Here is a 57,671-nt window from a genome sequence, read left to right on the forward strand (position 1 = left end):
ATTAGTCAAACGAAAAAGATCCATTATTCTGGCAACATTCACTGCATTTGCACTGGTTCTCAGCGCATGTTCGGGGAGCGGAAGTACAGCACCTGCGGATGAGCCTAAGACGGGTGAAAAAGCGGAAGTGAAAACGGAAAAGTCCTATGAAGTATCTTTGTTTTATCCAGGGACACCTCAGAAAGATGTAGAGAAAGTACAGGCCGAGATTAATAAATATATAGAACCTAAAATCGGAGCCACACTAAAAATTAACGCGATTGACTGGGGACAATGGGATAACAAATTGAATCTCATGATCTCGTCTGGTGAGAAATCAGATATTATTTTTACGGCAGCATGGCAGAATTACACAGTGAACGTGGCTAAAGGCGCCTTCTTACCTTTAAACGATCTGCTGGATAAAGCCGGTCCGGACATCATTAAGAACCTTGACCCTGCATTCCTAGAAGGATCGAAGGTAGATGGGAAGAATTACGGTGTTCCTACCAATAAGGAGCTAGCGGCAACCCGAGGTGTACTCGTTAGAAAAGATTTGCTTGAGAAGTATAAACTCGATATCACGAATGTGAAGACTTGGGCCGATCTAGAACCGCTGCTCAAAACGATAAAGGAAAATGAACCTAGCGTAACTCCATTTTATATGTCCAATTCTACCGGCAACGGACTATTAGATAATTTGGATTGGGACTATCTTGGCGATGCATCGGTACCTGGTGTCATTCGTAAAATCGGTTCCGAGACGACAGTTATGAATGAAGTGGAGACCCCTGAATTTAAAGAAGCAGCTGCACTTGCTCGCAAGTGGTATGAAGCTGGATATATTAATAGTGACTCAGCAACATCTACGGTGTTCCCGAAAGATCAGGCGAAAGCCGGCAAGGTCTTCATGTGGACAGATGGAATGAAACCAGGAAAAGACAAGGAAGAAGAAAGTTATGTTGGCTTCCCGCTGACTCAGATCGAACTTACACAGCCTACCATTACCACAGGAGATGCATCGGGAGCGATGCTTGCCCTGTCTCGTACTTCGGAGAATCCAGAAAAGGCAATGGCAGTCATTAACCTGCTTCACTCTGATCCGTATGTGAATAATTTGCTCAACTTTGGTATTGAGGGCGAACATTATGTGAAAAAAGAAGGCGGCGAAAATATTATCAGTCTGCCTGAAGGCACGGATCCAAACAACCGGACGTATAATCCGGGAGCACAGTGGCAGCTCGGCAATCAGTTCCTGAACTATCTATGGGATAATGAAGATCCTGAAAAATGGGCAAAATTCAAAGATTTTAATGCGAGAGGTGTGAAATCACCAGCGCTTGGATTTACCTTTAACAGCCAGTCTGTCAAAAATGAGATTGCCGCGGTAAATAACGTCAACAAGCAGTTTAAACCAGCACTGACTTCCGGGGCAGTAAATCCAGATGAAATGATTGCGAAATATGCGGAGAAATTGAAAGCTGCCGGGATCGAAAAAATTATTACCGAGAAACAAAAACAGCTGGATGCCTTTTTGGCTGGCAACTAGTCTTATGCCGTGATTTTCATAAGGACTGTATCCGAGAACGTGGATACAGTTCATTTTTTGTTCTACAGCTGGCTGAAATATTTTCATAAATATGGTGTTATGGCTTCCATATTCACAGCCTGAGTTGTAAACTATTACATGTTTACCAATGACTCACAATAGGGAGTGGCATAAACAGATGGAATTATCAGGAATATGGAAGTTGATGCATTATGATATAGGGGAAAAGAAACCAGTGGAACTGGCTGCACCCACCTATGACGATAGATTCTGGGTAGGCGCAAGTGTTCCAGGAGATGTGCATACCGCATTAATCGAGCGTGGGATCATTGATCCGCCGTATTATGGTCATAACGATATTAAGAGTCGCTGGGTAGAACAAAAAGAATGGTGGTACCGAACCACTTTTACTCTGGATGAAATTAGCGGTGAAGGCGAACGAACAGAGATTCTTTTTGAAGGATTAGATACGTTTGCAAGAGTGTATGTGAACGGACATGAAATAGGGAAAACCGAAAATATGCTGAGATCCTATCGTTTTGATATTACGCGGGTTATACGTAAAGGCTGGAACTCCATCGCAATTAGATTCGATCCGCTGTCTATTCATTATCAAGACAAAGAGTTATTTGATTGGTCTTCGTATACGAAGGAGCGGGCATGGATTCGCAAAGCAGCAATGAACTATGGATGGGATTGGGGTCCACGTATGGTCACTACTGGTATATGGGGAAAGGTCCATATTAACCAGTACCGTAAGGCGCGGATTGAGAATGTATATGCAAGAACGATACAAGCGGATCAAAATCTCGCGATTGTCCATCTTACGGCAAATGTAAAGAACTATCACAAAGAGGCAAGTTGCTCCGTAATCATTGCACTAAAGGATCAAGATGGCAAGGTAGTGGATCAAGCAACAACACCGGTGGAAAGCGGCAATGCTCATATGGAACTACGAATTTCGTCCCCGCATTTGTGGTGGACACATGATCTAGGAACACCTTATCTATATCAGCTCGAGGTTCGTCTTTTTGCCGAAGAAGAGATTCTTGATTCTTATGAAGAAGCCATCGGTATTCGGACTGTAGAACTTGCACTGCAAGATGCCGAAGGCCGTGATGCTTTTGCTTTTATATTGAATGGTGTAAAAGTGTATGCCAAAGGTGCCAACTGGATTCCAGCTGACCATCTGATCGGCTCCATACCGGATCAGAAGTATAAAGATTTGATTGATCTTGCTGCCTCCGGGCAGATGAATATGCTGCGAGTGTGGGCCGGCGGCATATATGAGAAAGATATATTTTATGAGGAATGTGACCGAAGAGGAATACTCGTGTGGCAGGATTTTGCTTTTGCTAATGCACTCTTTCCGGACTTCAACCATGATTTTATGGAAAATGTACGCGGCGAAGTAGTCGATAATGTAATTCGTTTGAGAAATCACGCTTCCTTAGCGCTGTGGTGCGGCAACAATGAAATCGATTGGCTCTATGATATGAAGACTGCAAGCGGTGATATCACAAGTCCATTCTACGGAGAGAAGATCTATCACGAGCTAATTCCGGAAGTGCTTGAAGAACTGGATCCACTCCGTCCCTATTGGCCGTCCTCTCCATATGGAGCTAAAGGCGGTTATGATGCAAACGATCCAGGCAGCGGAGATCGTCATAACTGGCAAGTGTGGCATGGATCGGTGTATCCACGAATGTCAGGAGAAGTACCTCTGCTAGATTACAGTATTCAGGGCGTGAGTTTTAAAAATTATAAACAAGATGATGCACTGTTCAGCAGTGAGTTCGGAATGCATGCCTCGGCGAATCGGTACACGTTAGAGAAGAACATCCCAGAAGGCCAGTTTTACTGGGACAGTCCAGAAATGGCGTACAGAAATAAAGATACCAATCATCAAAAAGGAATCCTGCTGATGGAAGGGTACACGGGGATTCCTAAGGATATAGAGGAATATATGGATTTTTCCATGCTGACCCAAGCAGAAGGATTGAAATATGGAATTGAACATTTTCGGCGTAATCAAGCACGGAACAGTGGTGCGCTGGTGTGGCAGCTAAATGATAGCTGGCCTGGTACAAGCTGGTCGATGATCGACTATGAACTACTGCCGAAAGCTTCATTTTATTATGGTAAGCGTTTCTTTGCTCCTATACTGTTATCACTAGATTACGAACCAGGGGAAGAACTGAAGGTTTGGCTGATCAATGATACGCTGGAGGTGTGCCAGGGCACCCTTGAGCTAAAAGTATTTACTTTTGACGGGGAAGAAGTTTATTCAACTTCGGTCGAAGTAGCCGCAGAGGCACAGTCTGTGAATGGTTACCTCACGTTAGAAGAGGCGGAAGTGCTACAAGGAAGAAGAGCCGAGGAAGTCATAGTTGAGCTATCTTCTTTAGCCATACCTGTTCCAGTAAATCGTTATTATCTTCGGGATCCAAAAGAATTAGTACTGCCAGATACAAACTTGCTAGTAGAGGTGGATGAGGCTAACTCCGTGGTGGTAGTAACGGCACCTGATCGATTAGCTCGTTTTGTAAAACTTGAACTGCCGCTAGGGAATGTGATTTATAGTGATAATTACTTTGATCTGCTGCCCGGAGAACAAAAAGTAGTCGAGATCCGCCACCGACATGGGGCCGAAATACCTTGGTCTGCATTACGAGTCAGTGCGCTAAATGCCGGGGTTTTCCCAATTAACGAATAGACTGAAAATATAAGAGGAGGCAGTATGACAAGTATGTTTGCTATAAATAATTATGATTCCTTGGATCATGTGAGATCCGACTGTGATCAATGTTTTGGTTTATGCTGTACGGCTTTGCCTTTTGCCAAATCTACCGATTTTGCTTTTGATAAAGAGGGAGGCACACCTTGCACTAACTTACAATTAAACTATCGATGCGGCATTCATCAAGACCTTAGAGAGAAGGGGTTAAAAGGTTGTACCGTATATGATTGTTTTGGAGCAGGTCAGAAAGTCTCTCAAATCATATATAAAGGCAAGGACTGGAGGAGTCATCCGGCAACCGCCAAAGAAATGTTTACTGTATTCCCCATCGTGCAGCAAATACAAGAAATGATATGGTATTTACATGAAGCTCTTGCTCTCGAAGCGACTACCTCTTTTCATAACGAACTGCGAGTTCAAATAGAAGAATGTGAATGTCTTACTCGGGAGAGTCCTGAGAACATCCTTCGAATAAATGTACCCGAGCTAAGAGCAAACGTGAATAAGTTGCTTATATTAACAAGTGAACGTGTTCGATCTAAAATACAGAAGAAAAAGAGTCAGAAAAAGATGCGGAGAAGTGATTTTATTGGCGCCAAACTAAAAGGTGCGGATCTCGCAGGATCTGACCTTAGAGGCGCACTACTCATTGCGGCTGATTTAAGAGGGGCTGATATGAGAGTTACTGATCTGATCGGCGCAGACCTTAGAGATGCTGACTTACGTGGTGCGGATCTGACGGGTTGTATCTTTCTTACACAGGTGCAAGTGAATGCTGCTAAAGGCAATTCATCTACTAAACTGCCGTCTTATCTAATGATCCCAGCGCATTGGGTGGAGTAGGATGGAATAGTTGTTTTTGAAAAGAATATACAAAAGGAAGAACCCCGTAGTATAGAATTGGGGTTCTTCCTTTTGTGATGCATAAATAAATTGCGTATGTAGTGTGATGTAGGATAGTAAAGCAGAAGAAAATATATAATAAATATTTCAGTAAGAATGAAGATGAATATATGAAATGAATTGTAACGTAGCGTTACTCTGGCTTAGTGACCTTTAAGGTTTCAAGATCTTTACGGATATTTTCTTCAGCGGTACGAATCGCGGTATTAACATCTGTCCCTTTTAATGCAATATCAGCAAAGGCTTGAGTCACATGCGGAGAGACATCGTTTTCCCATCGGTGCTGAGCTAATACAGGTATTTCCGTTTTGAATATATTTTCAGTTTTGATTCCTTTTAGAACCTCGATATCTGCACCAAATTCTTCATCTAATTCGGGATTATCAAGTGCAGGAACTCGGCCATTTCGAGCAACCTTACGCTGAACCTCATCGGATAAAATATTAGCTAATACTTGAAAAGCTTCATCTGGATGCTTGCTGACGCTTGAGATAGATACAGAGTGCACATTGGCTACTTTACCTTGGCCTAGATTATCATCAAAGTTAGGGATAGGAGCGATATCCCAGTTCAATGGCTTACCTTCAGCGCGCAATTCTTCCAATGTACCAACTAAGTTAGCCAATAAGGTAGGTCGAATCGCTAGATTTTGATCAATAACGAATGAATCACGGTCATACTGATACTGATCCCCTTGGACATATCCAGGAATTTGTACACTCTTCTCGACGGTCTCGAAGATTTTTCTCCATTGATCCGATTGTAAGATGGGTTCACCTGATTCTGGATCTAATGAAGAAACACCATAACTACCTTGTAAAGTTGCAGGGCCGTTATTGAGATCAATTCCGATATACTGCACACCATCCTCATTACGAGTTAATTGTTGTGAAGTCTCTAATATTTCATCCCAAGTTACTTGCTCATCAGAAGGATAAGGAACCTGGAATTTATCAAAGATATCTTTGTTGTAGAACAAAGCGGCTACATTTGAAGAAAACGGTAATGTAAAAAGTTCTCCATCTTTAGAGAAATTATATACGGATTCAAGTAGGTAGGGCTTAATACGCTTCGAATCAAAACTATATTTTTCAGCTAATGGTGTTAAGTCCGCTAATGCCTCTAGTTCTTGGAACGCGTAGTATGAACCACTAGTTTGATAGATGATATCTGGTGGATCGTTAGAAAGTAAAACCTCAGCAGGTGTTACACCTTCAGCAGGAACCAATTTTTCTAATGTGATATGAGGAAATTTTTCTTTCGTTGGTTGAACAAAAAACAAATCAAATTCTGTGTCCGTTAATGTCCCGCCTCCAACATAGAAGGTCAAGGTAACAGGATCTAGTGACTCTTGGTTTTCAGAAGTAGCCGTTTCCGTGGTGGTATCTTTCTTACCCTCCGTATTCGTTGTTGTTTGATTATTCGGTACATTATTTGCGCATCCGAATAAAAGTAGGCTTAGCATTAGAATAGATGATAGTGTTGGAATACTTTTATTTCTCAATGTCTTTTTCTTCATCATTTTAATCCCCTCTCCATGTGTTAAATTAGTCTCCGTGTTACAAATGTGTATTTTTCACATCATTCAGTCTGTTTTATAAATGCATAAAAGCGAAGACGCTTTATGAAACAGGCATCTCCGCTTATACGGTTGATCTATGGAATTAATTGTGATAATACATATTAGTTTACTCGGATATAGCCATGATTATACTTACCGAATAATAGTAGGTCAATAGCGATTTTGAAAATAAATCAGATTAATTTTGGAATATCTTTTTTTGCCTATTATCCTATTGACACACCAAATTATGGATGTTAGGATGGGTGAAATATAACTAAAGCGGTTGGTATTATTGGTATTATCCTTCAGCATTGACCATATCGATGGAGATGTTCAACTTTTTCTAGTACACACAAAAGTGTCGTGCTATGTGAAAGTGGATATCTCCATTTTTTTATTTCAATCTGAGCTATGCTCCCGATGTGAACAATGGAAACAGGTTTTCGAACTGCTAAAGAAAACAGTATGAAATTCCAGGCCTTATTGGAGAAAATCAATAACTAGTATACGATCGCACAAAATTGAAAATGTATTTAAACTGACTGCTATTCCTAATAGTTCACCACATCCGATTGACGGTAAGCTCGGTGAAGTATTAGATACGATATCTCTAGATATAGCGCTACATGGAAAAGATGTTGTTACTGCATTACGAGAAGGACAAGAAGAAAGTGATCGTCTACTAAAAGCATGGGAGGCTACTAGATGAGTAACGCGAACTTCAAAACTTATACAACAGATGTATTAGTAATTGGAGGAGGACCGGCAGGAGCATGGGCAGCATGGAGTGCAGCACAAACAGGAGCAAAAGTTATTTTAGTTGATAAAGGATACCTAGGCTCAAGTGGTGCAACAGCTCCTGGAGGAACGAATCTATTATATTTACCTCCAGATCAAGCGCTAAGAGATACTGCTGTAGAAATGCGAATGAATTCCGGTGGGTTTTTATCAGAACCGGACTGGATATACCGTGTCCTGGACCAAGTTTTTATTAATTTAGACCGAGTTGAACAATGGGGATATCCTTTTGTAAGAGATGAAAATGGTGATCCTCAGCGTAATCATCTTCATGGACCAGAATATATGGCACTGATGCGTAAGCAAGTAAAGAAAGCAGGGGTAACCGTTTTAGATCATGCTCCTGCATTAGAATTATTAGTGGATGAACATGGGGTTGGCGGTGCAAGAGGTGTACTTCGTCAACAGAATAAGGAATGGGAAATTAAAGCGGGTGCCGTTGTTATTGCTACAGGTGGCTGTGCATTTTTAAGTAAAGGTTTAGGCTGTAATGTGCTTACCGGTGATGGATATTTGATGAGTGCCGAGGCTGGAGCAGAACTATCAGGGATGGAGTTTAGTCGTCAATATGCACCAAGTGCTGCCTTTAGTTCACCTACTCGTGGAAGATTACTTGGTTGGGCGACTTATTATGACGAGGATGGAAATGAGATAGACAGAGATCGCGAGGGAGATTTCTTAGCAAAAAGACTGCTAAATGGTGGATCAGTTTACGCCATGATGAACAAAGCAGATACACCAGAAAAACAAGCAATTTTACGTTCTGCACATTCAATTTTCTTTCTGCCTTATGATCGAGCGGGAATTAATGTATTCACAGATTTATTTCCTCTTACACTTCGCTATGAAGGTACTGTACGAGGAACGGGTGGACTTCGCATTGTAACGGATGATTGTGGAACGACAGTTCCTGGTTTATATGCTGCTGGAGATGCATCAACAAGGGAGCGAATTACAGGTGCTGCATCCGGTGGCGGTGCTTTTAATGCCTCTTGGGCTATTTGTTCTGGTACATGGTCAGGCGAAGGCGCAGCAAATTATGCCAAGAAAGAAGCTAGTACATTTGGAGAACGTGAGTTGCATAGAGCTGGTAAATATGGACTGAAAGCAGAAAGCACGACAGGATCCGTACAAAACGAAGAGACACCAACCGTTTCAAAAGGTTCACTACCAGCTTCAAATGTTGCAGAGTCAAATGTTTTAATTAAAGAGTTAGTTAAAGCCATTCAAAACGAGATATTACCACTTGAAAAGAATTATTTCCGTACTGAATCAGGTGTACAAGAGTCTCTTAATATACTACATGAGCTATGGCCGAAAGTTCAGCATCAGAAAATAGAATCCATTCATGATGTGGTTCATGCAAGAGAAGCTGCAGCAATGGCTGCCACAGCACGCTGGATTTATACAGCTGCACTGGCGCGAAAAGAGACGCGTGGAAGAGGTCTGCATTCATTCAAAGAATACCCTGAACAAGACCCGAATCAACACCATCGCATTATCGTGTCTGGATTAGAAGAAATTCAAGTTAGCTATGATACCTCATTTTTAGACAAAGTAGAAAAATATCAAGAGCTACACAAAAAGGAAGTGCAAACGAAATGATAGAGTTAGTTAGTGATAGCCGTTGCATTGGTTGTAATATGTGCGTTAAAGTGTGCCCAACTAACGTTTTTGATAAGACAGAGGATGTACCCGTGATTGCTCGTCAAGAAGATTGCCAAACCTGCTTTATATGTGAAGCTTATTGCCCTGTAGATGCATTGTATGTGTCTCCATATGCGGATGAAGCGATTGAGGTTAATGAATTACAGCTTGCCAACGATGGTGTACTTGGAAGCTGGAGAAAAACAATTGGATGGGGACCAGGTCGTGTGAAAATTGCTTCTATTGACCAAACCCCATTTATCAACAGAATTTTACCTGAGAAAGTGTTAAAGGCTAGAGGGATTTCCGATGTGGATTCTCCATTTGGTCGGTAAGATTTATAAAGGAGACGAACATCGCGAAGGTAACCATTGATCAAAAATAAAGATTTAAAATGGACTTTTAGGTGTTGAATGTAATCGTTAGTCGTGCTATATTGTGTTTATTGGACATATCCTATTAAACGAATATGAATAATGAGTATAATATGTACAACCGCACAACCATACAAACGGAGAGCGTTTCTGAAATAATCAGGAACGCTCTTTATCTATTATTAGCTAGTATCATTGAAGAGGCAGAGAAAGCATATTTGGTAGGATTTCGTCAGGTGCAGCGATTTATACTGCAATATAATTAGCTAAACAACTAACTGGGAACAGGAAGCGAGTAGTAGCAATAGTTCAGAGTAATGGTGAGCGATCTCTATCTACCGTTCTCTATGCAGATGAACAACAAGTATAGGGGACATTATTCTAATCGTCCATGATCGACTGGTAAACCAGAGTCATGGCTATCTTATTGTTAAGATGGCTATGTCTCTTTTTTATATAAAAATGGTAGGGAGATGAAGAATATGGCTTTTACATTACAGCTTGGAGACCAAGCTCCAGATTTTAATTTATTATCGGTTGATGGCTTGTACTACGGATTGAAAAGTTTTGAGGATGCTAAAGTACTAGTTGTGTTCTTTACAAGTAACAGCTGTCCTTTTGTTATCGGATCAGATGAAGTCACGCGTCAAACTGTTCTGAAATACGCGCCACAAGGGGTTTCATTTGTAGCAATTAATGCCAATAGTGCTATTACAAAGCTAGATGACTCCTATGAAAAAATGATTGAGCGCATTCAGGAGCATAAATTCCCTTGGACATACGTTCACGATGCAGAGCAAACAGCGGCATTAGCATACGGTGCACTGCGTACACCCCATTTCTTCGTGTTCGATCAAGATCGTAAACTTATTTACACAGGACGGGGAGTGGATAACCCACGCGAAGCAGACAAAATTACAAGCAATGATTTAGAAAGAGCACTAGATGATCACATCGCAGGTAGAGCAGTACAAACTCCATTAACTAATCCACTAGGCTGTAATGTGAAGTGGGAAGGACAAGAGAAAAATTGGATGCCTGCAGAGGCGTGTGATTTAATTCTAACGACTACCTAACAGATCAGGCGAAGGTTCCGTATCTGGAGTGTTATTAGCGACAGATACGGTTTTTTTTTGCTTCATTTTAAACCAAGTGATTTGATGTGAATACATTGTGTGTTTGGGGGATAGGTAGATGAGAAAAGCAAGATTATCCATATTTATAGTATTCATTATATTAGTAGTAAGCGTGTTAGCTGGTTGTGGTAGTAGCAATAAATCGGTAAATACAACTAAGGATACAACTCGAACAACAGCTACAAATAATAACGAAACAAAGGATGGAGCAGCTTCGGAAGAGCCTATAACTCTAAAGGTTTTAAGAGCAGGCATAACGGTAACAGAAGCAGAATTTGAGAAAACACTCGTAGCAACTACAAAAGCTAAATTCCCTCACGTAACACTGGAATGGGTAGAGGCTCCCGAAGATGTTGAACTTGAACCGCTTATTACTTCAGGTGAAGTGCCAGATCTAATTTTTGTAGCCACATCCAATCTAACAACGACGATTGCTGATCTAGAATTAGCAGAAGATTTAACTCCTTATGTAGAAAAATACAATGTTGATTTGTCTAAACTTAAGCCAGTTGTATTAGATACGATAAAGCAATATTCACCTGAAGGGGAGTTACATGGTTTTCCTTTCTCCGTGAATTTACCCGTATTGTTCTATAACAAAGATATTTTTGATAAATTCAGTGTGAACTATCCACCAGATGAACAGATGAGCTGGAACGAAGCTATTAATTTGGGTAAACAAGTGACTCGTTCAGATAATGGTGTTAATTATATCGGAATCGATTTGTTTGGTTCTAACAATATTTCGAGTGGTTTAGATTTAACGATCGTTGATCCAGAGACAGGAACTGCAAATGTTACCTCTCCCGAGTGGATAAAAGTGTTTGAACAATTACAAGAGAGCTATGAAGTACCTGGATTTATTGGTGCCGATGGTCGTTACTTATATGCGGATGATGATGATATTTTCTTCAATGAACAAAATGTCGCGATGGTTGCATACAATCTAGCACACCTCTTGGGTCCCCTTGAAGAATTAAGCCAGCAAGGCATTGAATTAAACTGGGATTTCGCACCATTTCCAAATTTTGAAGAAAACTTAGGAACAGGCAAAGGTGCTAATATTCACTCTATTATTATGACGAAATCAAGTAAACATAAAGATATTGCATTCCAAGTTTTAGCTAATCTATTGTCCGATGATTCACAATTAGCATTATCTAAAGCTGGTCGTGTACCGATCGTTGAAGGCGAGCAATTTGAAGAAGTGTATGGTCAAGATATTGCTGTATTAGAAGGTAAGAAGGTTGAAAATATCTTTAATGCACCGCCACGTAAAGTTGTACGTCCCCATAAATATGAAGGGAAAGTACGTAAATTCTTAGCCGAAGCCGAGCAAAGAGTTGCTGCCGAGGGTCAGGATATTAATACAGCATTACGTATCGCACAAGAAGCGATTGATAAGGAGCTAGAAACCTTGTCTAGAACGCAATAAAGGGAGCGGATAGCGATGGCCGGTATTGTTATCAACCATTTGTATAAACGATATGGCAAGGATAAACAGGTTGTAGTGAATGATTTCCATCTTGAAATTAAGGACCGAGAATTCCTTGTGTTTGTCGGTCCTTCAGGATGTGGGAAATCTACGACTTTACGAATGATTGCAGGATTAGAGGATATTACGGAAGGTGAAGTCTACATTGGTGATCAATTGGTAAATCATCTTCCCCCTAAAGACCGTGATATTGCCATGGTGTTTCAGAACTATGCGTTGTATCCAAACATGAGTGTGTTCGAAAACATTGCTTTTGGCTTAAGGCTTAGGAAGCAACCGAGACATGAGATTGATTTGGCTGTTAGAAAAGCAGCTAGAATACTAGAACTCGAGGCATATTTACATCGTAAGCCGAAAGAATTATCTGGTGGACAGCGTCAGCGTGTTGCTCTTGGAAGAGCCATTGTACGCGATCCCAAAGTGTTTCTAATGGATGAACCACTCTCGAATCTTGATGCCAAACTACGTGTTCAGATGAGAATGGAATTAATTAAGTTACACAAAAGCTTAAAAGCAACATTTATCTATGTCACACATGATCAGGTTGAAGCGATGACAATGGCTGATCGAATCGTCGTTATGAAGGATGGAATTGTACAACAAATTGATACACCAGAAGCAGTCTATGCTACGCCAACGAATACTTTTGTAGCAAGCTTTATCGGTTCCCCGCAAATTAATTTAATACAAGGAAAAGTGATAGCTGAGCCAACAGGGAAATTATCTTTTCAAACGAAAAGATGTAACTTGCCGATTGGGCAAGAGGCATCAGATATTTTACGAAAGCATAATAAGATTGATCGTAGAGTCACGCTTGGACTTCGTCCAGAGCATATAGCCTTAGAAAGGTTATATACGGAGCCAGTTATTACAGGTACTTTCCATGTTAGTGAGTTGATGGGAGCAGATCGTTTCCTTCATCTTGATATTGGCGAAGAGAAATTACTTGTAATGCGAGTAGATGCATATTACAAATCTGTTGATCATGAAAAACTACGTATTGTTCCTGATATGTCCAAAGCACTTTATTTTGAAGCAGACAGTGGGAAACGTCTAACACTCGATCATTAATAAAAACAACATGTTGTAACTCAATGTGGAAAGGAGTGGCATGTAATGGTACGAGGCAAATTACAAATGAAAAGCAGATATATTTGGTCCATTCTATTATTACTAGTTATCGCTACATTAACGACAGCACTTATTACGAGTCAAGCAAAGGGCACTCTTCGTTCAGGCCCGTATCAAGCCAATCTATCACTACAGGACTTTGCGATTTGGGAGGATCAGTCTGTAGCAGAGGCTGATCTAGATCCTTATTATGTGAATGTTCTTCAGGATTGGGAGCAGCAACAAATACCTTCAGCAACATCTCGTATTGAAATAGACGCTACCACTCCTTCTGCTCAATCGAGTCAAGCTGAAATCTATGAGGGCTCATACGGTGGCAAAGATAATGTACTCCTATGGGAATCGAAGGATACGCACTGGATAGAGTATGAGGTTGATGTTCCAAAGGATGGATTATACGAATTACATGCGCTCTATTTTCCTATTCAAGGGGAAAGTTATACCCGGCCGATCGTATGGGATATCAAGATTAACGGAGAACGTCCTTTCCGAGAAGCGTCATCAATCACATTATATCGATTGTGGCGTGACAAGAGTGAAATATTGAAGAATGATGATGGTGATGATATTCGTCCTGTTGCACAGGATATTTCAGACTGGAGTCAATGGCCGCTCGTAGATACCGGTGCCAATTATGCCCAGCCGCTGAAATGGTATTTTGCACAAGGTGAAAATACGATTCGTATTGAAGGTTATGAGCCAATCGCGCTAGATAAATTGTACTTAGAACCACCTACGGTGTTGCCTACTTACAAAGAAGTTACTCATGAGCAAGAGATAGAACCACTTAATCAAGAGATTATTACATTGCAGGCAGAACAAATGGAATGGAAGAATGACCCATCGATCGTAATGATGTGGGATCGCGACTGGAGTACAGTTCCTCGTGCAAAAGGTCGTATTACCTATAATACGATGGGGGGGGTTCGGTGGGATTGGCCCAACCAAGAGGCTACTTGGGAATTTGAAGTGACGGAGAGTGGATACTATCAAATAGGAATGAGAGCGCTACAGGAAAGATTCTCCCAAAAAGCTTCCTTTAGAAGAATTCAAATCGATGGTGAAGTACCGTTTGAAGAATTATTGACGTATCGATTTCCATATTCCTCTACCTGGAAGGGAGTAGTGCTTGAGGATGATGTGGGAGAGCCTTTCAACTTCTATTTGGAGAAGGGGACACACACCTTATCTATAGCTCTAACACATGCGACAATAAGTCCAATTGTACGTGGAATAGAGAATTTAAGTACACTTTTGCGTGAGAGTGAACAGGATATCAGATCTTTAACCGGTCGTCAGATAGATCGCAATCGAACTTGGAAGTTAGATCGAGATTTGCCTGGTTTAACTGACAAACTCGAGTTGGCAAAAGCCAATCTCATTATTTTGGCAGATGAAATGGCAAAAGTTAATGGAAGTAAGGACAGTATAAGTGAAGGTTTCCGAGCATCGGCGAGTGATATTGAAGAATTATTAAAGCATGCTGATAATATACCCTACTATGTAGATGAGATTACTTCTATTACAGAAAGAATCAATAATTTTGTAGTTAATCTGCATAAGCAACCTCTCCAATTAGATGAAATATATATCGTACCGTACGGTCAGTCTATTCCGGCGATGGAAACATCTGTGGGAGATAAGGTCGTTGGACAATTAGCAAACTTTGCTTATTCGTTTAATACACGTCAAAGCTTAGATGATATGGACGAGACGGAGTTAAATGTCTGGGTACTGCGTGGGCGAGATTATGTGACGCAACTACAAGATCTTGTGAAGGAACAATTTACGCCTGCTACGGGAATCAAAGTAAAAGTAAATCTACTTCCAACTACTCAATTGCTTGTTTTATCTAATGGAGCGGGATTGCAACCCGATATTGCACTTGGGCTAAATCAAGATTTGCCTGTTGATTATGCAATCAGAGGCAGTATATATGATCTTTCAAAATTCGATGATTTCGATGATCTATATGAACGCTATAGCCCGGGATCATGGCAAGCTTTGCATTATGACGGAGGTTATTATGCCATTCCTGAGACACAATCGTTCCAAGTTCTTTATTATCGCAAAGATATTATGAGAAATCTCGGATTAGAAATTCCTGAAACTTGGGGGGATGTGTATGATGCACTTCCAACCTTGCAACAAAATGATATGAATTTTTATATCGATCCAGGTGAATTTTTACCATTCATTTATCAAAATGGTGTTGATTTTTATTCTGCTGATGGGCTAACTACAGCATTAGATACGCCCGAAGGTTTCAAAGCATTCCAACAGTGGACTGATTTGTTCAATATGTATGCTCTTGAAAAACAAGTACCGAGCTTCTATCAGCATTTTCGTAATGGAACAATGCCTATCGGTATTTCTGATTATAATATGTACATTCAATTGTCGGCAGCAGCACCAGAACTTAACGGTCGCTGGGGAATGTCGCTTATTCCAGGAGTGGAGCAAGAGGATGGAACGATTACTAGATGGGCAGGCGGACAACAAACGACAGGTGTCATTTTTGAGAAGTCCCAGAAAAAAGATGATGCGTGGACCTTTATGAAATGGTGGGTATCCACGGAGGCTCAGCAACGTTATGGTTCAGATTTAGAAGCGATAAATGGTGTTTCATTCCGTTGGAACACGGCTAATATTGAAGCTTTTACTCAACTTCCATGGAAGAAAGAAGATTCAAATGTCATTTTAGAGCAATGGTCATGGTATAGAGAAAAAGAAAATCCTCCCGGTGGTTACTTCTTGGGACGTGAACTAAATAACGCCTGGGTAGCGTCAGTAATTAATGGAACGAACTACCGTACAGCACTTGAGACGACGGTCATGGATATTAACCGTGAATTGCTGCGAAAACAGCAAGAGTTTGGTTTTGTGAATGAAAACGGAGAGATTCAGAAAAGGTTTAGCTTCCCTCAAATCACGGATCCGTGGGAGGGAGTGAATAAATATGTCAAATAAAATAGCGAATCATTTACAAAATATTTGGAAGTACAGACTAAGTTACTTATTTATTACGCCATTTATGCTTTGCTTTCTCGTATTTATTGTTGTACCTGTCGTAGCTGCAGTTGTATTAAGTTTTACTTATTTTAATGCTATTGAAAGGCCCAGATTTATTGGGTGGCAGAACTTTCAATATTTAATATCACAAGATTTATTATTTCTAAAATATGCACTTCCTAATACTTTCAAATTTGCACTAATCGTTGGACCCGGTGGTTATATTGCAGCCTTTCTATTGGCATGGTTAATCTCACAATTACCAGGTAAATTGCAGAAGTGGTTTTCCCTTGCGATGTATACACCCTCACTAACGATCGGTATCGCTATGTCTATAGTATGGTTGCCAATGTTAACTGGTGATCGAATCGGTTACTTGAACAGTATTCTTCTTAGGCTTGGGGTTATAGATGTACCTCAATTATGGGTAACCGATCCTGACTACTTAATGAATGCCATGATAGTAGTCACATTATGGTCAAGTATGGGTGTAGGGTTTCTTGCTATGCTTGCAGGTATCCTAAATATTAATAAGGATTACTATGAAGCAGCACGAATCGATGGGATGAAAAGTAGGTTACAAGAAATATGGTACATTACTATCCCTTCTATGAAACCACAAATGTTATTCGGAGCAGTTATGGCTATAGTAGCTACATTTAAGACAGGTGCCATTGGAGTGGAACTATCAGGAACGAATCCAACACCTGCGTACTCCGGTCATCTTATTATTAATCACATTGAAGATTTTGGCTTTATTCGTTTTGAAATGGGCTATGCAGCGGCTATTTCTGTATTTTTACTTATTATTATGTATGTATCAAATCGCTTAAGCTGGGGACTTTTTGGAACCAAAGGAGACGAATAATATGTGGCATAAGTTCCAGTTATATAGACAAAACAGAGTACAAACGATGGATGGATTCCAGAAACTATTAACTGTCATTCTCATCATAATCTCCATTTTTATGTTATTACCAATCGTGTATATATTCAATCATGCCTTTAAGCCATATCATGAGTTATTCGTGTATCCACCAACCTTTATTGTGAAAGAGCCTTCCCTGCAAAATTTCAATGAGCTTCTTTCCGTGACAGCAAGATCAACGGTACCTATGATTCGTTACATTTTTAACAGCATATTTGTATCGGTAGCATCCGTTGTGCTAGTAACGATTGTTAGTGCACTATGCGCGTATCCTTTAGCTAAGCATAAGTTCCCAGGGGCAGCATTTGTGTTTAGCGCTATTCTTTTGACCTTAATGTTTGCACCAGAAGTGGTACAAATCCCTAGATATTTGGTCGTAAGTCAATTAGGTATTATGAACACTTATTTTGCTCATTTCCTTCCGATGATGGCTATGCCTGTTGGTGTGTTTTTACTTAAACAGTTTATGGATCAAATACCAGACCCATTGTTAGAGGCCGCTAGAATAGATGGTGCAAATGAGTTTACGGTGTTTTTACGTGTGGTAATCCCTGTATGTATGCCAGCTGTTGCCACGGTAGCTATATTAGCATTTCAAAATTCCTGGGCTAATATTGAAACCTCATCGTTATTCATGCTTGACGATGAGATGAAGAGCTTTGCTTTCTTCTTATCGACGTTAACTAATAATTTGGCCAACAATGTTGCGATGCAAGGTGCAGCCGCAGTCGCATCACTTATTATGTTTATTCCGAATTTAATCGTATTTGTAATTTTACAAAGTAAAGTGATTACGACTATGGCACATTCAGGAATTAAGTAGAGATAGGGGGAGGTCAGATGCATAAGCAACTGCGGCGATACTTACAACTGCCACTGTTACTATTACTATTATTGATGAACGTAATCTTGCCGCCTCAGATTGCTTCGGCAGATGTACCTTATAAAACGTATTATAAGGACAATTACGGTCAACATTATCAAATTCAAGCAGCGTATACACCAACAGCAATGATGGGTTCACAATTATTTATAGAAGTAAATGGAGAAGAGTTATACTCCCCGCTTGTCCAGCCACAAGATCTATTTATTGACCAAAAAGATCAAATGTACATCGCGGATACTAACAATAATCGAATTGTACATTTGAATGAACTTGGAGAATTAGTTCGGATTCTTGAATTTCCAGATAATAAACTCAATCGTCCTCAAGGTGTATTTGTTACAGATGAAGGTGACATCTATATTGCCGATACAGATAATCATCGGATATTGAAATTGAATAATGAAGGAACCATACTTGCGGAATTTGGTAAACCAGAGAGTCCCCTTATTCCCGAAGAATTCAAATATGATCCCATTAAGCTTGTTGTAGATAAAAGAGGGTTTCTTTATATTGCTACATTAGGTGGTTATCAGGGGCTGTTACAGCTTGATCCACAAGGAAATTTTCAAGGTTTTTTTGGCGCTAATAGAACGAGTTTTTCTGTTATAGATAGCATTAAAAGATTACTCTACAGTCGTGAAATGTATGAGCGTGAAATTAGTAAATTACCTGGCTCCATCACTAGTGTTGCTCTAAATTCCAATGGATTCATCTATACGGTAACGAAAGAGGTTGAGCGTGGGCAAATTAAAAAGTTGAATATTGCTGGACTAGATCAATTGGCTGGAAAAAGCGAATATTCTAACTCGGATGATGCTAGTTCCTATGGTGAAAAAATTCGCTCTAGTGGATATGGTAGAGGCCTAACATCACAACTCAATGATTTGACTGTTGATAAAGATGGGAATATTACGGTGATTGATTCTAAATTAAATGTAGTCAGTCAATACGACAGTAATGGTAATCTATTGTTTTTCTGGGGCGGTGCTAGCCAGGACACAACAAGTAAACTCGGTAATATTAAATTACCTTCTGCTGTCGCTAACGATTCCAAAAACAATTTATATATTTTAGATAGCGAAAATAATGTCATTCAAAAGTTTTCACTTTCGGAATTTGGAGAGTATGTACATAGCGCTAACTCACTTACACAAGATGGACGTTATGTGGATAGTGAACCGTTATGGAAAGAGGTTAATCAACTTAATGCATACTATGCACCTGCAGTACTTGGTTTAGCTAAAGCAGCTTACAAGAAAGGTGAATATGAGCAGGCAGAACAATTGTTTACTTCTATTGGAGTAGCTCAAGGGTATTCTGATTCCTTTTGGCAAAACCGCTTGTTATGGTTTCAAAATCAATTCGGATTTTTTATGAATGTAATGATAATCGCTTTTGCATCATTAACGCTGTTCCGATTTATTGCACGAAAAAGAGAATGGAAACTTCAATTCCAATTAGCAGATCGATCCGTGTTGCTACAGCAACTAAAGCATACCTTCTATATTATTCGTCAACCGATTGATGGATTTCATGCCATTCGCTATGAACAAAAAGGCAGTATATTGAGTGGTTCGATTGTACTCGTTCTTGCAATAAGTTCCTATGCGATTATGACATCGCAAATTCATTTCTTATTTAATCCTTCTGTCATTGTAAGAGCGGAAATATTTACGCCGATTGTACAGTTTTTAGTCATTTGGTTAGGATATGTGATCTCTAATTATCTAATAAGTTCTTTGAATCAAGGAGAGGGAAGATTACGTGATGTTTACATTGCAAGTGCATATGCCATGTTCCCGTTTATGATTGTTGGCTTACCGCTTACATTAATATCTAGAGCAATGACGTTGAATGAAGAAGCAATCTTTATGTTTTTACAGTACTTCCTATACGGGTGGGTTATTTTACTTATTTTCTGGAAGGTGCAAGGTATTCACAATTTTAGTGTTGGTGAAACGATGAAAACATTAATGTTAACGATGATAACGATGGCTATAATAGCAATACTCATTTTCCTGATTATTAGTCTATCAAGTGAACTGATTCATTTTCTATATTCAATCTATCAGGAGGTCGCTATTCGATGATTCGAAAGTATGGAACAACCATGGCAGGCGCAGTAGCCACGTTGCTGGTATTAGGAGCTTTAGTATGGTTTATACAATCTGATGTAGGGAGCGAAACATCCAAATCAACCAATGTAGTAGCTAGTGAAATAAGCGCAGATGCTTCAGCTAACATAGAAGCTCGACTACCCATTGAAACCGATTTTGTCCTTGCGGGAGAATCAGCTCATTTGAAACTGTGGGCAGATCAATCAACTGGTCATTTCAAAGTAGAACAAAAAGAATCAGGTTACATGTGGAGGTCATATCCTGATCCTGCTTATTGGGACACTGAAACTTCAACTGGGCTGTGGTATTCGAATTTATTATCGCCAATCATGATTGAATACATTGATGCTACCAACTCAAAATCTCAAGCAAAACTAACAAACTTGATGGAAGAAAAAGGCGTTATTGAACAATATGAATGGATCCCAAATGGATTTCGAGGTGTTTATCATTTCGTGAATAGTGGATTCAAAATTCCGTTTGAAGTGGTGTTAGGAGAGGATTTTGTAGAAACAAAAGTTATCGATAGTGGCATCGAGGAAGGGACATATAGTCTACTAAATCTAAAGCTATATTCTCAGTTTGGAGCAAAACCTTCTATTAATGAGGATGGTTATATATTAATTCCAGATGGTCCCGGAGCTCTTATAAAGTTTGATCAGAACAAGAATCAAGACAAATCCATTTACCGAGAGTCGGTCTATGGTTCAGATCTATCCTTCTACAATGAGGTAACGAATCGTCAAGCGGTTTCGATGCCTGTTTTCGGAATAAAGTCAGGTGAGCAATCATTTGTAGCTGTTCTAACGGAAGGGGAAGAATATGCTAAAGTATTTGCCTCTCCAGCGAATGCACTTGGTCAATCGAATTGGGCAACAGGAGAATGGCAATATCGCATTAAGTTTTTTCAAAGTACAGATCGCGCTAGCAAACAAGGTTTTTTCACGTATAGCAATGAGCGATTTGAAGCACCGTCTAGAACGACTAGATATTATTTATTGTCGGGTGAGCAAAATGATTATGCAGATATGGCCACAACATACCGCAATTATTTGATAGAAACATATGACTTACACAAGCAGGAAAATGCAAGTGACAATATTCCTTTCTATGCCGATCTAGTAGGTGCAGATCTACAAGAGGGCTTACTTTGGGATGATTATATTACAGGGACAACGACAGACGAAGCCATCAAAATTGTAGATAAACTGTATGAATCAGGCATACAAAATGTACACGGGATATATAATGGCTGGCAAAGATGGGGTTATAGCTCATATGGCGGGCTTTTTCCTATTGATCAACGAATAGGTGGCAATGAAGGTATGCAAAAATTCACTGCTCATACGAAAGCATTAGGCGGGAAAGTACTTCTCGCAGCTAATTATGCACTTTATAGTAGCAACCGTGGAAAATTTTGGAGTTTGAACGATGGGCTTCGTAATATGGCAGGAACGCTGTTGAAATATGAAGCAAATAATGGGGATGAAATTCCCTATGTTTCTCCACGGTATGCATTTAATGAAGTTACTGATGATTTAGTCGATTATACTTCAATTGGCGTAGATGGTGTGATGTTTACAGGCGGCATTGGTAATGCTCCTTATACCGATTTCAATACGAAGAATATATCTAGTAGAACTGAAGTCATTACTGGACAACAGGACACTTTAGCTTCGGTAACGAGTGAAATGGGTCATTCAGCAGTAGATGAAGCTGCGTTCTATAGTTTAGCGTCTGTGAACCATATTCATCGGCTGTCAGATGATTATTCCTATGATATTTTTGTAGATGAAACGATACCATTCGCACAAATGGCTTTACACGGACTTGTAACGTACACATCAGAGTGGGGAAATATGCGTAATGAATATCATAGTGAATTTTTACGGAGTGTGGAATATGGGGCTTATCCTGCATTTATCTTCTCAGCAGCGCCGTCAGGCGCTTTTAAGAAAGCCTATTCCATCTGGCATTATAGCCTTAATGAAGATGCTTGGATTGATTCGGCAGCCGAGCAATATAAACGTATGAATGAAGCACTGAAAGATGTCCAGGATCAATTTATTGTGCATCACGAGACTTTATCGGATGGCGTAAAATTAACCGAATATGAAAATGGTAAGAGCATTATCGTCAATTATAATGCCGACAGCTATTCGTATCACAATATTGTTGTACCTGGTCAGGATTTTGTTGTAGTAAAGGAGAGGAATTAAATGCTAGCGAGAAGGAAGAAAACACTGCAGCATAGTCGATTCTATCCATTTAATCGATCAAGTAAAACTCGTCGTCCATTCTGGCGGAATACAGAAACACTTCGGAAAATTGAAGGCTCTTTCTTTATTGCTCCTTGGATTATTGGGTTTATCGCATTTGTTGCGTTTCCCCTAGTTTATTCCCTTTATATGAGCTTCAATCTAGTGAAAATTACGGTTACAGGAGTCCAATCATCTTGGGTTGGTGTTCAATACTACCGTGAGATTCTGTTTTCAGATGGCGGATTATTGTATCATGATTTATTTCCCTTTCTAAGAGAAGCATTAGTAATTATTCCGATTATATTAGTGTTTTCGTTAATGATAGCCATATTACTTAATATGAAATTTTATGGTAGAGGTTTGTTTCGCGTTATTTTCTTCTTGCCAGTCATATTTTCTTCGGGGCAAATTATTGATGAGTTTATGGAGCAAGGCGAAGGATCATTAACGATTATTTCAGATTTGAAAGTGGATATATTTCTTCAACAATATTTACCTGAAATGTGGCTGAATCCAGTTCAAAATGTAATTGGTTCGTTTGTATTAGTACTTTGGTATTCCGGCGTACAAATTCTTATCTTCTTAGCAGGAAGACAAACGATATCAGGTAGTGTGTATGAGGCAGCTCGCATGGATGGTGCTGATCCGTGGAGTATTTTCTGGAAAATCACATTACCAGGAATGGCACCATTTATTTTCTTGAATTTGATCTATACCATTGTTGATCTATTCACGTATCCATCCAATCCGATTATAGGGAAGGTGACAACAGAAAATTATGGTCTGTCTAGTGCATTAGCTTGGATCTATTTTATGATTGTACTCTTATTCATTGGAATCGTTCTTCTTATATATTCAAGAATTAACAATAAGTTAGCTCCACAAAGATAAATTGAGTTAATGATTATGAAGTGATTTTTCGTTACTAGGACGTATTTCGAGAAGTAACGAAAAATTTGGGGAGGAAACAGAATGAATAAGGTGAGACAGTTATTACTAGGAAAAGAAGTAGATAAAGGTTTATTGTTTCGTATTTTATTGTATCTATTACTTATCGATGTAGCATTTATTTATTTGAAACCAGTAATTTATATGCTAACTACAATGATCAAAAGTAAGCAGGATTTACTTGATCCAGCAGTAATATGGGTGCCGATGAAGCTATATGCCGGTCATCTCATTGACGCACTAAACATGCTTGACTACTGGAAGGGATTCACAATAAGTGTTACCGTTTCTACTTTAAGTGCACTCTTTCAAGTGATTTCTTGTGCAATTGCAGGATATGCCTTTGCCAGACTGGAGTTTCCGTTCAAAAAGTTTTGGTTTGCTGCTTTGTTATTCACCTTTATTATGCCACCACAAGTAACGATTCTACCGTCAATCCTCATGTTCAAAGAATTTGGTTGGATTAATACGTATTGGCCTCTAATTATTCCTACTTTATTCGGTCATGGCTTAAAAGGAGCATTGTTTGTACTTATATTCAGACAATTCTTCTCAACATTACCGAAAGAAATGGAAGAGGCTGCTCGGATGGATGGGGCAGGTGCCCTGCGAATATTTTTCAAGGTTATGTTACCTATCTCTAGATCAGCTATTATTGTCGTATTTTTATTTTCCTTTGTATGGACGTGGAATGATTCCTATTTCCCATCCATGTATATGTTTGGCGCAACCGATGTCCCTTTATCTACAAGCTTATCTAAGTTAAATGCTAAATTAGCTATGGAGGCCCAAGAAGGTGGTTTACGAGCTTTTCTAGAGCCTATTAAAATGGCGTCATCATTCTTTATCATATTGCCATTATTAGTACTTTACGCTTTTACTCAAAGATGGTTCGTAGAAGGGATTGAACGTACAGGACTTGTGGAGTAGAGGATTAGTAATCACTGGTTAAAATGTAGTCCATTCTATTAGGGAGTGTTGCGATATTGAATTCACAGAGTATATTATCGCAGTTTTTCAAGAGAACATGGATCTTCTATATGTTTTCGATCATGCTTCATGGCATTGCTAATATTATTCAGGTTCAATTTCCACATGTATTAGGTGAATTTACAGATGAATTGCAATTGGGTCAACTCTCATGGGATGGAATCTATCGATATGGTTGGCTATTACTATTCATTGGTATTGGATTTGCTGTATTAGGGGGAATTGGGCAATATTTGGTCATGTATACAGGGCGACTGTTCGAGTATTTGAATAGAAAACGCCTTTATCATCATTTTCTTGGATTAAGTGAAAAGTTTTATTCTAACAATGGAGTTGGCAAACTATTAAGTTATTTTATGAATGATATAACTGCCGTTCGTGAATCAATCTCGATGGGTGTCAATCAAACCACAAACGCATCCATGCTACTTATCTCGACGATTGTTATGTTGCTGCTCTCGGATGTTCCTTTCTATTTGGTGGTGGCAAGTATTATTCCACTATTGTTGATCCCTATCATCGTGGTTTGGGTCGGACCTATTATTAAGAAACGTTCCTTGAAGGTGCAAGAAGCACTTAGCGCAATGACCGCTTCTGCAGAAGAACAATTTGCTGGTATTCGAGTGACTAAGAAATTCGCAGTAGAACCTGTTATGAATAATCGCTTTGGTGAAACAGTAGACGCTATAAAAAAGAATCAACTTCGACTAGTACGAGTTTCTTCACTCTTTCAAGCGATCATCCCTTTTCTAGGCTCATTATCTCTTATTATTGCGATTATATTCGGGGGCTATTTAACGATTCAAAGTAGAATTACATTAGGTAGTTTCGTTGCTTTAACGTTATATGTTCGTATGCTAATGAACCCACTTCAGCAAATTGGTAATGTTATTAATACGGTGCAAAGAGCAAGAGCGTCACTTGATAGATTAAATGATGTACTAGGTCAAAAACCTGATATTGTTGAATCTAGCCAATCTGTTAATCTTTCTTCTGAGAACATGAATATCGCAATTCACGATCTTTCGTTTAGCTATGAGCAAGAATTGAATGGAGAAGAGGGAAGAAAAGCACTTAGTAATATTTCATTCACAATACCAGAAGGTACAACGCTTGGGGTTATTGGGCGTACAGGAAGCGGGAAAACTACACTAATGAAGTTATTATTACGATTATATGATCCTCCGGCAAATACCATCTTATATGACCATCATGATGTAAGAGAGTTAACGCTTGAAAGCTTACGAACCTCAATCGCTTATGTACCACAAGATGGTTTTTTGTTTAGTTCTACTATACGTGAGAATATTGCCTTTTTTAAGCGAGACATAGAAGAAGAACGAGTATTATGGGCAGCGCAAGAGGCACGCATTTATGATAATATTATCGATCTGCCCGATCAATTTGAAACTAAGTTAGGTGAGCGTGGAGTAACCTTATCAGGTGGGCAGCGACAAAGAACAAGTTTGGCTAGAGGCATAATAAAGGAAGCTCCGATTTTAATCCTTGATGACAGTGTAAGTGCTGTAGATTCTGTAACTGAAAGTGAAATACTGAACAATATTAAGCAATTAAGGCAAGGGAAGACGATGATTATTATCGCTAATAGAGTCAGCGCATTAAAACAAGCAGATGATATTATTGTGCTGGACGAAGGGGAAATTGTTCAACAGGGTAGACATGAACAAATACTACAAGAGGAAGGACTCTATCGCAAGTTGTTTGAACTGCAGGAGGAGGGAACAAGAGCCTAATGTCACAAGCGATAAACAATTGGCAAATGGATCAAAAGGCAGATCTAAATGCCCCGAAGGAAAAGCCAAAGTACACCTCAACCTTTCGAACTTTATCCGGCTATATGCTAGAGCATAAATACACATTCGTAGCTTTTATCATCTGTACATTGATTGCTATTAGCAGTGAATTATTGCAGCCTTATCTGCTCAAACTTGTAATTGATGATAATTTGATGGTAGGTAAAAATGATTACAGTAACTTACTCACTATAGGTGGAATATATTTAGGATTATCAGTCATCAGTTTGATCTTCACCTATTTGCAAAATAATTTATTGCAAAAAGCTGGTCAGAGTATTGTCGCAAGTATACGCAAACGATTATTTGGTCATATCTCTAAGCTTTCCATGTCTTATTTTGACCGTGTGCCAAGTGGTAGTCTAATTACACATGTATCGAGCGATACGGAGGCTGTTAATCAATTTTTTCAACAGGTTGTGCGTAGTATATTTAGAGATGGCTTTACGTTAGTATTCATTTTAATCCTGATGTTCCAATTAGACGTCAGTTTGACCTTATACTGCTTAATTTTATTACCAGTGATTGCATGTATAGCGATTGCATTTCGATCTTATATGCGAACAACGTATCAATTAGCTAGAACAAGATTGTCTCGCTTAATTTCTTTTACTGCGGAGAACTTGGCTGGAATGCCATTAATTCAAGTGTTTCATCAACAAAAAGAACAAAGTAATCAATTTCATGAAAAAAATGATTCCTATTTTCGTGCTAATCTTAGAGAAATTCGGACGAACGTTCTATTTAACCGTTCGTTTGACATCCTAAATAACATTGCTATTGCATGTATTGTTTGGTTTGGTGGGCAAGCGGTATCAGGGCAAACGTTAGAGTTTGGTGTGTTACTTGCCTTCATCACATATATTCGCTTATTTTTCCAACCAATCAATACCATTACTCAACAATGGAACACACTTCAAGCTGCTAATGTTGCCATTCACCGTATTTGGACATTGTTAGCCATTGAACCTGATGTAAAAGATGACGTAGATGCGAGAGAAGTACCTATATCGAAAATCAAAGGTGCAATTAACTTTAATCGTGTTGTGTTCTCTTATGGAGAAGGCGAACCCGTTATCAAGAATTTGAACTTACATATTAAGCCAGGTGAGATGATAGGTATTGTTGGAACGACTGGGGCGGGAAAAAGTTCACTAATTAGTCTATTATGCCGATTCTATGATGTGAATGAAGGGGAAATCACGATTGATGGTCATTCCATTACACAATTACAGCAGTCACAATTACATCGCATGATTGGCTTAGTACAGCAAGAACCCTATCTCTTTACAGGTAGTGTTTTAGATAACGTTCGCTTATTTGATCAATCCATTTCTAGAGAGCAGGTTATGGAGGCCTGTCGCTTTATAGGGGCGAGTACGATTATCGATCGAATGAAGGATAGCTATGATACGGGACTTTCTGAAAGGGGTAGTGGATTATCTGCCGGTGAACGACAGTTAATCTCATTTGCTCGTATTATTGTCTTCCAACCTCGTATTCTTATTTTGGATGAAGCGACTGCAAATTTAGATTCACAAACAGAGCAACTGATTAGTCAAGCACTTGATATCGTATCGAAGGGACGCACCACCATTATTATTGCTCATCGATTGTCTACAGTTATGGGTGCTGATCGAATCATTGTCATGCAACAAGGTGCTATTGTAGAAGAAGGTACACATTCGGAACTAATGCAGCTTGAAGGGTATTACCAAGAAATGTATCGTTACTCTCAGGGGATTACGAATGAAAAGGTTAATTTTTGATTTCAATTAAAAAGATGACTCTGATTTGGTGTTATCTTAGATTTGATAATAAAACGGATTTAGAATGAAATATTCTGAAACCGTTTTTTGTTTATTTAATTGTTCCTATTGGAAGTACTAAAACAATTGTGAAATTATAGCGTAAATGTCCTTTGGGTTTTGTTATTTACTTCCTTCTCTTTAAGTAGCACAATAAAAGAGGATTTCTAACTACAGCGTATTCATTTTACATATATATACCTCCCCCCTTCCCAGATCAGGCATCGTAGGGAGATGTATGCTATTCATTGCGCTTACCCACCGTCCGGATTTAACACCAGTATCTGACACCAAGTACCTCTACAAAAGGGGGAAAGCGAAATATCTACACCCGGTTAATTTGAAAATAAGTTCTTTCACCGTCAACTTTACTTTGGGGTTAATGGGCGTACGAATCAGACGCAAGTACTTCAGTAGTTTGGTTAATCAGTTGCATTTCTGAGGAAGCCATAATACCTTATTTTCTGAAACCCAGAAGGTTAGTAGTTTCCTGAAATATCTGTGATAAGAACGTATTAAGGGCAGTAAAGATTTAATGATAGGTAAACTCAGGAATAAAAAAATAGAATGTAAAGGCGTTGGAATAGATACGAAAGATCTAAAAAAACAGTTTTCATTCATATAATAATATATTTACGCTGCGAGGCTTACGCTCCTTGGTCGTCAGATGTATAATCATGGTAGATAATCAGACGACACACGAGCCGGCCCAAGATAGGAGCTATCAAAGGCCGGCTCGTGTCGTAAATACAGGAAAGTTAGCCGAAGAAGTTCTTAATTTAGGAGGAGTCTATATGATATTAGAAAAAGTTATAAATAGAATTGTTATACAAAGTGAATATAAGGATTTTGTTGATAAGTATATAGATAATATACTTACCGAATTTAAAGGTAAGATTCATAGCATTTATATGTGTGGCTCGATTCCAAAAGGAACAGCTAAACCTTTTAAGTCAGATGCAGACTTTACTATTGTATGTGTAAATCCCAAAGATATTGATTACGAAAGATTGTCAAATATTAAAGACAGGCTTTTGGAAGAATATCCAGTAGTAACTAAGATTGATACGGTAATTTGCTCGATTGACGATGTATTAAGTAAACCAAATGAGTGGGGTTTTTGGGTTAAGATAATTTGTGTTTGCATATATGGTCAGGATGTTGGTGAAAAAGTACCACCGATAATTATTTCTCCAGAGTTCATTTTAGACTTAAATACAGAGACCAAGGAGGAAGTAGATCGGATACATCGTTTACTTTCTAATGCTAGTGATAACACAATGAAAACTAGATATATTAAAGGTTACTCTAAGAGATTAATTCGTGCATTATACTCTTTGGTTTTAGAAGATACAGGTGTATGGCAAGATGACATGATTAAGATGAAGAATGCCATATTAAACTATTGTGAGATTGACTCCGTTTTAGTTGATTATTTGTATGCTTGTTACTTGGATAGTAATAATGTACTTGTTGAAGAGTTTCTGGGAATTGCAGATGAAGTATATAGCTATTTTGAGAATGCCTTAAATACAATGGTCGCTTCCAGAACTTCCTTCGACTAACAACATATTGACGATCCGGGTCACTCTGAGAAGCGAGTGACTCTATCCAGTCCCCCAAGCCCGTCGGGACGTCACTGCATTAGGTGTTCGGCAAGCACTACAACTATAAGCGCCGACTCTAAGGGGCCAGGACGTCGTCAATACAAAACGTTAGCAGAAATCAGGGGATTAAATTATAAAGATTAGATAAACTATTTAAGGACGGGGATTTCAATGAGTAGCTTGTTACTAACCTCTTGTGGTTTTTATACTGAAGATATTAAAAATCAATTTCTGGATTTTATTGATACAGATGTTTCTCAATTAAAGGTCTCTATTATTACAACAGCATCTCCTATGAAAGAAAATAATAGATATGCACAAAGGGCAATGCAAGATTTCAAGGACATGGGGTTTCAGCATATTAATTTTGTAGATATAGAATTGGATGACCCGCAAATTCTCATACATAGAGATGTTATATATATCAATGGTGGAAATCCATTTACATTATTGTATTACGCTAAGAAAAGTGGTGCTGATGAAATTATTAAAACACTGGCCGCACAGAATGTAATTATAGTTGGAGTAAGTGCTGGAACGTTATTACTGGGGCCGAATATTAACATTGTCGATTTCTTTACTCCACAGATGAACACAATGAATTTAACGGATTTTAAGGCATTAGGTATAACCGACAAGCTTATTTTTCCTCACTATAATAGAGAGGACATATTTAAAGATAGTACTAATAAAACAATTGAAGAGAGAATAGTAGAATTTGAATCCAATGAGAACTGTAAGGTGACAAGGCTTAAAGATGAAGAGTATATCTCAATCTTAATGAACCAAGCACAATGAAAACAGCTCAAAGAAGCCTATTAAGTCTATTAACACTGTATTCACGCTGTGGGACTACGCCCCTTGGTCTGTCAGAGGGAATTCGAGGAAGTAGTATTCAGCAGACAAGGATGGTGAATACAGGAACGATATATGAAACCACCCGAAAACCCATAAGAGCTAAAAAGGCTCGTCTATTGATGAGGGATTACTGGCGCGAGATAGCACACTGGTTGCCACAGCTGACAAAGGAGAACGAATCAATGAAAAAGTACATACTTTTCGATCATGATGGTGTTCTGGTTGATACTGAATTCTGGTATTACAAAGCGGGAGAACGCGCTCTGGCTGACATTGGATTTACCTTAGATAAAGATCAATATCTACGCGACATGACCCAGTCATTGGGCACTTGGTCCCAAGCTAGGGCGGCAGGTATTGATGAACAGACCATTAGCAAGCAGCGTGATGTCCGTAACGTCTATTATCAGGAATATCTAAGAACAGAAGCTATAGAGATTGAGGGTATAGTTGAAACTCTAGCCGAACTGTCTAAGTACGTCCGCATGGCGATTGTTACTACTGCAAAACATGCTGATTTTCAACTTATACATGAAAAACGCCAAATCAGACAATTCATGGAATTCGTCCTTGTTCGGGAAGATTACGAGCACACCAAGCCGCACCCGGAACCCTACTTGACCGGTTTAAAGCGTTTCCGAGCTACTAAAGAAGAGACTCTGGTTGTAGAGGATTCAAACAGAGGGTTGAACTCTGCCGTAGCGGCTGGTATCGATTGTGTTATTGTACATAATGACTTCACAAAAACACATGACTTCTCGCAGGCCAGTTACCGAATTAAGACACTGATTGAACTAAAGAATATTATCCTGAGTGAATTCTGAGCAGGTTTGTGACAAGGCAGGATAGTTTCATTTTCATGCATGGGAATCAAGAAGGTGTATTTATATATAGATCATCTTATTGACTATTAAAGCCATAATCGTAGACGCGATCAAGAAATGAATTTGTGTGTTGTTTGAGGAAGTTAGGTGAAATCATATAACATTGCATTCACATATCCGGCTAACGCCCTCGGTCGTAGACGTGGATTCGAAGAATCAGATGCTGTGACAACTCTTACGTGTGCTTGTAATACAAGAACGTTAGACGAATTATTGCTTGAGTACAAACACTAAAAAAACGAATAAAATCATTCAAAAGAAAAGGAGGAGCATTGAATGCTTTATTTCAATACTATAAGCAGAATATCCACCATACTAATAATCAACTGTATTGTCTTCTTTATTTTAACAATCGTATTTTTTTTAAGTAGTTCATTTCCGGAAATACTAAAGCACAATTTTACAAATGATGTAAGAGGAACGATTTTCACTGTAATAGCCTTGCTAATTTCAATATTCTCATTGAGCTTAGGAATTGTACTGAAATATATAGCTAGAGATGCGAATTTTGAAATTAAATTACTTGAACAACGACTAAAGGATGAACTGGATCGAATAATAAGTTAGTTTAAGTAGATTATTTGGTGTATGTCTAATAGGGCAATAACTCCATCTAACAACGTATTCACGCTGTAGAGCTGTCACCGGTTAACAAATGTTTAATCATAGAGGAAAGCTCAGTCATCAAACACCTCAGTCTAAGATAAGAGTTATCTAAGGCTGAGGTGTTTCGTGAATACAAGAACGTTATCAGAAATCAGCGCAAAAAATTGGCTTTAGGAACTATGTTTTTCTAAGCCATAACGGTACAAAGCAGGTTTTTTGGTGGTGTTTAATTGTATAGTATGGTTCATTATGTTCATTATTATTATTTAGAAGATTTACAATAGGGAGAAATACAATGAAGAAAATACGAAGTAAAACAAGCACACTAACAGTATGTGTCATCCTACTTATCGCAATCTTTACTACTATAGCGTGTTGGGATGTAGTTGGGGGTTTGGTAAGGACGGGAAATTATGATAATACGGATGATATGGTGGAAACCATCATGGCCAAATCAGCGACTCCAGGGGTGGCAATGGTAGTATCAGAGCAGGGCAAGACAGAATATAAGAATTACGGATACGCAGATGTTAATAATAAGAAGAGGGTAACTGAAGAGTCATTATTTGAGTTGGGATCGACTACAAAGGCATTTACGGCTTTGGCCGTTATTTTATTGGAACAAGGGGACTACCTATCTCTTTCAGATTCTATTACAGATTATATTCCATCGTTTGAGCCAACCATTAAGGGTGAGAGAGTTAATATTACAATTCATCAGTTGTTAGCACATACAAGCGGAATTCCACCGTGGAGTATTCGGTTAATTCCTGAAGGTACCACGGAGGATATGCTTGAAAAAACGATACATAATGTTTCAGGTATTGCATTAGATACGTATCCTGGAACAGCATATAATTATGCTACAGTTAATTATGATATTTTAGCGATGATTATCGAAAAAGTTACAGGCAAACGTTATCAGGATTATATGACTGAAAACATACTGATTCCTTTAGGAATGACAGATAGTTATTTTTCAACAGGTCAGGAAAAGGAATCTGATAAACATACAAAAGGATATCGTGTATTTTTTGGAAGAAGCTTAGAATATGTTGCCCCTAGATATTATGGGAATATCGCAGCAGGGTATTTGGTAACGAATTCTAAAGATTTAGAACGCTGGATTAATGCCCAAATGGGGATAGGCGATATACCAGATCCTTTGTTGAAAGCGATAGAACAATCTCATCAAGTCGACACCAAAACGGCGGGGTACGAAGATGAAAATCAATTCTATTCATTCGGTTGGAGTATTGATACGGAAAGTAAAGTTGTTACTCATAATGGTTCTAATCCTAATTACTCCTCACAGGTTATAATTGATTTAGAAAAGCAGCAATCCATATTTGTTCTGGCTAATTTGAATTCAACTGCACCATCGCTAATTGCTAATAACATTTATGAGAATATGAATGGAAATCAAATGAATAAATTTAACTATGATGACGTGTATCTATTAATTGATTTGGTGTTTTCATTCTTAGTAGTAATAGCCGCCATTATCTTATCTGTCCAAGCAATTGTACTCGTTAGAGGAATAAAAATAAATATTAAAGATGAAAAGACAAGGTTCAGAAAAATGACAGGAAGTAGTATCGCTCTAATCTTAAGCATTATGCTTTTGGTATTGGTAATGGTCTGGCCTTATCTATTAGGAAATAATTATTTAATGCTAAGAGTGTGGATGTCGTATTCAATATTTATTTGGATGGGGATTTCTTTCATTAATTGTATTATATCGATAATAATTAGTATTAAAAAAATCGAAATTATCAGAAGCAGTTTATAAAATAACTTAAGCAACGACAAACGTTATAAGAATTCAGCGGAAATACATAAAACACAAAATTCTTTTAAGAGATATTATGGAGACTTATTAATTTATTAAACTAACTCAAGGATGAAAGGAGAATTTTAGTGTTTGAAAATTTTGAAATAGATGATTATATCTATCAAGCAGATGCTTCCGTACCAATAGTAGCAATGATGTGTGGTGTGGCTGGATCAGGAAAAACAACAATTGCTCAACGATTAGAGCGGAGGGGCTTTGTACGCCTCTCTATTGATGAAGAAATATGGGCTACAAATGGTCGTTACGGAATTGATTATCCAATTGAAATGTATGATCAACTTAAAGTTAAAGCCGAGTTAAAGTTGCATAATGAACTAGTAAATCTTCTGAATGAAAAGCGCAATGTGGTTATTGACTTCAGTTTTTGGCAACGGAAGAGACGAAATGAATATAAGAAACTAATTAAAGATGGAGGAGGAGAGTGGAGGCTTATTTATTTGAAAGTTCATCCTAATGAATTGCGTGAACGACTTCGTATTCGTAGCCAGCGTTTCGATGCAAATCCGCATTTACAGTGACAGAAGAAATATTATGTTCATTCCTTAAGGGATTTGAAGAACCCTCAGGAGAAGGGGAATTTATCATAGAAGTAAAAGAATAATCAAAGTGAGCTATTGTTATAGAAGTTTCAATGAAGGTACTGGCATCGTATAACAAGGTGCTCTCACTTCTGAGCATATACTCTTCGGACCGCAGGAGTTAGATGAAGGCTCAGGATTGTAATTAGCAGAAGCAGGGAAGCGAAATCAGCCGGAGATATCCGCACTACCTAACCGCGTCGGTGGGACGTCGTGAATAAGAGCACATTATATGAAATTGGCGCAAGTGTGAAAGGAGCAAATGACTATGAACATTATTAATGTACTCACTGAAGTAGCAAGAAGAATAAATGACGGATTGTCAATCCAAGTGCGACACTTCTTCTTCAAATGATTCGTGAGCTGTCTTCCAACCTAAACATTTCCTTGGTCTGTTGTTAATGAGTTGGAGGGCATGTTCTAATTCTTCCTCGGTCACCTCTGCAAAGTCCTTCCCTTTTGGGAAGAACTCTCGAAGGAGCCCGTTTCCATTCTCATTGGAGCCTCGTTGCCATGAAGAATAAGGATCTGCAAAATACACCTTCATCCCGTGTGACTCTTCCAGTTCACGAAAGCATGCGAACTCCTTACCACGGTCAACGGTAGCTGTTTGGAAGGTTTGGGCAGGGTACTGTCAAAACAACTACACCAATAGCGATTTCCATAGATAATGAAGTGCGATCTGGCATTTTAATAGCAGTGTACAGCCTTGTTTTTCGCTCGATACATGTAGCGACACAAGCCTTGCTTTTTCCTCGGCTGGAGACGACTGTGTCTAGCTCCCAGTGCCCAAAGGTTTCTCGGAAACGAATCTCTTTAGGTCGTTGTTTAATAGAGGTGCCAACGAGGAAGCGACCACGCTTTTCTTGTGGCTTCTGTCTCTTTCCTTTGTGCCTTAACTGCTGAACTGTCATGCGAATCAAACGACCTTCATAAAGCCAGCGATATATCGTTTTGAACGAAATCATGGGCTGGCCTTTCAGATAATAACGCATAGAGATTTGCTCGGGAGACCAGGTTTCATGAAGGCGGCGCTCAATTTCTTTCCCAAGCGCCTCTGTCCACTTTCCTCCAGAGGTTTGATCCTGACGAAGACGTCGGTACCGTTTCTCTGATCTTCGCCGCCAGGTAACCATCCGGGCTCTGATTTTTCTTGAGCTCCCGACTGATCGTGAGTGATGTCGTTTCAATTTGAGAGCAATGACTCGGGCAGACAGCCCCAGTTGATGTAATGCTTCTAGTTTACTGCGTTCAATTATGCTAAGATGTGTGTAGCTCATGGGCGGATTCTCCTTGTGTGAATGTGGTGTAGGAACCTTCATTTTACACGAATCCGGCCATGGGCCATTTTTTATTTTGAACTAGGTGTCGCACTTCATGTTACAATCCGTCATATAAAAAAGGAGTTTATTAAATGATTAATATTCAAGATGTTCTTCCTCATAGGTATCCATTTTTGTTAATTGATAAAGTACTGGAAGTCGAAAAAAACAAATGGGCTAAGGGATATAAAAATGTTTCAAGTAATGAGTGGTATATGAATGAACAGAATGCTGTTATTCCTAGTACATTGATAATAGAGGCTTTGGCTCAGTTAGGTGCTTTTGCAGTCATTTCAGAAGAGAATGGTACAGGATTTCTTTCTTCACTTAAAGGAATTGAAGTGATCGGTCAAACATTTTCGGGAGATCGGATCGATTTGTACTACGAGATTATTAAAAACAAGCGTGGATTTGTAGTGGGAAGAGGAGTAGCCTCAGTAGGAAATCAAGTAATTATAAATGCAGAAGAAATCATGATATATTTACAACCTACTATTAAGCAATCCGAAGGAGGTAACAACTTCTGATAACATAATATTCATGCTACGGGCTGACGTCCTTGGTACCGGCAGAGGTATCAGGTAAGCAGAATCTGTCGGACGCCATGAATACAAGAACGTTAGATGAAATCCTGCTAAAGACATATAAATTAAGGAGAACTAAAGATGGATAAAACAAATGTAAAATCCAAATTCAGTATATTCGGAGATGAGTTTGATCCAGATATAATAACGGATACTCTATTAATTACTCCAACTAGAACTTGGTGTAAGGGAGATAATATCAGAGGGGATTTATTTCGTAAGGAAACGTGTTGTGAATTTGCTACAGAGCATGAAGAATCCTTAGATATAAATAAATAGATAAGATTAAGGAACTCATTAAGAATCAAAAAGACGAAATAGTAAAATTAATTAGACAGAATAAACTGGAAAGTAAACTTGAGGTTGTTATTAGTATTGAGAATAATGAAAAACCAGCAATTTATTTAAATAAAGAAACCATAAATCTCCTCTCTGATCTTGGGACAGAAATTGATATTGATCTATACATTTATAGCTAAGAACAAAGTATGATGCTAGAAAATTTGCAGAAAAGCAGGATCTCACCTAGCATCATATTCCTACTGCCTAGCATTCGCCCCTTGTTTGCTGAGAGGAGCTTAGGGAAATCAACGTCAGGAATGTACATACGTTATAAGAAATCGATGAGAAAATGTAAAAGGGAATAAACCATGATGATTATAAAAGATATTAAAAAGCTTGAATCCCATGTTAATAACAACAAAAAATACAAATGATTCAGTCAAGGAAGTTTCTCAAGAGATTTCAACTGTAAGTGATATAGCTGGAAGTAGCATAGGCGAATAACTTTGAGAGGCTAAGTCTTCGACTTGGCGCGTTGCCGTCTTAAGCCTCTCAGGTTCGTGAACACAAGAACGTTAGGTGAAATCCCCGAATTCAAAATTAATAATAGTAAAATCAAACCGAAATATCAAAACTATGGAAATTTATTATAATATTTTATGTAAGTGGGTGACTGGTATGATTCAACTAAAACAAATAGGAAAAGAGAATATAGATGAATGTCTAGCTCTGAAGGTACGAGAAAATCAAAAGGATTGGGTTCGTTCAGTTTCATATGCTCTGTCATTGGCATATGTACATGGTGAAGCGACAGTTCCGTTTGCAATTTACGATGATGATAAGATTATAGGGTTTGTCATGTTACGATATAATAGAGAGTATAATAATTTTCTATTATGGAATTTATGATAGACAAGCAATTTCAATTTCAATCAAAAGGGTATGGAAAATTTGCATTAAAAAGTGTTCTTGAATGGATCAAGAGTACGACAAATTGTCATGAGATTGTGGTGTCATACTATAAAGGTAATGAAATTGCGGGTAAACTTTATAGGGATTTTGGATTCAAAGAAATGAGTAAGAATGAAATTGAACATAAAGAAATTGATCTGATATTACAATGGTAAAAAAATAAATGATTTGTATGTAAGAATTCAAATGAAAATCAGATAGTATGGGCTTCGATGTCGGGGACATCACTTAACAAAGGAATCACGCAGCGTCTACACCTTGGCTACTTTGATCTTTTGATAGAATAGTAGAATCAATGACAACTTGCTGCGCAAGTTCGTGAATACCTGAACGTTATATGAACGAACTTGGAGCATACAAGTTAAAATCATATTAATTACATCAATGAAATGAAAAAGTGAAACTGGAGGGATATCGTGGGGTTTAATGATACCTATAGGTTTGGTGTACATGCAATAATACTTAATGAAAAAGATCAAGTGTTAATACTAAAACGTACATACGGAAATAAAGGATGGAGTTTACCAGGTGGAGGAGTTGATCCTGGGGAAACGATTCATGAAGCACTGATTCGTGAATGTCGAGAAGAACTAGGATTAGATATTTATGATATTGTGTTAACTGGATTTTATTATCATAGTAATCTCAATGCTCAAGTTGGGATATTTCGCTGTTCAATAACTAGTAACAATGAAATAAATCTAAGTTCTGAAGATTCAGATTATAAATGGGTAGCATTAACTGAATTAAGTGATGTACAACGAATCAGGGCTATTAATGCAATAAAATATAAAGGACAAATTATAAGTCGTTCTTTTTGATAGAAGACAATATTCTATAGGAGTCATCAAATAGGCCGCAATACCATGGCAGAGTATTTACCGCTGCGGGCTCGCCTTGGTTCGCAAGAAGCGGTATGCGGAGAAGTGGATTCAGCTCACGATCCTGTTGGTCTAAGTAAATTGGACTCTGTATGGTTCCCCTTAAGCCAGTGAGATTTCGTGAATACAAAACATTAAGTGATATTCCCCAGAGAGAGAGATAAATCAAACCAGGAGGACTAATATAATATGGTATTTATTATTGTCGTTATAGTTATCGGATTTGCTGGAGTTATTGGAAATCAAAATTCAACATTAAGAAGAATGGATGCGATTCAAAGATCTTTAGATGAAATAAAACAGAAAATACGAGATGAAAATCAAGTGAATAGTAACAAATAAATAAAAGAAGATTAGAGGAAGTCGCACATAATTTACCTTTAAAGGATAGAAAGGAAGTGTAAAATTAAAATGAGTCTTATTACATCTATTGAAAAAATGATTAAGAGTCATGATGAAATTTTACCATTTTCAGGTGCAGTTTTAGTTCGAGACATGGGAGAAGTGTTTGAACGAGGCTATGGATATGCAAATCGTTCTGAACGAATACCAAATGGTTCAAATACCAGATTTGGAATTGCATCGGGTTGCAAAATTTTCACTTCGGTTGCTATTTGTCAGCTTGTTCAAGATGGAGTATTATCATTTGATTCATATGTAAAAGATCGTTTGAATTTTTCCTTTCCTTATTTCGATCCCGAAATTACAATACATCATTTATTAACTCATAGTTCAGGTATTCCAGATTACTTTGATGAAGAGATAGTGGGTGATTTTGAAGTACTATGGAAGAAAAATTCGATGTATTCTATGCAATCACCTACAGATTTTTTGCCTTTGTTTCAGAATAGCCAAATGAAGTTTTCTCCTGGAGAAAGATTCTCTTACAATAATGCAGGTTTTATTCTACTAGGTTTAGTTGTGGAGCAGATAACAGGAATGGAGTTCTCAGAATACGTTGATAAGAATATATTTCAACGCTCAGGGATGCTAGATTCAGGTTATTTTAGATTGGATCAACTTCCTGAGCGAACGGCTATCGGGTACATTGATGGGGATCAAACTTGGAAGACTAATAACTATTCCCTACCAATAAAAGGTGGTCCTGATGGAGGTGCGTTTACGACAGTATATGATTTAAGTAGATTCTGGGATGCATTGTTTAATTATCAATTGTTGTCTCAGGAATACACTGAAGTTTTATCGACTCCGCATATTCAAGAGGAAGGTCAGATTTATTATGGTTATGGTGTCTGGATATTGATGGTTGATGATACTATCTTTAAATACTTTGTTATGGGTAGTGACCCGGGGGTAATTATGCAATCATCCATTTATGCAAAGAGCAAGATACATGCACATATTATCGGTAACATTAATAAGGGCGCAGGCATGATAGCGAGTAAAATTGATCAATTAATACATAAATCATAAATAACTATGAAAGTATCACAAGATGGTATCGGCTAACAAAGAGTTAACGCGTCACGGTGTTGTCAGATGTATTATTATAAAAGAAGATCAGACAACTAACTTCCCGGCTTAAGATAAGAGCTATTTAAGGCTGCGGCATCTTATGAATCCAAAAACGTTAACTGAAATTATGGCAAGTATAAGGAGATCCAATGAAAATAACGATTTGGTTACTTTCTACTGTTATTGTTGCCCTTAGTATCTGCCTTATCTATTTCATACAAATGGTTTCAGAGTATGACAATAAATATATAAAAAGAGGAGTGCTAACCAACTTCAATAACTTAGATTACCAGAGAATGAATTTATTTTATGAAAGATTCAAGGATCGTAAAGGCGACAATCTGATGCTCATATCACCCACAATGGATAGTGGGCCAATCATATATGATGTGAACTCTAATGGTTCTAAAGTATGGTTTACTATTGATGCTACACGAGATATCTATAGCGGAGAGAAAGAAAAACAAACATATTCCTGTAAGGAACTAAAGAAAGAAGAAAGAAGTAATTATATTATTTTTACAGTATCGAACTGTAACGGATATAAGGAAAATGAGATAAAGGGATACTTACAATTTTCAAGAAGAATGAATTTTGGCGAGTGATTATGTAAGTATTTCAAGAGGGCGGTAACACCATATTCACGCTTGGCCATTCCGCCCTCGGTCCGGCAGGAGTTAGAAGTAGTTTTTGGATTGAGTTTTCAGTAGCAAAAAGCAGATTCTGCCGGACACATCCAAGATCTAAGTCTCTAACCCACCCAGACCTAACCGATCCTAAGTCAAATCAATCTTTGGAGTCCTTAAGCCTCTCTGATTCTTAATACCAAAACATTAACACCACAAGATTAACGCACATTCGAATACGCTCCTCGGTCACCGGTGAAGTATCTGTAGAGAAGTAGAATCACGTGACAACCCTGGAAGGATAAGTCTAACCCATAGCGCTTCCTTCACTTAAACGTTTCTGGTTCGTGAATACAAGAACGTTATACGCAAGTTCGTTAAACCTTTATGAAATAGCTAATTTCTCAAAATCAATTTTTAAACCATATTTGTAAAGAAAGTCGACACCTAATATTGCATCGAAACCATATGGTTCTTTGGTAAGTCCTAGTTGGATAGTAAATTCTTTAAGCAGGATGCTATCAATAGAGAGGTCTGAGACAATCTGCTGATAACACAATTCACTTGAGCCACCTATTCCATACATCCGAACCGATTTTCCGTTGATAAAATCTATATCTAGGCTAACAGGTTCAACAAGATCTGTATCAAAGATAGTTGTGGAGCATCCGGTATCCAATAGAACATTATTTAAAAGAGTTGATTTATTCTTGTAAGATAGAGGGAGAGAAACAATAGGAAGACCATTTACAATATGGATTTTCATCGAAGACCTCTAATTCCGGTAAAGGGTTGCTCAATGACTTCAATAAATTCATTTCCGGTGTAGAAAACATAAAGTTCCCTAGTAGGCTCTGACAAATGAAGTTTCTTATATGAGGCCCATGCATGCTTAGGATCGTTATATTCAGAAACAACTGACATTTCTTCAATAGTTCTTTTGTGATTATTTGAATGAGTGGCAAGAGCTTCAACTAGTACCCAACGATTAGGATAGATATCACGAATATTATTCCATTTCATACATGAACACCTCCGAAAAGACTTATAAATTAATTGTACAACCCTATTTACAAACAAGCAATGATAGTGAGTTCAAGAAGAACGAACCAGCGTATAACACCGTTTTCCTGTTGTGTCGCTTTCGCTCCCTAAGTCTGCCCGAGGATTTTCATAGGAGATAATTAGGCAGACAACCATGCGAGGCTAAGTTGCGGAGCCACCCAGTCGCTACGCTCCTTTAAGCCTCTCGGGTTCAGGAACACAAAAACGTTAGAAGAAATCTTTGCGGACAAAATGTTTTTAAGAAGGAGGACAGTGATGATTGAAATTTCAAATATTTCATATGAAGACAAATCAGTCTTACATAACTTAATTCAATTATATAGATATGATTCTAGTGAGTATGATGGTCATATTCTTAATAAATATGGACTATATCAATATAAATATCTGGACCATCAGTGGACAGACGAGTACAGACGTGCATTTTTTATATATAAAGATGATGAGTTAGCTGGTTTTGCTCTTATTATGCTTGGAGTACCGAGGGAATTTGTTAAGCTAAGTGATGTTCAAGAAACTAATGTTATGAGTGATTTTTTTGTTTTACGGAAATATAGAGGGCAGGGTGTGGGAAAGCAGGCAGCATTTGATATATTTGATAAGTTTCCAACTGCTTGGGAGATTAGACAAACACAGAGAAACCATCCAGCGAATCAATTTTGGAATAAAGTCATAAATGAATATACAAATGGGAGGTATAAAGAAGAGTATTTACATAAAGGATGGGACGGTCCCGTGCAGTGTTTTCAATGTAATAAAGCATGATGGATAAAGCTCATAATTCTACGAGATTAAGTTTCGGATGCAGTCGCTAGGTTCCTTAAAGTCTCTCTCAGGTTCTTAGATATAAAAACGTTCTATGTAATTACTTGCAGAGCTAATGAGGAGGGGTATTTCCAAGCAGATGATTTCACTTATTATATCGATATTGATGTATGAATCTCCCACAGTTATTTTTACTAAAGAAGAAATCGAGAAATATGAAGAACTATTGAAATCAGTTAATGAAGGACGACAAATAGACTATTCTTTACATTACCCCAAGTACCGTTTTCTACAGTATTTATCATTGACTGAAAACTATGTATTTCACGGTTCAAATTATCGCAATATTGAAAGATTCGAACCACGTGAACAGACATTATATAACAATGAACTCTCTACAGCTTTGTTTGCAACGACAGAACCAATATGGTCTATTTTCTATGCTGTATTTAATCGAAGTGCATTGATCGGGAGTTTTAGAAATGGATGTATTATAGGACGAAACAAAAAGTACCATTATTATTCAATTAATAAATCAACAATAAAAAATAATCTTTGGACAGATGGCATGCTGTACATACTACCTAAAGATAAATTTTATATGTCTGGACAGGGGAAAGTACATTTTGATGAGTGGATTTGCAACGAATATGTAATCCTAATTGGAAAGATAAGCGTATCCTTATCAGATTTTTATTTCTCGAATAAAGTAGCAATTCACAAAGATACAGAGTCTTTGTTTAGAACCTGGATATTCTATAAAGCACGAACTTTATTCGTGAATTCAAAGAGGTCAAGTAACAGCACATAACTCCGTATCTATGCTGCTGGCTTAGCCCTAGGTTCTCAAGATGCATGAGAGAAGTGGAATCAGCGAATAACTTTGCGTGGCTAAGGCCGTTGGACTTGAGCGATAGAGCTTCTTTAAACCTCTCGAGTTCGGTAGACACCTAAACGTTAGGTGGAACCTACGAAAAATTAATAATAAGAATTACGTTTCAACAAATTGGAGGTTACTGTATGGAAGTGATTTTTAAAGATAATCTAATTAGTGATGACAAGTCGAAGGTTGATATTGAAGTAGTTGTTGAGTATTTAACTAGAAGCTACTGGGCAAATAAGAGGTCAATAGAAAAGATAAAGAAATCAGTAGAGTTATCAAAATGTTATGGAGTATATCACGAAGGAAAGCAAATAGCTTTTGCTAGAATAGTTACCGATTGGGCAACAATATACTATTTATGTGATGTTTTCGTTTTAGAAGAATATCAGTCTAAGGGTATTGGTAAGAAATTAGTTGAATCAATTATTAATTCTGAAGAACTTGAGTGGACAACTGGATTACTTGGTACTAAAGACGCTCATGAACTATATGAACAGTATGGATTTGAGAGAAATTCTGAAACTTATATGAAAAGGGCACCACAAGCAAGACTTAAAAATGTTTGAATGTATTTAAGAGGAAACCACAGGAATCATCAAAAATATGTAGAAACCAGTCTGATAACGGAAGGAATCGAGAATATAACATTATTGACCGATCGAGGAGTCCCGGCTGAAGAGTTTTATAAGAAAAATGGATTTAGTGAAATAGAGAGAATTATATTTTTGCATAAGAAAATCAAGTCTATTCAAGCCTAAGGAATTTCAAGGGAGCAATGACTGGCAGACACGTCGATTTCCCTTAAGATAGGAGCTATCTAAGGGGAATCGACGTCAAGAACACAAAGAAGTTTCGGAACCTTTCGAAGTGAGAAAGATCAAGAACGAGTGTGATTTTAATTAATGGAGGTTGAATTTATGTTTTACAGAAGAAAGTTTTATATTGTTAACAATGATTTCGTTGATATTCTTAATAAGCATTTCATAGAAACCAATTTACCAAATCAATTGAGTAATGGAGCTCGTTTAGTAGGGAGATGGATGGCTCCTAATTCAGAGACAACAACTGAAATATTCGCTATTTGGGAATATGATAGCTATGAAAAATATGAAGAAATCGAACGGAATGTTAGATGCAATAGTGAACACATGAAGAAAATTAATGATTGGTATGAACGGCATGGTGGCAGAGAACGCATATATAAGGAATGTGTTATTCAAGTAAAAAACGAAGCAATAATTTCAACATTATTAGACTGAGATGATTAGTGCCGGATATTGCTGGCGCGACCTCCGAATTTAAGATCAAGAAGTTATCTATTATTACGTCATCAAGTTTTTTTGAGTAGTTTTAGATGTCTGATGCATCCAATAACAACATATTCACGCTACGGGTCATTCGGTCCTCTTTACATTTCTGTTTTTCTAGCGAACATTACAACAAAATTGTAGTATTTGTATACACAATCAACATCTGAAAATCCAGCCTCGGTTAGCCATTGTAACTGATGATCAAGAGTAGACATTCTATCAAGTTTTGTTCTCTCCATGGCGGATGATATTTCAGCCAGGTCTAGTCCGGAATTTTCAATGTGTTTTTTCCAATCTGATTTGTAAAGGGTTTCTAAATAGTCAGTATTCCCAAGGACTTGATCAATGTTAATAAAAATGCTGCCTAGGGTCATTTTGGAATACAGTTTTTGAAACAAATCTTGCTTTTCAGAATCGATCATGTGATGTATAGAAAGTGAAGATATTACTAAATCGTATGGTTCAGTGTAGTCGAATTCAGTGTAGTCACTTGCGATGTATTTAATGTTCGAATGATTACTGAATCTTGCTCTAGCAATCTCAAGCATCCCATCGGAAAGATCAATTAGTGTTAGCTTTGACTTGGGGTATTTTTGAAGAATAAAACTTGACATGAGACCAGTCCCTGCACCCAAATCTAAGACTGAGGGAGTATCATTCTCTAAATCTGCTAGTGCACTAGCGATCCTATAAAGATCTTCAAAGCAAGGAATAAGTTTCCTCCTTTGTTCGTCGTATCTTTGGGATACCTTGTTAAATTGTGTTCTTATATCGACCCTGTCATTATTCATCTAATCACTCCTCCATTCTCCATACCATGTTATAGTGTAATTCAACTTACATCCAATATATGTAACTAATAATTCTGATAGACAGTACCTATAAATGTGTGTTTGTGACTTTGTACTGTAGGTAATGTAAGCAATGATAGCGAACCTAAACAATGATAGCGAACCTAAACAATATAACTGCTTCACATCCCATTCATTCTTGAGTCTGATTGAGGATTATCGGTGGAAGATGGTTCAGACAGACATCAAAAATCGATCAATCTCATGGAGAAGATAAAGATGACGAGAGAAGGTACATTCAAGCAGGAATTAAAATGGAATGATGAATGGCAGGATCAGCATTTTTATTCGATTTTGTTTAGTGAATGGGAAGATTTTATAAATTGAATTGTTAGGAAGTTACGAAAACATTAAAATCCGCAAAATAATATAAAGTTACTATTTTTATCATTGTAGGAATTCGGAGGATAGCAGATGAGTTACAATTTAGCAATGAGGACTACTTTAGAGATTTTACACAGAGCGTGGTCAATTGATTCAAGTACGAAATGGACGAAGAACAATCCAGCAAAGGGACAATGCGGGGTTACTTCACTAGTGGTAAATGATTATTTTGGCGGTGACATCCTGAAGACAGCAATAGATGATAGTTGGCATTATTATAATAGAATCAATGATGAGAGGGTAGACTTTACAGTTTCGCAATTTGATAAAGAACCAGTGTATCAAGATATGAAATCAAACAGAACAGAAGCATTTAAAGACACAAACGAAGAACAATATAATTATTTAAAGACACATTTTAAGTTTCTACTAGAAGAATATATAAATAATGAATGCTAGTAGCCGATGAAGGCATTTATGACCGAACTCGAATGTCAGGAATACGAAAAGTTATGGGAATCAATAGTTTCTATTTGAAGGTGTATAAATTCAGTATATGAGTTTGATCTAGGAGCCCCTTGAGCCATTTCAGTTCGTAGATACAAAGAACGTTATAAGACAGACCAGAGTAAGAACTAAATGATGTTTTTGAGTATCTCATATTTTTAAAAAAACTGTAGAAAGGAAGTAATATAATGAGTTGTAAGAAAGCATTAGAACAATATATAGAAGCAACAAATACTCATGAATTTAGTAACGTCAAGAATATGATAGATGATAATGCAGTATATTGGTTTACTAATAAAACATGCGTAACAAGAAATGAAATTCGGGATTATTTTGAAGCATCATGGGATTTGGTGAAAGATGAGGTATATTCACTGACTGATATCAATTGGATAGCTATAGATGAAAATTCAGCAACATGTATTTATACATATCATTGGGAAGGATTTATAGACGGGGAATTTGTATCAGGCAAGGGACGCGGGACGAACGTATTTGTAAAAAAAAGCGATGATGTTTGGAAAATAGCACATGAACATTTGAGTAGTACTTAAATGGAAAGATCTCGAAAGGAATTCCTAGAACAGTCTTATAGCACCAAGTTGCTACTGCGGGCATTGTTGCTAATCGTCAGGAATGAGATACGTTATACGAAAGTCTGGAAAACAAAGGAGTTTAAATGAAAAAACTATGACAATACATTTAGTGCAATATTGAAATAATGATAGTTGCTAAAAGAAAAGTAATTTACTATTGAGTAAAGAAGATTCGTTTTAGGAGGAATAGAGAAACCTTGCGTAAAGATAAGGGAGTTATATATTTTAATGTTGTTTTAGGTACGATTGGGATAATCCTTGTCGGGTTGGGGACTTTTAGGTATCAATTATTAAATGAAGATATTGAAGGACAAATAATTTCATATATAGGATTTATATTAACAATTGCCTACATCAATTATTTAGAACAAAAAGCAGGAATAAGCAAAAAAGTAATATGGATTAAATCAGTTATCACAATAATAATATTTGTTATTAGTGCATATTATTTATTTCTCTGATTTTATTTACTTATTAAGGAAAAAGAGGCGGGGTAAGTTTCAAAGTCCTGTTCTTATTAGGGTTTTGAGCCGCATAGAGGCAAGTCGATCAAAAGATAGAAATACATAAAGAAGAACGAATCAAAGCCAAGTAACAACATAGACACAAGAACGGACATTTAATAGACTTCAACTAATATAGAGGAAACAAGTGATTTGAAAGTAATTCATATACTTCAGGTAATAATAGATTTGAAGTGAATAGGGAGGAAACAGGATGCAAAAAGAAATGAGTGCTATAAATCGCGAGAAATGGAATCATGAGCGATATCAAGCTTGGATCAATCGATTTGGTTCCATTGAGCAAGAAGCCCAAAGAATTATGGATGATCCAAAGAAGAGAATAAAGATTTTAGCTGACTATATTGGTGATGTCAGAGGAAAACGTGTACTAAATCTTCTCGGATCAAACGGGACAAAAGCAATATCGATTGCATTGATGGGCGCTAAAGAAGTTATGGTTGTTGATATCGCACCAGAAAACGCAAGATTTGGAATGGACTTGGCGAGTGCTTGTAACGTTGAAATAAACTATATAGTTTCCGATGTAATGGATCTAAAAGTCGAAGAACTTGGAGAGTTTGATCTTATTTTTATTGAAATGGGAGTGCTCCATTACATTTATAATATTGAAGAATTATTCAAGATAGTAAATAGATTGTTGTGTAAGGACGGCAGGTTTGTACTTAGAGAATATCACCCAGTACTTTGGAAATTGCTAAAAGAAGTAGACGGGCAATACATTGCTAGTGGTAATTATTTTGAACAAGATGTGGTCGGAGAAGAGATGAAGCTAAGGCGCTGGATACTTGGAGAAGTAATAACATCAATCGTAAATGCGGGATTGACAATCAAGGCTTTACATGAGGAATCTGGAGAGATACAGCGATGGATTTTCAAGGATCTACCAGAAGGAATGGAAGATAGAATCCCAGGAATATATGCTGTAATTGCGACTAAAGAATGGTGAGTATTTCGAAATTAGTTCGTATAACAATGTATTTCCGCTTTGATGCTAGTTGCTGACGTTATCGGATATCAGCGTGGAAATTATAATATAAAACGATATAGTTTGGCTTTGTAATTACTGGTACCGCAGGAATATGATCTTGAATCCTATAAACGTTATCTGAAATGGATGAAATACATATCAAAACCATAAAAGGAAATGATGAAATGGATATATCGCTTGAAAGAGTTTCGGAAGGGCAACTGATCTCATTAAAGAATTTGTTTGTACTGGCTGCATATGACCTAACTGAGTTTAATAATGCTGACATCGGGGAAGATGGACTATTCCAAGTTATATTTAATTTTATGGATTGGTATACTGACCCGAATTACCATATGTATTTTATCCGATTAGATCGATCCTTGGCCGGATTCGTAATCGTTAAGAGGATACAAGATGAAAAGTTATATTATTTAAATCATTTCTTTATACTTCGAAAATACCGAGCGATGAAGATCGGCCAGCAGGCAGCATTTATAACATTTGATTTATTCAAAGGGCATTGGCGAGTGAGTGAATTCGATTGGAATATACCAGCACAGATTTTCTGGAAGAAAGTTGTGAGTCGTTATACGAGTAATGAATTTATAGAAACAAGAAGGAAAGATAATAAGGGACCCGCTCAAGAATTCACAAACCAGGTTAGATAGTAGTTATTTGAAGTTAAGTAGATAATTTATATAGCAGGGGTGACAAGAAGTAATGATTATGTGGTTTAAAAACCTTACTTCGACAGACATTGATGGGAACCATTTATAAGGAACCAGTGGTATAGATATGGTGGGGCTGATCTATCAGATAACAAAAGATTCATGCTACGGAGGTAATTGTGAAGAAAATTTTAAGGGTAATTCTTTATAACTGTATTTACGCTGCGGGCTATGCCCTTGGATTTCAAAAAAAGGAAAGTAGAAGTGAAATAGGTCATAACCCAGTGAGTTTACATCTGTGGAGGGATGAGGACTACATGAAAAATCGCATACATATTTTTGGTGCTTCAGGTTCTGGAGCATCAACATTAGGACAAGAATTGTCAAAAAGGCTTCCACATGTCAACTTTGATGGTGATGACTATTTCTGGATCAAGAAATTTACGGAACAAAGAAAACCAATGGAAAGACTGCACTTACTAACTAGAGATCTATCTGAGCACAAACAATGGATATTATCAGGTGCGATATGTGGCTGGGGTAATGCCTTGAAATCCAATTTTGATTTAGTGATTTTCCTCTATGTGCCAAAAGAGATCAGACTTCAAAGATTAAAGGAAAGAGAAATACACAGATATGGCGAAGATATCTTACCCGGACGAAGTATGTATGAACAATCAAAGGCTTTTTTGGAGTGGGCCTCATTATACGATGAGGGTGGGTTAGAGGTAAGAAGTAAGGAATTACATGAACAGTGGATGTCAGATTTGACTTGCCCTGTTCTAAGGATAGAAGGTAATACATCTATTAGTGAGAGAGTGAGCATTGTTTTAGAATATTTAAATAATATGAATAATTCCAAAAAAATATAACTAACATACTAAATGTTTAATATGGCAAACAAAAGAGTTTCGAACCAAATTTGTATTAGAGGAGTCTATTAGGATGAATAAGCATAGTGTTTATGAAACAAACAGCTTCTATTGGGATACAAAAGGAAATGACTTTTTAAGAGCAATTGGGCTTCCTTTTTATGGAGCATTCGTCTCAGAAGATACTTGCCAACTTTTTGGCGATGTATCAGGAAAAAAGATTTTAGAGATAGGCTGTGGAAATGGTGAATCTTTGCAATATCAGGGAGATCGCAAAGCATCTGAACTCTGGGGGATGGATATATCTGAAAAAACAAATTGAAAAGGCAAAGCAACACTTGACTGCGTGTGGTATTTCAGCAGAATTAATCTGTTCTCCCATGGAAGAAGAATGTAATATACCCGTGGATTATTTTGACTTTGTTTATTCGATCTACGCGATAGGCTGGACAACCGACCTTGAAGGTACTTTTCACCGGATCGCTTCTTATTTAAAAAAAGACGGCATATTTATTTTCAGTTGGTCTCATCCGATACATAAATGTGTGTTGAAGAAAATAATAGATTTACTTTTAAAAAGTCTTATTTTGATGAATCTTGGTATTCGGTATCTCTTGAATCTTGTCAAGGCGCACTAACCTTATCTGATCGTAAACTATCAACCTATATAAATGCGTTGGCAAAAGCAGGTTTTGTTATTGAACAAATGATCGAAGAAACTGACAGCGAAATAATACAATTGCACGAATAAAAAGAGCGAAGATGCTCCCTGTAACTTTCGTTATCAAAGCAAGGAAATTATAAAAATTACTGATCGCACTTGGGCGAAAAGAAAAAGCAGTAAATTGACTCTGGAAATTTCTCTACATAAAATTTTGTGCTTTAGCCATTAGGTTCGTATATACAAGAACATTATCAAAATTCATTTAGTAGATGATCCAGAACAAAATCCCTATGGGAAAAAACACGGAAACGTTAAAGCGAAATCACTTGAGAATATAATTAAAAGGAGAAATAAATGCGATATTCAATCAGACCTATAACAGAGCAGGATATACCTTTTTTGTGGGATATGTTGTATGAATCTTTATATGTTCCTAAAGGAAAAGAACCTTTTAGTAAAGATGTGATTAAGGAACCTTTCCTATCTAAGTATGTAGAAGATTGGGGTAGAGAAGGAGACCTAGGATACATTGCAGTAAATGACGAAGGACTGTCTTTAGGATCGATCACCGTTCGAGTTTTTAATGAAGATAATAAAGGATTTGGATTTGTAGGTAATGATGTACCAGAACTTGGAATAGCTTTGGAAGCGGAATATAGAGGAATGGGAATAGGAAAAGCACTGTTACAAATGTTGATTGACTCGTTAAAGGAGAAGGGAATAAAAAAAGTATCATTAAGTGTAGCTCCTGATAATATGGCGGCAATGAAATTATATCAACGATTCGGGTTTAAAGAAGTTGGAATGGTAGATACGTCAGTCACAATGGTCTTAGACATATAAGGTCTTTTGATAATAAATCACTGCAGCATAATCTACAACCTCTCGTACGCTCTTTTGAGCTCCCCCATGTTCATAGATAACCACAGTACCATAGAACCTAAATATAAAATAAAGAGGGAAAACAATGAAAAATACAGTGTATGTAATTTCTGGACCTGCCGGGGTTGGTAAATCTACTACATCTCGAAAACTTGTAAAAACGTTGAATAGAAGTGCTTATATATCTGGAGATGCGATAAGTCATCTTCCAGTTAACGGCCGTGGGAAACCATGGCTTGACAAAAGTACTCTAGATTTAACTTGGAAAAATATATTAAACATAACAATGAATCTATTAGATTATGAATACGATGTTGTGATTGATTACGTATCATTTCCTAAAGAAGTGAAATGGCTTGCACAACGATTGAATAATAGAGAAGTCAAAATTGTATATGTTGTGCTTTTAGTAGATAAAGAAACAATAATCTTTAGAGATCAGTTAAGACCTGAAGAAGAACGAATGGGAGAGCGTAGTTTGATTCTTTTAGATGAGTTTGAGAATGATTCTGAATTAATGGATGCTAATAAGCTCTTTACACACGAATATAAAATAGAGCAATTATCTGAAATTATAAAAGGGATTTTGCAGGATGATAAATATATTCTTAGATAATTTGAAAAGGGGCTCCACCTTATAACATAGGATTTTGTGATTTGAAGTTAAAGCATGCTGATAACAATTATGTTTCGTGATTTTTCATACTAGACCTATCTTTTTACTGGAATTTTTTATAAAATGATATCCTGTTCGGAAAATTTTTACACATGAGAGGATATTTAACTACATTATGATTAGCCTTGGATCAGAGCGAGAAAAACAAATCAGTTATATCGGTATTACCGATGTTGATTTGAATTTATTAAAAAGCAAGGAAAAAGAGTTTAAACTGATCGTCAATACACTTGTTGATGAAGTATATGAACAAGTGACATCTGAGCCAGAGCTTCTCGCTATTATCGAGAAAAATAGCACGTTGGAACGCTTAAAGGAAACACAGAGATGGTACTTTCTTTCTATGGCAGCTGGCGTAATTGATGAGGAGTTTATTGAGAAACGTTTGTTTATTGGAAAGGTTCATTCACGTATCGGTTTAACAACGAACTGGTATTTGGGAACGTACATTTTATATCTCGATCTCGCGACAGCTCATTTTGAACGAGTTTTACCGGTTGAATGGAGAAGTGTCATCCTTGCATTAACCAAAATGTTTAATCTAGATTCACAATTAGTTCTAGAAGCATACGAAACAGATGAAAAAGCTAAAATAGAAATCTTATTGGAGAAGCAGAATCATTTGCTTACAGGAGTAAGTTCAGCAGTTCAAGAATTAGTAACTTTAATGGTACAACTAAAAGATAGCAGTGAATCGGTAGGGAATTCAGCAAATATGAATGTGGATTATCAAGAGAAGACGCACCAGAATATACTTTCTTTGAACAGTGAGGTCGAATCTATCCATCAAGTGGGCACGATGATGAGGGAAGTAGCAGATCAAACGCATCTTTTAGGATTAAATGCTGCAATTGAAGCGGCAAGAGCAGGCGAGCACGGGCGAGGTTTTGAAGTTGTTGCAAAAGAAGTCCGAAAGTTAGCTCACCATTCAAAAGAATCATTAGGAACTATTGATCAGAGGCTGAAAAATATTCACTCCACACTAACAAAGGTAAGAAATGATTCAGAACATAACTCAATGTACTCCAGAAATCAGGTGGCAAGTTCGCAAGAGTTAGCAACCTACGTAAAGTTGATTGAAAAAGTTACCGTAGAATTAGAAAAATTGAAAGTATGAACAACTAACTATACATAAAAGAAATCATAGTCTTTAGTAATGTGAAATGCGGAAAGAAAGCCGATCCTGAAACTGAATATAGCTCAGATGTGGATGTTTACCGTAAAGGTATAAAAGCTGAAGACGAGGTAGCTATAAACAAGCAGGAGATACTGATACGAAAATCTAACCGAAGTCAATAAGAACGCAGCCGATCAAGACGATCGGTTGCTTTTTATTTATTCCAACGTGCATTTAAAGTAATGTAAAAGCCAGCTGAAATAAATTATGTTATAATATCCCAAAAGTTGTAAAGAGTAATGCTTCTTAGCGAAGGGAGAGGAATTAATGGAACACGAAAAAGAAATTCAAGAGATTAAAGAGCGATTAAAAAGTGTCGAAAGTCAACTTAAACAAAAATCACGATTTTCTGGTTTTTCTATCATTGTGCTAATCGGCATTGTTTTTGTTGTACTGTTTTTAATTGTAGTAGGCTCATATCAATTTATATCTGGAGGTTAAACTTTACATTAATAAAGTTCTTGTTATATAAGGCGTGTGGAAAGTCGTCAATAGGCGGCTTTTTTGTTTGATTTATCTATTTGTATGAATGATTGATATATTATATGTAGTTTTGTTCGGCCATGGAATGATCCTTAGGATTTTAATAGATCGGTATGGATAAGTAAGGAAGGTAAGGACGTGGGAAAAATGAACAAGATGAAAAGAATAATTATTCCTTTAATTATTGTTCTCATTATCATAGCAGGATTAACTCTTGTTTTGTATCTCATTTAAATGAGGTGACAATAATGTCACGTAGAAATGAATATTGTTATGCTAAACGATGGGAATATATGGATATGACCCCCTATAATTGAACGTGTAAAACGAATTAATTTCATAAGGGGGGGTATCCGATGACTGATGTAATTAAAGCAATAATACTTGGCATGATAGAAGGACTAACTGAATTTTTACCAGTATCATCTACAGGACATCTGATTTTAGCAGGCGATTTGCTTAACTTTGAGGGTGATGCTGCAATAACCTTTACAATTGTCATACAGTTAGGTGCAGTGATGGCAGTTCTCATTCTTTATTGGAAAAGGTATATGGAGATAGGGTCAAATTTAATTAAAATGGATTTTTCACAAAGTAAAGGATTAAACGTAATACATATGATTCTGGCTATGTTACCAGCGTTAATACTTTATCTTCTCTTCAAGGACATTATCAAAAAACAATTGTTCGGCCCACTCCCCGTTTTGATTGGTCTTGTTGCCGGTGGCTTATTGATGATTATCGCTGCACGGAGTAGAAGAACTAAAATTGCTGATACGATGAATGGAATTAATTATAAACAGGCTTTTGGTATCGGTCTCTTTCAATGTTTGGCATTATGGCCTGGGTTTTCGAGATCGGGATCTACAATTTCAGGTGGTCTTTTGCTAGGGACTAGTCAAAAAGCTGCCGCAGATTTTACATTCATCATCTCTGTACCTGTTATGTTTGGGGCAACCTTGTTAGATTTATACGATAGTCGCGATTTACTTAGCTCAGACGATTTATATCTAATGTTAATCGGATTTATGACATCTTTCGTTGTTGCTATGCTCGCGGTTGTAACTTTCATTAAACTAATTAAGCGGCTTAGATTGGAATGGTTTGCTCTATACCGTTTTATCATATTCTCTCTTTTATTTTATCGTCATATTGTAACTGCCCTTAAATTAATGAAAAAAAGCTAGTTCAATTAGAAAAAGTAAGCAACCGATCAACAGACCGGTTGCTTTTTCTTTAACTCCTGAATATCTTCTCCTCCAGATTGTCTCTTCGTAAAAAAATGCGCGTATATCCATCTTCAAATTATTAATAATACAAAAAAAATAATAAGGAAACTTAAGCAGACTATCGATTTAGGTAATCTGCTTTTTGATTTTTAACAAGTATATAAAACTTTTTCATCATTTTCTTAACAATGCTATGTACATCACATTTATTTCCATGTAATAATAAACAACAAATTCACGTTACTTTAAATAACACTAGTTGGAGAGGGGAAGGGGTTTTATCATGGGAAATGATAAAGATAACGAGAATTATAAAGATAAAAAGGTTATTACCATTGGAACAGTTTGTGATTTGACCGGCTTGTCTGCTAGAAAAATTCGTTATTACGAGGAACGAGGGCTGATATTTCCCGATAGATCAACAAAAGGAAATCGGAAATACTCATTTAAGGACATTGAGGTACTAATGGATATTGCCAATCATCTAGAAGATGGAGTCAGGACGTTCGACATTAAGCAAGAGCAGAAAAATAAAAACAATGTAAGATTATATAACACGATTACGGACAACGAGAGAGATTTTTTTTAATATAGTGTTAGCACTAGTTGTAAAGACATCACTATGTAATGACATTCATGCTGTACTGATGAAGTTGGGAACAATCACAACTATCCATTTACAGGGGGGATCTAAATGAGAAGTGTGGATTTACTTATTACTAATGCAAAGGTTATCACGTTGGACGGTTCTAATCGGATTGCAGGGTCGGTGGCTATGAAGAATGGCAGAATCGTCGGTATTTGGAGCCAACTGGTCCCGCCTAGTAATGAGGTGAACGTTACAGCAGAGACCAAAGTCTTGAATGTGGAAGGTGCAACGGTAATACCAGGATTTATTGAAACACATAATCACATCTTGGCATGTGCCTACTTGAAGGGAAGTGTGGATTGCAGCAGTCCCAAAAACACTTGCATCCAGGATATCCTGCATGAGATAGAAGAGAAAAGAGTGACCACGCCTCCTGGAGAATGGATACAAGGTCATAGTTACGATGATACATCGTTAGCCGAAAAGCGCCATCCAACCCGGATGGATCTGGACCAGGTTGCTCCGCATCATCCCGTCTACCTTACGCATATAAGCGGTCATCTTGCTGTAGCAAATTCCAAGGCGCTGGAACTTGCAGGCATTGATGACGAACAGATTGGAGAAAATCCCCACTTTGGTAGAGATGGCGCAGGCAGATTAAACGGGGTTCTTTATGAAAATCCAGCGATGAGTGTTGTTCAAGCAGTACTTCCGGTAATGGATAAAGATACTTTTCTTCAACGATTGAGCGAAGTATCTCAGGATTATATTGCACAAGGCATTACAACCAACACGGATGCTGGAGTATGGGATGAAGACAGTTTAAACATCATGCTTGAAGCTGCAAAAAGCGGAATTATCCCTATGCGTTCACAGCTTATGTTGATGCACTATATGTTAACGGGGGAAGGCATATTTTCAAATTATACAGCAAGCGAATTGGATCAGAAAATTCAGCAACTGTCCAATGGTAGAGCGCGCCTGGACAGTGCCAAATTATTTCAGGATGGTTCGATCCAAGGATTAACTGGCGCTTTGCGAGAGCCTTATTACTGTAATGATGATACATGTGGCGAACTATTTTATGAACAGAATGTTTTTAACGAGGAAATTGCCAGTTTGCATAAACGTGGGTTTCGAATTGCTATCCACGGTAATGGAGATCGGGCGATTGGCTCGATTCTAGAAGGTTTTGAACATGCGTTGAATGAATCTCCACGATTGGATCACCGTCACCGGATCGAACATGTGCAGATGGCGACAAGAGAGGACTTAAACAAAATGAAAGAGTTGAACGTGGCAGGTTCATTTTTTATCAACCATGTCTATTATTGGGGAAAACGTCATGAACAATTGTTTTTAGGCCCAGAACGAGCGAAGAGGATCAGTCCTTTGAGAGATGCAGCAGATCGAAATCTTTTGTTCACCCTTCATTCGGATTGCCCTGTGACGCCAGTTTCTCCCCTATTTTTAATCTGGGCTGCTGTTAACCGTCAAACAAGAGAAGGAGAAATATTAGGGACTGAGCAAAAAATCGATGTGATCACCGCGTTAAGAGCAATGACGATAGATGGTGCAATGTTGAATTTTCAGGAGCAGAATTCCGGAAGCATTGAGATTGGAAAGTTTGCTGATGTTGTGGTATTGGATAAAGATATTACAGATGTTAATCCACTAGAAATTAAAAACATTAAAGTTTTATACACGATCATTGGTGGAGAAATAAAATATGAAAATATGAATGTGGAAGTATGGAAGTGATAGTGTATTAAAGTAACAGTGTAAGTGAAACAGCTAATAGAAGGAGGAATGGCGATTGAACAAAGCTGGGGCGTTGAAACATACAAGAAGGATCATTTTTCTGCTATTTATCGGAAATTTATTTTCTGCATTTGACCGTTTTGTTATAAACTTCGGAGTTGTTCAAATTTCTGAAGAATTCCAGCTGAGTGCTTCAGCCAGCGGCCTTATATTAAGCATCTTTTTCTTGGGGTATGCGATAATGCAGATCCCTGGTGGTTGGCT

General features: G+C 37.6%; 54 protein-coding genes and 5 pseudogenes (2 of these 59 cut by a window edge). 53 read left to right on the forward strand and 6 right to left on the reverse strand.

What is annotated here, in order from left to right; genetic code table 11:
- The 3 genes from ACWPWY_RS06190 to ACWPWY_RS06200 all read left to right on the forward strand — a co-directional run.
- Window positions 1-1,528 carry the 3' portion of an ABC transporter substrate-binding protein gene (locus ACWPWY_RS06190; protein ID WP_454190869.1) on the forward strand. The gene continues 23 nt to the left of window position 1, outside the view, so only the last 1,528 of its 1,551 coding nucleotides appear in the window; its start codon lies beyond the left edge, outside the window; its stop codon occupies window positions 1,526-1,528.
- Window positions 1,529-1,706: 178 nt separating this feature from the next.
- A complete protein-coding gene (locus ACWPWY_RS06195) occupies window positions 1,707-4,244 on the forward strand; it encodes a beta-mannosidase (protein ID WP_454190870.1) in 2,538 nt (845 codons plus the stop codon).
- Window positions 4,245-4,277: 33 nt separating this feature from the next.
- A complete protein-coding gene (locus ACWPWY_RS06200; protein ID WP_454192817.1) occupies window positions 4,278-5,111 on the forward strand; it encodes a pentapeptide repeat-containing protein in 834 nt (277 codons plus the stop codon).
- A 193-nt stretch (window positions 5,112-5,304) separates the two neighbouring features.
- On the opposite strand, the gene ACWPWY_RS06205 is transcribed toward ACWPWY_RS06200, so the two are convergent.
- The gene (locus tag ACWPWY_RS06205; protein ID WP_454190871.1) at window positions 5,305-6,693 is read right to left on the reverse strand and encodes an ABC transporter substrate-binding protein; all 1,389 of its coding nucleotides are present in this window, start codon (window positions 6,691-6,693) and stop codon (window positions 5,305-5,307) included.
- A 747-nt stretch (window positions 6,694-7,440) separates the two neighbouring features.
- On the opposite strand from ACWPWY_RS06205, the gene ACWPWY_RS06210 reads away from it, so the two are divergent.
- The 15 genes and pseudogenes from ACWPWY_RS06210 to ACWPWY_RS06280 all read left to right on the forward strand — a co-directional run bounded on the left by ACWPWY_RS06210 (window position 7,441) and on the right by ACWPWY_RS06280 (window position 28,041).
- Entirely contained in the window at window positions 7,441-9,138 is a 1,698-nt protein-coding gene (locus ACWPWY_RS06210) for an FAD-dependent oxidoreductase (protein WP_454190872.1), read from the forward strand.
- The gene (locus ACWPWY_RS06215) at window positions 9,135-9,515 is read left to right on the forward strand and encodes a 4Fe-4S binding protein (protein ID WP_454190873.1); all 381 of its coding nucleotides are present in this window, start codon (window positions 9,135-9,137) and stop codon (window positions 9,513-9,515) included. Before ACWPWY_RS06210 ends, ACWPWY_RS06215 begins: the two co-directional genes overlap by 4 nt.
- Window positions 9,516-9,762: 247 nt before the next feature.
- Window positions 9,763-9,924 (forward strand): annotated as a pseudogene (locus ACWPWY_RS06220) (cysteine synthase A); the annotation flags it as partial.
- Window positions 9,925-10,036: 112 nt separating this feature from the next.
- Window positions 10,037-10,630, forward strand: a complete 594-nt coding sequence (locus ACWPWY_RS06225; protein ID WP_454190874.1) for a thioredoxin family protein — start codon at window positions 10,037-10,039, stop codon at window positions 10,628-10,630.
- Window positions 10,631-10,748: 118 nt separating this feature from the next.
- Entirely contained in the window at window positions 10,749-12,125 is a 1,377-nt protein-coding gene (locus tag ACWPWY_RS06230) for an ABC transporter substrate-binding protein (RefSeq protein ID WP_454190875.1), read from the forward strand.
- Between the two features lie 15 nt (window positions 12,126-12,140).
- Window positions 12,141-13,256, forward strand: coding sequence for an ABC transporter ATP-binding protein (locus tag ACWPWY_RS06235; protein WP_454190876.1), 1,116 nt, complete (start codon window positions 12,141-12,143; stop codon window positions 13,254-13,256).
- Window positions 13,257-13,301: 45 nt separating this feature from the next.
- A complete protein-coding gene (locus tag ACWPWY_RS06240; protein WP_454190877.1) occupies window positions 13,302-16,286 on the forward strand; it encodes an extracellular solute-binding protein in 2,985 nt (994 codons plus the stop codon).
- Window positions 16,276-17,196, forward strand: a complete 921-nt coding sequence (locus tag ACWPWY_RS06245) for a carbohydrate ABC transporter permease (protein ID WP_454190878.1) — start codon at window positions 16,276-16,278, stop codon at window positions 17,194-17,196. Before ACWPWY_RS06240 ends, ACWPWY_RS06245 begins: the two co-directional genes overlap by 11 nt.
- A gap of 1 nt (window position 17,197) precedes the next feature.
- Window positions 17,198-18,079 (forward strand): carbohydrate ABC transporter permease, encoded by an 882-nt coding sequence (locus ACWPWY_RS06250; RefSeq protein WP_454190879.1) that lies wholly within the window; start codon window positions 17,198-17,200, stop codon window positions 18,077-18,079.
- Window positions 18,080-18,096: 17 nt separating this feature from the next.
- On the forward strand, window positions 18,097-20,232 hold the full coding sequence (locus ACWPWY_RS06255) for a YIP1 family protein (protein ID WP_454190880.1): 2,136 nt from the start codon (window positions 18,097-18,099) through the stop codon (window positions 20,230-20,232).
- Window positions 20,229-22,478, forward strand: coding sequence for a DUF5696 domain-containing protein (locus tag ACWPWY_RS06260; protein WP_454190881.1), 2,250 nt, complete (start codon window positions 20,229-20,231; stop codon window positions 22,476-22,478). The genes ACWPWY_RS06255 and ACWPWY_RS06260 overlap by 4 nt, the downstream gene beginning before the upstream one ends.
- A complete protein-coding gene (locus ACWPWY_RS06265) occupies window positions 22,479-23,411 on the forward strand; it encodes a carbohydrate ABC transporter permease (protein ID WP_454190882.1) in 933 nt (310 codons plus the stop codon).
- Between the two features lie 81 nt (window positions 23,412-23,492).
- Entirely contained in the window at window positions 23,493-24,398 is a 906-nt protein-coding gene (locus ACWPWY_RS06270; RefSeq protein WP_454190883.1) for a carbohydrate ABC transporter permease, read from the forward strand.
- 56 nt (window positions 24,399-24,454) lie between these two features.
- Complete coding sequence (locus tag ACWPWY_RS06275) at window positions 24,455-26,212, forward strand: ABC transporter ATP-binding protein (RefSeq protein WP_454190884.1); 1,758 nt, start codon at window positions 24,455-24,457, stop codon at window positions 26,210-26,212.
- A complete protein-coding gene (locus ACWPWY_RS06280; protein WP_454190885.1) occupies window positions 26,212-28,041 on the forward strand; it encodes an ABC transporter ATP-binding protein in 1,830 nt (609 codons plus the stop codon). Before ACWPWY_RS06275 ends, ACWPWY_RS06280 begins: the two co-directional genes overlap by 1 nt.
- A gap of 293 nt (window positions 28,042-28,334) precedes the next feature.
- Here the strand turns inward: ACWPWY_RS06280 and ACWPWY_RS06285 are convergent.
- Window positions 28,335-28,559 (reverse strand): annotated as a pseudogene (locus ACWPWY_RS06285) (IS91 family transposase); the annotation flags it as partial.
- A 315-nt stretch (window positions 28,560-28,874) separates the two neighbouring features.
- Here ACWPWY_RS06285 and ACWPWY_RS06290 point away from each other — a divergent pair.
- The 5 genes from ACWPWY_RS06290 (at window position 28,875) to ACWPWY_RS06310 (ending at window position 34,408) form a co-directional block, all read left to right on the forward strand.
- Window positions 28,875-29,645, forward strand: a complete 771-nt coding sequence (locus ACWPWY_RS06290) for a nucleotidyltransferase domain-containing protein (protein WP_454190886.1) — start codon at window positions 28,875-28,877, stop codon at window positions 29,643-29,645.
- Between the two features lie 213 nt (window positions 29,646-29,858).
- Window positions 29,859-30,485 carry a Type 1 glutamine amidotransferase-like domain-containing protein gene (locus ACWPWY_RS06295; RefSeq protein ID WP_454190887.1) on the forward strand — a complete coding sequence of 209 codons (627 nt, stop codon included), beginning with the start codon at window positions 29,859-29,861 and terminating at the stop codon, window positions 30,483-30,485.
- Window positions 30,486-30,727: 242 nt separating this feature from the next.
- Window positions 30,728-31,369, forward strand: a complete 642-nt coding sequence (locus ACWPWY_RS06300) for an HAD family hydrolase (RefSeq protein ID WP_454190888.1) — start codon at window positions 30,728-30,730, stop codon at window positions 31,367-31,369.
- 961 nt (window positions 31,370-32,330) lie between these two features.
- Window positions 32,331-33,827 carry a serine hydrolase domain-containing protein gene (locus tag ACWPWY_RS06305; protein WP_454190890.1) on the forward strand — a complete coding sequence of 499 codons (1,497 nt, stop codon included), beginning with the start codon at window positions 32,331-32,333 and terminating at the stop codon, window positions 33,825-33,827.
- Between the two features lie 128 nt (window positions 33,828-33,955).
- Complete coding sequence (locus tag ACWPWY_RS06310; RefSeq protein ID WP_454190891.1) at window positions 33,956-34,408, forward strand: AAA family ATPase; 453 nt, start codon at window positions 33,956-33,958, stop codon at window positions 34,406-34,408.
- 382 nt (window positions 34,409-34,790) lie between these two features.
- Here ACWPWY_RS06310 and ACWPWY_RS06315 read toward each other — a convergent pair.
- Window positions 34,791-35,748: pseudogene (locus tag ACWPWY_RS06315) on the reverse strand (IS30 family transposase).
- Between the two features lie 134 nt (window positions 35,749-35,882).
- On the opposite strand from ACWPWY_RS06315, the gene ACWPWY_RS06320 reads away from it, so the two are divergent.
- The 10 genes from ACWPWY_RS06320 to ACWPWY_RS06365 all read left to right on the forward strand — a co-directional run bounded on the left by ACWPWY_RS06320 (window position 35,883) and on the right by ACWPWY_RS06365 (window position 40,590).
- Entirely contained in the window at window positions 35,883-36,317 is a 435-nt protein-coding gene (locus ACWPWY_RS06320; protein WP_454190892.1) for a beta-hydroxyacyl-ACP dehydratase, read from the forward strand.
- A 138-nt stretch (window positions 36,318-36,455) separates the two neighbouring features.
- A complete protein-coding gene (locus tag ACWPWY_RS06325; RefSeq protein ID WP_454190893.1) occupies window positions 36,456-36,653 on the forward strand; it encodes a DUF4279 domain-containing protein in 198 nt (65 codons plus the stop codon).
- A gap of 50 nt (window positions 36,654-36,703) precedes the next feature.
- Entirely contained in the window at window positions 36,704-36,853 is a 150-nt protein-coding gene (locus ACWPWY_RS06330) for a DUF4279 domain-containing protein (protein WP_454192818.1), read from the forward strand.
- Between the two features lie 481 nt (window positions 36,854-37,334).
- Window positions 37,335-37,565 (forward strand): hypothetical protein, encoded by a 231-nt coding sequence (locus ACWPWY_RS06335; protein ID WP_454190894.1) that lies wholly within the window; start codon window positions 37,335-37,337, stop codon window positions 37,563-37,565.
- Window positions 37,562-37,783, forward strand: a complete 222-nt coding sequence (locus ACWPWY_RS06340; RefSeq protein ID WP_454192819.1) for a GNAT family N-acetyltransferase — start codon at window positions 37,562-37,564, stop codon at window positions 37,781-37,783. Before ACWPWY_RS06335 ends, ACWPWY_RS06340 begins: the two co-directional genes overlap by 4 nt.
- 261 nt (window positions 37,784-38,044) lie before the next feature.
- Window positions 38,045-38,449, forward strand: a complete 405-nt coding sequence (locus tag ACWPWY_RS06345) for an NUDIX hydrolase (RefSeq protein WP_454190895.1) — start codon at window positions 38,045-38,047, stop codon at window positions 38,447-38,449.
- A gap of 45 nt (window positions 38,450-38,494) precedes the next feature.
- A complete protein-coding gene (locus ACWPWY_RS06350; protein WP_454190896.1) occupies window positions 38,495-38,623 on the forward strand; it encodes a hypothetical protein in 129 nt (42 codons plus the stop codon).
- A 75-nt stretch (window positions 38,624-38,698) separates the two neighbouring features.
- The gene (locus tag ACWPWY_RS06355; RefSeq protein WP_454190897.1) at window positions 38,699-38,851 is read left to right on the forward strand and encodes a hypothetical protein; all 153 of its coding nucleotides are present in this window, start codon (window positions 38,699-38,701) and stop codon (window positions 38,849-38,851) included.
- Between the two features lie 69 nt (window positions 38,852-38,920).
- Window positions 38,921-39,943, forward strand: coding sequence for a serine hydrolase domain-containing protein (locus tag ACWPWY_RS06360; RefSeq protein WP_454190898.1), 1,023 nt, complete (start codon window positions 38,921-38,923; stop codon window positions 39,941-39,943).
- Between the two features lie 191 nt (window positions 39,944-40,134).
- Window positions 40,135-40,590: a hypothetical protein gene (locus ACWPWY_RS06365; RefSeq protein ID WP_454190899.1), complete on the forward strand. Its 456-nt coding sequence runs from the start codon at window positions 40,135-40,137 to the stop codon at window positions 40,588-40,590.
- A gap of 406 nt (window positions 40,591-40,996) precedes the next feature.
- Here ACWPWY_RS06365 and ACWPWY_RS06370 read toward each other — a convergent pair whose 3' ends face one another.
- Both ACWPWY_RS06370 and ACWPWY_RS06375 read right to left on the reverse strand, forming a co-directional pair.
- Entirely contained in the window at window positions 40,997-41,377 is a 381-nt protein-coding gene (locus ACWPWY_RS06370; RefSeq protein ID WP_454190900.1) for a hypothetical protein, read from the reverse strand.
- Window positions 41,374-41,634, reverse strand: a complete 261-nt coding sequence (locus tag ACWPWY_RS06375; protein ID WP_454190901.1) for a hypothetical protein — start codon at window positions 41,632-41,634, stop codon at window positions 41,374-41,376. Before ACWPWY_RS06375 ends, ACWPWY_RS06370 begins: the two co-directional genes overlap by 4 nt.
- A gap of 297 nt (window positions 41,635-41,931) precedes the next feature.
- Between ACWPWY_RS06375 and ACWPWY_RS06380 the strand changes: the two genes are divergently transcribed.
- From ACWPWY_RS06380 to ACWPWY_RS06390, 3 genes are all read left to right on the forward strand, one after another.
- Complete coding sequence (locus ACWPWY_RS06380) at window positions 41,932-42,441, forward strand: GNAT family N-acetyltransferase (protein WP_454190902.1); 510 nt, start codon at window positions 41,932-41,934, stop codon at window positions 42,439-42,441.
- 1,020 nt (window positions 42,442-43,461) lie between these two features.
- Window positions 43,462-43,890 (forward strand): GNAT family N-acetyltransferase, encoded by a 429-nt coding sequence (locus tag ACWPWY_RS06385; protein WP_454190903.1) that lies wholly within the window; start codon window positions 43,462-43,464, stop codon window positions 43,888-43,890.
- Window positions 43,891-44,241: 351 nt separating this feature from the next.
- Window positions 44,242-44,583 (forward strand): NIPSNAP family protein, encoded by a 342-nt coding sequence (locus tag ACWPWY_RS06390; protein WP_454190904.1) that lies wholly within the window; start codon window positions 44,242-44,244, stop codon window positions 44,581-44,583.
- A 149-nt stretch (window positions 44,584-44,732) separates the two neighbouring features.
- Here the strand turns inward: ACWPWY_RS06390 and ACWPWY_RS06395 are convergent, their stop codons facing one another.
- Complete coding sequence (locus ACWPWY_RS06395; RefSeq protein ID WP_454190905.1) at window positions 44,733-45,425, reverse strand: class I SAM-dependent methyltransferase; 693 nt, start codon at window positions 45,423-45,425, stop codon at window positions 44,733-44,735.
- Window positions 45,426-45,647: 222 nt separating this feature from the next.
- On the opposite strand from ACWPWY_RS06395, the gene ACWPWY_RS06400 reads away from it, so the two are divergent.
- From ACWPWY_RS06400 to ACWPWY_RS06480, 17 genes and pseudogenes are all read left to right on the forward strand, one after another.
- Entirely contained in the window at window positions 45,648-45,812 is a 165-nt protein-coding gene (locus tag ACWPWY_RS06400) for a GNAT family N-acetyltransferase (RefSeq protein WP_454190906.1), read from the forward strand.
- A gap of 87 nt (window positions 45,813-45,899) precedes the next feature.
- Window positions 45,900-46,268, forward strand: coding sequence for a YunG family protein (locus ACWPWY_RS06405; protein ID WP_454190907.1), 369 nt, complete (start codon window positions 45,900-45,902; stop codon window positions 46,266-46,268).
- A gap of 236 nt (window positions 46,269-46,504) precedes the next feature.
- Entirely contained in the window at window positions 46,505-46,870 is a 366-nt protein-coding gene (locus tag ACWPWY_RS06410; protein WP_454190908.1) for a YybH family protein, read from the forward strand.
- A gap of 239 nt (window positions 46,871-47,109) precedes the next feature.
- Window positions 47,110-47,373 (forward strand): hypothetical protein, encoded by a 264-nt coding sequence (locus tag ACWPWY_RS06415; RefSeq protein ID WP_454190909.1) that lies wholly within the window; start codon window positions 47,110-47,112, stop codon window positions 47,371-47,373.
- Between the two features lie 256 nt (window positions 47,374-47,629).
- Window positions 47,630-48,382: a class I SAM-dependent methyltransferase gene (locus tag ACWPWY_RS06420; protein ID WP_454190910.1), complete on the forward strand. Its 753-nt coding sequence runs from the start codon at window positions 47,630-47,632 to the stop codon at window positions 48,380-48,382.
- Window positions 48,383-48,588: 206 nt separating this feature from the next.
- On the forward strand, window positions 48,589-49,074 hold the full coding sequence (locus ACWPWY_RS06425; protein WP_454190911.1) for a GNAT family N-acetyltransferase: 486 nt from the start codon (window positions 48,589-48,591) through the stop codon (window positions 49,072-49,074).
- Window positions 49,075-49,391: 317 nt separating this feature from the next.
- Window positions 49,392-49,946 (forward strand): ATP-binding protein, encoded by a 555-nt coding sequence (locus ACWPWY_RS06430; protein ID WP_454192820.1) that lies wholly within the window; start codon window positions 49,392-49,394, stop codon window positions 49,944-49,946.
- A 73-nt stretch (window positions 49,947-50,019) separates the two neighbouring features.
- A pseudogene (locus ACWPWY_RS06435) lies at window positions 50,020-50,750 on the forward strand (class I SAM-dependent methyltransferase).
- A gap of 214 nt (window positions 50,751-50,964) precedes the next feature.
- On the forward strand, window positions 50,965-51,453 hold the full coding sequence (locus tag ACWPWY_RS06440; protein WP_454190912.1) for an N-acetyltransferase family protein: 489 nt from the start codon (window positions 50,965-50,967) through the stop codon (window positions 51,451-51,453).
- A 124-nt stretch (window positions 51,454-51,577) separates the two neighbouring features.
- Complete coding sequence (locus tag ACWPWY_RS06445) at window positions 51,578-52,108, forward strand: AAA family ATPase (protein WP_454190913.1); 531 nt, start codon at window positions 51,578-51,580, stop codon at window positions 52,106-52,108.
- A gap of 175 nt (window positions 52,109-52,283) precedes the next feature.
- Window positions 52,284-52,742: pseudogene (locus ACWPWY_RS06450) on the forward strand (protoglobin domain-containing protein); the annotation flags it as partial.
- A 141-nt stretch (window positions 52,743-52,883) separates the two neighbouring features.
- Window positions 52,884-53,285, forward strand: a complete 402-nt coding sequence (locus ACWPWY_RS06455) for a methyl-accepting chemotaxis protein (protein WP_454192821.1) — start codon at window positions 52,884-52,886, stop codon at window positions 53,283-53,285.
- 327 nt (window positions 53,286-53,612) lie between these two features.
- Entirely contained in the window at window positions 53,613-53,786 is a 174-nt protein-coding gene (locus ACWPWY_RS06460; RefSeq protein WP_454190914.1) for a hypothetical protein, read from the forward strand.
- A gap of 398 nt (window positions 53,787-54,184) precedes the next feature.
- Complete coding sequence (locus ACWPWY_RS06465) at window positions 54,185-55,015, forward strand: undecaprenyl-diphosphate phosphatase (RefSeq protein ID WP_454190915.1); 831 nt, start codon at window positions 54,185-54,187, stop codon at window positions 55,013-55,015.
- Window positions 55,016-55,340: 325 nt separating this feature from the next.
- The gene (locus tag ACWPWY_RS06470) at window positions 55,341-55,646 is read left to right on the forward strand and encodes a MerR family transcriptional regulator (protein ID WP_454190916.1); all 306 of its coding nucleotides are present in this window, start codon (window positions 55,341-55,343) and stop codon (window positions 55,644-55,646) included.
- Window positions 55,647-55,751: 105 nt separating this feature from the next.
- Window positions 55,752-57,407: an amidohydrolase gene (locus ACWPWY_RS06475; protein WP_454190917.1), complete on the forward strand. Its 1,656-nt coding sequence runs from the start codon at window positions 55,752-55,754 to the stop codon at window positions 57,405-57,407.
- Between the two features lie 55 nt (window positions 57,408-57,462).
- Window positions 57,463-57,671, forward strand: partial view of an MFS transporter gene (locus tag ACWPWY_RS06480; RefSeq protein WP_454190918.1) — the start only. Its footprint extends 1,054 nt past the window's final position; the window shows 209 of its 1,263 coding nt (coding positions 1-209); it begins with the start codon at window positions 57,463-57,465; its stop codon lies off the right edge, out of view.

The organism is Paenibacillus sp. Marseille-Q7038 (assembly GCF_965111595.1).

Coding starts and splice junctions, on each gene's coding strand:
- ACWPWY_RS06195 (WP_454190870.1), top strand. CDS start 1,707: ATGGAATTATCAGGAATATGGAAGTTGATGCATTATGATATAGGGGAA.
- ACWPWY_RS06200 (WP_454192817.1), top strand. CDS start 4,278: ATGTTTGCTATAAATAATTATGATTCCTTGGATCATGTGAGATCCGAC.
- ACWPWY_RS06205 (WP_454190871.1), bottom strand. CDS start 6,693: ATGATGAAGAAAAAGACATTGAGAAATAAAAGTATTCCAACACTATCA.
- ACWPWY_RS06210 (WP_454190872.1), top strand. CDS start 7,441: ATGAGTAACGCGAACTTCAAAACTTATACAACAGATGTATTAGTAATT.
- ACWPWY_RS06215 (WP_454190873.1), top strand. CDS start 9,135: ATGATAGAGTTAGTTAGTGATAGCCGTTGCATTGGTTGTAATATGTGC.
- ACWPWY_RS06225 (WP_454190874.1), top strand. CDS start 10,037: ATGGCTTTTACATTACAGCTTGGAGACCAAGCTCCAGATTTTAATTTA.
- ACWPWY_RS06230 (WP_454190875.1), top strand. CDS start 10,749: ATGAGAAAAGCAAGATTATCCATATTTATAGTATTCATTATATTAGTA.
- ACWPWY_RS06235 (WP_454190876.1), top strand. CDS start 12,141: ATGGCCGGTATTGTTATCAACCATTTGTATAAACGATATGGCAAGGAT.
- ACWPWY_RS06240 (WP_454190877.1), top strand. CDS start 13,302: ATGGTACGAGGCAAATTACAAATGAAAAGCAGATATATTTGGTCCATT.
- ACWPWY_RS06245 (WP_454190878.1), top strand. CDS start 16,276: ATGTCAAATAAAATAGCGAATCATTTACAAAATATTTGGAAGTACAGA.
- ACWPWY_RS06250 (WP_454190879.1), top strand. CDS start 17,198: ATGTGGCATAAGTTCCAGTTATATAGACAAAACAGAGTACAAACGATG.
- ACWPWY_RS06255 (WP_454190880.1), top strand. CDS start 18,097: ATGCATAAGCAACTGCGGCGATACTTACAACTGCCACTGTTACTATTA.
- ACWPWY_RS06260 (WP_454190881.1), top strand. CDS start 20,229: ATGATTCGAAAGTATGGAACAACCATGGCAGGCGCAGTAGCCACGTTG.
- ACWPWY_RS06265 (WP_454190882.1), top strand. CDS start 22,479: ATGCTAGCGAGAAGGAAGAAAACACTGCAGCATAGTCGATTCTATCCA.
- ACWPWY_RS06270 (WP_454190883.1), top strand. CDS start 23,493: ATGAATAAGGTGAGACAGTTATTACTAGGAAAAGAAGTAGATAAAGGT.
- ACWPWY_RS06280 (WP_454190885.1), top strand. CDS start 26,212: ATGTCACAAGCGATAAACAATTGGCAAATGGATCAAAAGGCAGATCTA.
- ACWPWY_RS06290 (WP_454190886.1), top strand. CDS start 28,875: ATGATATTAGAAAAAGTTATAAATAGAATTGTTATACAAAGTGAATAT.
- ACWPWY_RS06295 (WP_454190887.1), top strand. CDS start 29,859: ATGAGTAGCTTGTTACTAACCTCTTGTGGTTTTTATACTGAAGATATT.
- ACWPWY_RS06300 (WP_454190888.1), top strand. CDS start 30,728: ATGAAAAAGTACATACTTTTCGATCATGATGGTGTTCTGGTTGATACT.
- ACWPWY_RS06305 (WP_454190890.1), top strand. CDS start 32,331: ATGAAGAAAATACGAAGTAAAACAAGCACACTAACAGTATGTGTCATC.
- ACWPWY_RS06320 (WP_454190892.1), top strand. CDS start 35,883: ATGATTAATATTCAAGATGTTCTTCCTCATAGGTATCCATTTTTGTTA.
- ACWPWY_RS06325 (WP_454190893.1), top strand. CDS start 36,456: ATGGATAAAACAAATGTAAAATCCAAATTCAGTATATTCGGAGATGAG.
- ACWPWY_RS06335 (WP_454190894.1), top strand. CDS start 37,335: ATGATTCAACTAAAACAAATAGGAAAAGAGAATATAGATGAATGTCTA.
- ACWPWY_RS06340 (WP_454192819.1), top strand. CDS start 37,562: ATGATAGACAAGCAATTTCAATTTCAATCAAAAGGGTATGGAAAATTT.
- ACWPWY_RS06350 (WP_454190896.1), top strand. CDS start 38,495: ATGGCAGAGTATTTACCGCTGCGGGCTCGCCTTGGTTCGCAAGAAGCG.
- ACWPWY_RS06355 (WP_454190897.1), top strand. CDS start 38,699: ATGGTATTTATTATTGTCGTTATAGTTATCGGATTTGCTGGAGTTATT.
- ACWPWY_RS06360 (WP_454190898.1), top strand. CDS start 38,921: ATGAGTCTTATTACATCTATTGAAAAAATGATTAAGAGTCATGATGAA.
- ACWPWY_RS06365 (WP_454190899.1), top strand. CDS start 40,135: ATGAAAATAACGATTTGGTTACTTTCTACTGTTATTGTTGCCCTTAGT.
- ACWPWY_RS06370 (WP_454190900.1), bottom strand. CDS start 41,377: ATGAAAATCCATATTGTAAATGGTCTTCCTATTGTTTCTCTCCCTCTA.
- ACWPWY_RS06375 (WP_454190901.1), bottom strand. CDS start 41,634: ATGAAATGGAATAATATTCGTGATATCTATCCTAATCGTTGGGTACTA.
- ACWPWY_RS06380 (WP_454190902.1), top strand. CDS start 41,932: ATGATTGAAATTTCAAATATTTCATATGAAGACAAATCAGTCTTACAT.
- ACWPWY_RS06385 (WP_454190903.1), top strand. CDS start 43,462: ATGGAAGTGATTTTTAAAGATAATCTAATTAGTGATGACAAGTCGAAG.
- ACWPWY_RS06390 (WP_454190904.1), top strand. CDS start 44,242: ATGTTTTACAGAAGAAAGTTTTATATTGTTAACAATGATTTCGTTGAT.
- ACWPWY_RS06395 (WP_454190905.1), bottom strand. CDS start 45,425: ATGAATAATGACAGGGTCGATATAAGAACACAATTTAACAAGGTATCC.
- ACWPWY_RS06405 (WP_454190907.1), top strand. CDS start 45,900: ATGAGTTACAATTTAGCAATGAGGACTACTTTAGAGATTTTACACAGA.
- ACWPWY_RS06410 (WP_454190908.1), top strand. CDS start 46,505: ATGAGTTGTAAGAAAGCATTAGAACAATATATAGAAGCAACAAATACT.
- ACWPWY_RS06420 (WP_454190910.1), top strand. CDS start 47,630: ATGCAAAAAGAAATGAGTGCTATAAATCGCGAGAAATGGAATCATGAG.
- ACWPWY_RS06425 (WP_454190911.1), top strand. CDS start 48,589: ATGGATATATCGCTTGAAAGAGTTTCGGAAGGGCAACTGATCTCATTA.
- ACWPWY_RS06430 (WP_454192820.1), top strand. CDS start 49,392: ATGAAAAATCGCATACATATTTTTGGTGCTTCAGGTTCTGGAGCATCA.
- ACWPWY_RS06440 (WP_454190912.1), top strand. CDS start 50,965: ATGCGATATTCAATCAGACCTATAACAGAGCAGGATATACCTTTTTTG.
- ACWPWY_RS06445 (WP_454190913.1), top strand. CDS start 51,578: ATGAAAAATACAGTGTATGTAATTTCTGGACCTGCCGGGGTTGGTAAA.
- ACWPWY_RS06455 (WP_454192821.1), top strand. CDS start 52,884: ATGAATGTGGATTATCAAGAGAAGACGCACCAGAATATACTTTCTTTG.
- ACWPWY_RS06460 (WP_454190914.1), top strand. CDS start 53,613: ATGGAACACGAAAAAGAAATTCAAGAGATTAAAGAGCGATTAAAAAGT.
- ACWPWY_RS06465 (WP_454190915.1), top strand. CDS start 54,185: ATGACTGATGTAATTAAAGCAATAATACTTGGCATGATAGAAGGACTA.
- ACWPWY_RS06470 (WP_454190916.1), top strand. CDS start 55,341: ATGGGAAATGATAAAGATAACGAGAATTATAAAGATAAAAAGGTTATT.
- ACWPWY_RS06475 (WP_454190917.1), top strand. CDS start 55,752: ATGAGAAGTGTGGATTTACTTATTACTAATGCAAAGGTTATCACGTTG.